Origin of the sequence: Natronobiforma cellulositropha (genome assembly GCF_025629245.1) — an archaeon.
GTDB lineage: Archaea > Halobacteriota > Halobacteria > Halobacteriales > Natrialbaceae > Natronobiforma > Natronobiforma cellulositropha.
Genome location: NZ_JANZXN010000003.1, coordinates 57672 through 113181 on the forward strand (window position 1 = coordinate 57672; position 55510 = coordinate 113181).

The window sequence follows — 55510 nt, forward strand, 5'->3', positions numbered from 1 at the left end:
TCAGGAACGTCTCGGATGCTACGAGATCCGCGTGGCCGTCGAAGCCGCATGCACAGGTGAGCGAGTCTTGGTGTCGTGTGGTTCGGTCCGTCGAACCGCACTGGGGGCACTCTTGACTCGTCCACGCTTCCGAGCGCACTTCGACCGTGATGCCGAACTCTTCGGCGGTACACGCGAGACGGTCGATGAACGCGCGGAACGCCCAGAAGTTGTGCGTTTTTGCGTTCGCTCGCACCGACCATGAGGTTTCGAGAACGTCGGTTAAGTCGCCCACGTAGACGGTTGCCACACCTTCTTCGTACAGGCGTCCCACGAGATCCCGAGCAAGCGCGTCCATAGCGTGGTCGCGTCGGCGCGTCCGTCGTCGGTACAGTGAGCGTATCTGTTTGCTGCTGTATCGGCCGTCCCGAAGCTTCGCCTGAAGCCGGGCGATTTCTCGCGTGGTTTCGCGGAAGCGTTCGAACAGGCCGCGGCCTTCGTACAGGTACTTCTCGCCGGTCGTGGTCGTACAGGCGACGATGTTGTTCGCACCAATGTCGAGGGCGGCGGTTTCGTCCGCCAGTGGTGAATCCTGTCGAGAATTGTCTACCGTGACAGGCTGAAAGGCCCTGAATTGGTCCGAAGCTTCGTCGTAGTACAGTTCTAACCGACCCTGTTTGCCGTCCCACTTCGGAACGCCCGCCACTTCGAGACGGAGGCGTTCTTGGTGCCCAAGACCGTACTTCTCTTTGAGTTCCTTGCCGACCGGGATTTCGAGGCGGGAGCGGTATCCGAGTTCCAGCGTGTACTGGTCGTTGCGGATGTACGTGCGGAGTGTCCGACCGTCCTCCTCGTTGCCCCAGTAGCCGGGCGGGGAACAGCGTTCGCCTTTCTCTTCGAGCGAGAAGAACGACTTCCACGCGCTCTTGCTCTTGCGGATGAGCTGCTGGGCGGTTGCACTTCCGAGAACGCCGACGTACTGTGTGCGGTAGTCGGTGGTGTCCCAGACGCTTTCGCCGTCGAAGTACTGTTGGCGCCGTTCGTAGGTGAGTTCGTTCCAGAGGCTGGCAGAAGCGTCCAACAGTTCGTGCAGTAGCTCCCGGTCCTGTTCGGATCGGGACCGAACGACGAACGTGTTGGTCCGCCTCATCAATACCTCCTACAACACGAACATACATAAGTGCATGTGTTCTGTAGGTAGGCATGGGACGAACGCTACACATCAAAGTTGACGATGAACAGTATGAGTGGTTATCGGACGTGAAAGACAAACGCGGCCTTACCTGGCGCGGGATGTTGATCCACGCTGCCGAAGATTTGGAGACCCCGGACCGGCAATAGACGGCGGTTCTTCGGCCTATCGCTCAGACCCACGACTGAAGTCGTGGGCTTGCGCTTACTTCGTGTCAGTTCCATGGGGTGTGCTGCGATACGAGACGGTAACTAATGGTCGTTTCGCTGACTCGAGTGCTCGTGTCATCATCCGCGGAGTTATCGCACCGTCGCCTCGTAGCCGTCGATCTCCTCGTTCATCACGTGGTAGCGTTCGTAGAGGTCGTAGTTCTGCACGTACTTCTTCGTACATCGCCAGAGACCCGGCCCGAGCAAGCGGAAGTCTGCCGGTGGCTCGATCCCCATACAGAGGTAGCAGTCGCGAAGCTGACACAGCAGGTGGATCACCAGCATATTTCGCATGTCTTCGAAGCGCTCGACACCGAGCGGCCAGAGTTCCAGCCGCGCATCCGGCGGTCGTTCGAACGGATCCGCACCGGGGATGGTCTCTTCGCCATCGGTCGTTACGCCCGAATACAGCACGTGGATGTCAGAGACTGCCGCAATCGTCGCCACGTCGAAGTCGTACTCGCGAGGGGCGTCGACCAGCACCTCCGAGCCAGGCGCGCGAAGACGCTCGAGCAGCGTCTGTCGCCCCATCTCTCGGGCTTTGTCCGCCAGAACCACCTCCAGACGCTCGAGAAACGCCACCGAAATGTCTGCAACGTCCTCCTCGAGATAGACGTTGACGCGGTAGGTGAGCTGGTGCGTCTCGGAGTCGACGGGCGGGTCAACCACCGGCTCGACGCTCGAGTCGTGCGGGCTCACCAGTTGGCGTCTGAAGTCGCCGAAGTGCGTCTCGATTTCCTCGTCGCTCATCGCGTGCACCGCCAGCGTTACCGCCGCGAGATGGTTCGGGTTCTCGTAGGGCTCGAGTGTGTCGTAGCCGCGTTCTGTGTGAACGACGTACCTCGCGTAGCGTCGAGCCTGGTTGTTGTGTTCGTTCTCCTCGGGTGTTCGCTCTGCCGGGTCGTCCGCGTAGGCCTCGCACTGGTGGACGTGAATAGTACCCTCTCTGTCCATTTCGATTCCGTGCTCGCCACCGGCGTTGTCGATCACGCGAATACCGATACGGGTGTCACCAGCAGCGGTTGTCCGCTCACCGTCAATTGTTGCGTTCATGAATGGATCTCACTGGTAGTCATCGGCCGAGTAACTGCCACGGTGTTCTTCGTCTTCCTCGTCCACGAGGAAGCGGTCGTTTGCCTCGAGTTCGGGGGCGTGGTTGCCAGTCACGTAGTCGTACATCCCTTTGGCGAACCCACCGACACCGCCGAGAATACCGCCGACGAGCGCCCCCTTCGGCCCGGCCGGTGACGCACCGAGTGCGCCGGTTCCCGCACCTTTGACGGTCTCTTCGGCGACGGTACTCACGAACGATTTTTGCTCTCGAAGCTCGGCTTTCACGACCTCCATCTCGGCGTACAGTTGCTCGACTGCACTCGTCACCGTACTCAACTCCTCCGGGATGCTGACGCGGTCTGCGACCGACTCCTCTCGAGACGGTGGCGAGCCAACGTCGGGGTTTCCAAGGGTGATCGCACGCCAGCGCTCCATGTCAACACTACTGCCGTGGATACGCTGCACGTGAACGTCCATCCCAAGCCGGTGGGCGACGAGCGGGTCCTCTCCCTCGAGCGCCTTCCTCGCTACCTCGTCGGCCTCGCGCTCGAGTACCGGACCTGGATGTATCGCACCCAACTGGGTTCTCGAGTGTTCGCTGCTCGCCACGGGTTATCGCGGTTGGCCGATGTCGACCGTTCGGTAGCCGGGAATGTCCGCCTCGAAGTCGAAGTAGGGTTCGTAGCGCTCGAGGAGACGGTAGCGCTGGGCGGAGTCGTAGAAGCCGTGGCCGAGGAGACGGAAGGCTTCGGGTGGCTCGACACCCATCTCGAGGTAGCAGTCGCGAATCTGACAGCCGAGGTGGTGGACCAGCAGCCGACGGAACACCTCGAGCGAGCCGGAGGGCAACGCCACAAGCTGGAGCGTGGTATCCGGCTCGCGCTCGAGTGGTGGGTCGACCTCGAGAACCTGTTCGTCGCCGGGTCCGGTCTGGTAGGCGACGCGAAGGTCGGAGACAGCATCGATCTCGAGACCTAGTTCGCGGCCAGGGGCGAACGCCACGTCGACGGGTTCGGTGATCGCCTCGAGCGTCTTGCTGACCGCGTCGTTCATACCAGCCGCCACGAGTTCGCGAATCGCTTCGTCGACCTCCTGCTCGAGACCGAGGTAGATGTCGAGTTCGTAGCGAAGGAACTCACCGGCGTCAATGTCGGCCGGAGGTTCGATCGGTGGCTCGATCTCGGGCTGGTAGTGGTGTGCGTGCTGGCGGTAGTACGTGCCGAAGAACTTCTCGAACTCCTCGTCTGAAAGTTGCGCCAGAGCGAGGAGGGTCGCCGCAATTCGGTCGGGATTTCTGTTCGCTGGAAGCGTCTGATAGCCACGCTCGCGATAGACGGTGTACTTTGCGAAGAGGCGGGCCTCAGCCATCAGTTCGTGTTCTTCAGCAGACCGGTCATTTGCTTTGCTTGGATACACATCTTGACCATGTTGCAAGATCTCGCCATCAAACCCAACAGCAAATATATGTTTTACGCTGTTATTATCAACGACCTCTACTCCAACACTCTCGTCGTCTTCACCGATAATCTTCGCAATCATTATTCGTATCGTTCCTCCACATCCTCGGTTTGATCAGTTTCGTCACCGTGGACCCTCTGAACAGCTCCAGCCCACGCCTCAGCGAGCTGTTTGTATCCAACGTCGACCAGCAGGTCGTACACTTGACCCGCGCTAGCACTACTGAGCGAGCGGATTGGTTCGGCTCCGACGCGCTTGATGACCGCCGCCGCCCCGACGTGTGCGCCAGCAGCGACTTCCGTCTGGCCCGTGGTCGCCCAGATCGGACCGCTCACACCGACGAGTGCCAGCAGATTTGCCGCTGCCCCGACGACCGTATCACTCTCCGCTTGGTCCTCGACCATGTCACGACCACTATCTCTGAGCGCTTCTCGAGGGTCGAGGCGCTCGAGCAGTGCCCCCAGGGTACTGTCGTCGGCTGTCGTCCCGTCGAACTCCCCGTCTTCGAAGGCGTCGAGCGTGGACTGTTGCGGGCCGTCATCACCGATCGACAGACGCTGCACGTGAACGTCCATCCCCAAGCGGTGGGCGACGATCGGGTCCCCCTCGAGTGCCTTCCTCGCTACCTCGTCAGCTTCACGCTCGAGTTCGGGGTCGGGATCGATGACCAGCGAACTCCCCTCCTGGGGGAGCATGCTGATCTGGCCCCCGGTCTGCTGTCTCACGTGCGCGAGTTCGTGCGCGAGCAGGTACTTCCCCTCCGCGCTCCCGGGGTCGTACTCCCCGCGGTTGAACACCACGTGGTTACCGGTGGTGAACGCACGCGCCTCGAGCGCGCTCGCCGCCTTCGCGGCCTCCGGCCCCGTGTGAAGCTGTACGTCCGAAAACGAGTCGCCCATCCGCTGTTCCATTTCGTCACGAACAGCTCCCTCGAGCGGCCGTCCCGGCTGTGAGATCACGCGCCGGACCACGTCGGGTGTCGCGGTCTCACCTGCCAGATCGCTCTCGCCCTGCGCCTCCACAGACCGCATCGCGCTCTCGGTGTCGAGGTCGACACCCGCGCTCGCGCTGCGCGCTCGAGCGACGCGAACTTCCTCACCAGTCGGCGTGTTACAGCCGGGTTTGAGTTCGCCGCGCTCGGCCCAGTCGGCGACCTGCGGGTAGCCGTAGCGGCCGACGAGGTCGTCGAGTTCGGCGGCGTGCTCGAGTGACGGCGGCGTCACCCCCGGTAGGTTCTGGTGTGGGCGCGCCCCCTGTGGCTGTACTCGAGCGCGCCGTGTTCGTTCGTTCCGCTCGCTGTCGTCGTTCGGCCGGTCGCGTCGGTCCCGGTCGAAACTCACACGTCCCACCTCAGTCGTGCATACATCGGTAATTAACGCTGTGTTACGAGTCGATTGTATTAGGTGTTGGTGTTCAGACACCACCGCTGGATACCCCCGTTCCGACCTGGATTCTTCGGAAAGGAGAGTATCACCGACACCCATTTCCAGAAATTATATGTGTCTATCCGTGAAACTCACGTCCGGAAGCGACGCCCGCCGAGCGGATGGGGCACGCGAGAAAGTGCCCCGGGTGCACCACCACCCGAGGCGTGGCTTCCAACTCGGAGTGAGTCCTGAAGCCATGGATACCTACCGACCACGCGACCTTAAAAGGCTCGCAAACGCACTGTACAGCCCGCGAAACGCCCGTTCTCTGAGTGTCTACGCCGTCACTCGAGCGCGTCCCACGGCCACTCGAGGGGGACGGCGATGAGCGAGGACCTCGGCCGCTGGGGCGGTGAGGGGTGGAATCCGCCGCGCTGTCCCCACTGTGAGAGCGTCGTCGTTGGGGTGACCGCGACCGGCCCCGACACCATCCAGGCCTCCTGTGGGTGTTGGCTCACGCAGGCGGAGGCTCGAGAGTTGCGGTAGCACCATCTTCGGTCTCGGGCAGTTGGTCCCGTCTGCTGGCCGTGTGTAGTTTGTCTGGCAGACATAGTCTCACGATAGAAAACACCCTGAAAGTCCCGCCCTGCGGTGGGTGATCAGCCAGTTTTCGCCGACCTAAACACCATCCGTCCGCTCGAGCGACTCCACATTCGAACGAAAACCCCACCGCGTCAGCGTTCACGCCTCGCGCGGGCCGTCCCGGAAGTAGGGCTCGAGTTCGAACGGGTCGTCCTCACCTTCGACGCCGAGGACGTCGAGGGCGGTGACGACGGCGCCGGTCTCGAGGAGGCCCGCGAGGCTGGGGTCGGTGCGGCCGTCGTCGCCGCTGACGAGTTCTTTGACGTAGAGGCCGCCCTCGCCGTGGAGGGTGACGGTGGCCTCGCGCTCGCCGGTGAGTTCGCCGTCGATCTCGTAGACCGTGCGCGTGCGGGTCAGGTTGGCCCGGCGGTGGTCGACGCGCTGGGGGGTGAACTGCTCGAGGGTCGCCCCGTCGAGCGTCTCGAGGGCGGTCTCGAAGGTCGCCTCGTCGACGGGGTCGTCGAAGGCGACGACGGCGCGGTACTGTTTGCTGGCGTCGTGGCCCTTGACGCGCTCGACCATCTCGTAGGTCGCCAGCCGAAGCCCCTCGACTTCGACCGCACCGTCGGCCGCCTCGTTGATCTGGCGCTCGAGCGCCTCGACGTCGGGGCTGCGCTCTCGCGGGCGCTTGACCTCGAGGACGAACGGGCGGCCGGGACCGAGCATGAGCGCGTCGACGTCCTCGCGGCCCGCGCCGTGGAAGGTGCCCTCGTCGCCGTCCATCGCCGCGACGACGTGCGGGCGGACGACCTGCTCGACGCTGGTGTCGTACATGTAGCCGCTGCCGCCGCAGTGTTCACAGGGTTCCTCGCCGCTTTCGCCGAGCTGGACGCCACTGCCACCGCACTCCCGGCAGGGCCACTCGGTCTGGGGGATGTCGCGCTCGAGTTTGCGGTAGCGGCCGTAGACGAACGCGGGGTTGACCTGTACGTCGACGACGTGGCTCGTGATCTCACTCTCGCCGGCGAGCACCGCCAGCGGGTCGAAGCCGCCGATGTCGAGGACGGCGAGGACGTCCGGGCGGTCGAACGAGACGTCCGCGCCGGTGGCCGCGCCGACGCGGCGGCCGACCTCGCGGTTGAGGTCGCGGTTGAGCGGGTCGCCCGCGTCGGTCTCGAGTCCGGCGTCCTCGCGCAGGAGTTCGTCGTTCTCCTCGTACAGCGGCGGGACGCGGGTGCCGACCTGGTAGGTGTCGAAGTCGATGCCCTCGAGTTCCGCGACGACGGTTTCGGCGAGCGCATCGACGGTAGCGGCGTAGCCCTCACAGACCCAGCAGTCGGCGGGGTCGACGGGTTCGAACGGGTCGTCGTCACAGAGTGCGAGCGTCGTCCGGAGCGCGCGGCCCCGTTCGGCGTTCGTCAGCCCGAAACTGCGGGCGGCGAAGGGGCGACCCAGACAGGAGTCGCAGACGGGTCCCGCCTCGACGACCGCGCGGGCGTCCTCGATGAGCCTCATTGCCCTCACTGGGTGGGCGGGCGCTAACACGCTTTCCCTTCGCCGCGCGGACTCGAGTCACGCCGGACACCGTCGGCGGCGTGTCGGGAACGGGTTCAAGACGCTCGAGGTATCACGTTCTGTATGGACGATCACCGACTGAGTCGCCGACGGCTGCTGGGAGCGACCAGTGCGGGGCTGTTCGGCGCGCTCGCCGGCTGTCTCGCCCCGCAGGCGTCGAACATCGCCCAGCGGGCACCGTTTCCCGAGGAGGTCGGCGAAGACGAGCGTGCGGTCGACCCGGACGACCGGGGCTCCGTCTACACCGACGTCTACGAGTCGGTCGTCGACTCCGTGACGTTCATCCGCGTCTTCGGCATCGAACAGCCGTTCACCGAGGAGACGGGTCAGGGGCAGGGCTCGGGCTTTCTCTACGACGAGAACCACGTCGTCACGAACGAACACGTCGTCTACGGCGGTGAGGACATCGACGTGCGTTACCCCACCGACGACTGGGCGCACACGGAGGTCGTCGGGACCGACTTCTACAGCGACCTCGCCGTGCTCGAGGTCGACACCGTTCCCGAGACAGCCGAACCGCTGGCGCTCTCAGAGTACCGCCCCGCCGTCGGCCAGGAAGTGCTCGCCATCGGCAACCCGTTCGGACTCGAGGGGTCGATGTCCCAGGGCATCGTCAGCGGCGTCGACCGCTCGCTCGACATGCCGGGGCGTCGGTTCACCTTCCCGAACGTCGTCCAGACCGACGCGGCGATCAACCCCGGAAACAGCGGCGGCCCGCTCGTCGACATGGACGGCGAGGTCGTCGGCGTCATCAACGCCGGCGGCGGCGACAACATCGGCTTCGCCATCTCGGCCGCACTGGCGCGGCGGGTCGTCCCCGCACTGATCGAAGACGGCGAGTACCACCACTCCTACATGGGCGTCGGTCTCGAGACGGTCGACCCGGTCATCGCTCGGGCGAACGACTTGCCCGAGGCGACCGGCGTCATCGTCGCGAGCGTCGAACCGGACGGGCCGTCGGACGGCGTCCTCCGCGGGCGGACCGACGAACGCAGCCACCACGGCGATCCGATTCCGGTCGGCGGCGACGTGATCCTACGCATCGACGGCGACCCGACGCCGGACCGCCACGCGCTCTCGACGTTGCTCGCCCTCGAGACGAGTCCCGGCGACACCGTCCCGGTCGACGTCTACCGCGAAGGCGACCTCGAGACCGTCGAGTTGACGCTCGCAGAGCGGCCCACTCCGAGCGGGCCGACGCTCCCGCTCGGGTGAGCGGTGAGTCGTCCGCGTGACCCTGCGACCTCACAGTTCGTGTCGCTGAGACCGGTAAGCGGTGGCTAACAATACGTTAGAAGGTGTCAGTATCAGTCGACGGATACACTCACCACAACAATTATGAGTCCGACACCGACCACCCGACCGGCAGACGACGACCAGCCAGCGCATCCACGGTTCGAACTCGAGCACGTCACCGTCGAGAACGAGCGGCTTCCGGACGAGTGTGTGGTCTTTCCCCGGAACGCGGGTGACGACGAGCGGCGCACCGCCTGGATGATCGCCACAGAGGAGTCGTACGTCGACCTCGACAGCCGCCGGTGACCATGAGCGCCGGAAGTACCGTGACGACGGTCGGGTTCTGGGTCGCCACCCTGTTACCGTTCGTGTATCTACCGGTGTTCGTCACCGGCATCGATACCGCCACACGCGGGTTGTTGTTCGTCGGCTTCGTCGTCGTCAGTGTCGTTGCGCTCGTCGTTGGACACGAGTATCCGGAGACGCGAGCCCGGTGAACTGTCACCGCAGGGAGCGGGCGAGTGGCCGGGTTTCGGCGCGTTAATATCCGGTTAAATAAATAACGTGCGAGGAAGAACTTCTTTGTACTAGATCTGAGAACGTCCTCGTATGTCGCAGCGAGTCGAAGACGAGACCGAGTTCTGCGCCCAGTGTGAGACGGTCCAGCCGGTGAAGCGAACCGTCCCCTGGCAGCCCGATCTCTGTATGGTCTGCGGGGCGGACATCGACGAAGCAGCCGACCGAGACCGGTAGGTCACACGGTTTCGCGCGACGTAACGGGAGAGTTACCAGATCTGTGCGGCAGGAGTGTGACAGGAGCCACAGACGGCCGCCAGATTACCCTTGTACGAGCGTCGCTCGAGCGTCCCGCCCTCACAGAAGTCGCAGTCTCGCCCCTCGAGCGTGACGAGCAACTGGTGGTGTGAGACGTCCGGTTGAGACATACCACATCCCCACGTGAGTCCACCAAGAAACCGTTGACCGTGAGTATGCAACGTCCGGAGGGGCGGGCGAGTCGGCGGACGCGAGGAATGCGTTTACGGGAGCGGGCCACGAGCGTGGCGTATGCGCACGTTCGAGAAGGTGATCGTCTCGTGTGCGGTCACGGGAGCGATCCACACCCCGACGATGTCGCCCTACCTGCCGGTGACGCCCGAGGAAATCGCCGAGGAGGCGATCGCCGCCGCAGACGCCGGGGCGAGCATCGTCCACGTTCACGTCCGCGACCCCGAGACTGGCGAACCGACCGGCGACCTCGAGCTGTTCCGCGCGGTCTGTGAACGCGTCGCCGACGCCTGTGACGTCGTGATCCAGCCGACCACCGGCGGCGCGCTCACCCAGTCGATCGAGAGCCGCATCCGGGTCGTCCCCGAACTCGAGCCCGAGATGGCCTCCTGTAACGTGGGCTCGATCAACTTCGGTCTCTACCCGCTGGTCGAGCGCTACGAGCCGTTCGAGTACGACTGGGAGCGTCCCTACCTCGAGCGCACGCGAGACTTCGTCTTCACCAACACCTTCGCCGACCTCGAGACGGTCCTCCCGGCCTTCGCCGAGGCGGAGACGAAGCCCGAACTCGAGTGTTACGACGTCGGTCACCTCTACAACGCGAAGGCGATGGTCGAGCGCGGCCTGCTCGCAGAGCCGGTCCACATCCAGTTCGTCCTCGGTATCCACGGCGGCATTGGGGCCGATCCGGCGAATCTGGTCCACCTCTACCACGTGGCCGAAGACCTCTTCGGCGACGCCTACAGCTTCTCGGTGGTCGGGGCCGGACGGTCAGAGTTCCCGCTCACCGCCCAGGCGGTCGCGATGGGCGGCCACGCCCGCGTCGGACTCGAGGACAACCTCTACCTCGGTCCCGGGAGACTCGCCGAGAGCAACGCCGACCTCGTCGGGAAACTCGTCCGCATCGCGAGCGAGCAGACGGGGCGCAAACCGGCGACACCCGCCGAAGTCCGCGCGTTCTTCGACCTGAAGGGGGCGGACGCGACGGCGATCTGAGGCGGCCGTGTCACCGGCCGCGAGGGCTGCGCGAGCCGACCTGACCGGAGCGAACGAGAAACGAGAGGGCGAACAGCGCCAGCAACGCCGCGCCGGCGGTGAAGCCGGGCGAGCCGTCGTCGCCGGCGGCCGGGTCCGCGTCGTCGGCGTCGTCACTCGAGCCGGGAGCGTCGTCCGCACCGGTGTCGGCTCCGTCGGGCATCGGTGCGTCAGTGACCGTCACCGTGGCCGTCGCAGTGTCCGTCTCGCCGGCGTCGTTGCGAACCGTGAGGTCGACGGTGTACTCGCCGGGCGTCTCGAGCGTCGTCGTCACGGTTTCGCCCGCGAGCGAGCGGCGGTCGCCGTCGGGTCCGACGACCGACCACTCGTAGGCGACGAGATCGCCGAAGGGGTCGGCCGATGCGGACCCGGTGAGCGTGAGGTCCTCGCCCGGGCCGAGTACGTCGACGTCGGCCGTGAGCACCGCGTCGGGGTGGCCGACGGCGGAGACCGCGAGCGACGACGCCGCGGGCATCTCGACGAGGAGTGCGACCCGCTCGCCGCCGTCGAGGCGCTCGCGTTCGAGCGCCTGCCAGCCGTCGTCGGCGTGACGGAAGACGCCCAGATCGGCCGCGTCGGCGCCGACCTCGTCGAGGCGCGCTGGCTCGAGCGCGAGACGAACCGTCGCCGAACTGTTGGATACGTCGTCGGGAACCTCGAGTCGGGTGACGGTCAGGAGCGCGCCGGGAACGGATGCGAGACCGTCGGGGACCGCGTCGTAGGCGGTGACGGTGAGCGAGCCGTCGACCGCCCCCTCGAGACGAACCTCCTCGACCGGCGTGTCGGTGACCGTCGCGACGGTCTCGCCGGTGTCCGCGTCGGTCTCGAACGGGACACCGGCGCTCGCCGACGGTGTCGTCGCCTCACCGGCGTCACCGGCCGCGTCCGTTCCCCCGTTCTCGTCGGCCGGCTCCGCCGCGGCGCGCTCGCCGGCGGTCAGGGTAGTCGGCCCGTCGAACCCGGCCGACCCCGAGGCGACGTCGACATCGCCGTCGAGCGCGAACGTCTCGCCGTCGGCCGCGTCCGCGGGAAGCTCCACCTCGTAGCTGAGCGTCGCACTCGTGGTCTCCGCCCAGACGGCGAACACCAGTCCGTCGGACCCGTGTCCGGAGACCAGCGCGCCGTCGGCGTCGAGCGAGGTCACCGTGAGGACCGGGTCGACCGACTCGTAGAGTGCCGGAGACGCGGGTTCGTCCGTCTCGACCTCGAGCGTGACGGTCGTCGACTCGCCGGGCGGAACCGTCGTGTGCTCGAGCGAGCGGGTCGCCGCGGTGATCGATCCCGGATCATCGTGGCCGTCGTCGCCGGTGGCGTCGGCGAAGAGCCGGTCTACGCCCTCGACGGCGACGGTGTCGCCGTCCGTCGACGCCTCGCCGTCGATGGTGAGCGTGTCGCCGGGGTCCCAGTCGGACGGGAGCGTCACCTCGTAGGTGAGTGTCGCGTGGTCGGCGTCCGCCCAGGTGGCTTCGACGCCGTCTTCGTCGGCGGTGGCTGTCTCGGCTGAGGGAGTCGTCTCGAGGAGGTCGGCGGTGACGGCCGCATCGAACGTCTCCGTGACGGTCAGATCGCCCGTCCGGTCCGTCTCGGCGACGACGGTGACCGTCGTCGAGGTCCCTGGCTCGAGCGTCGCCGACTCGAAACTCCGCTCGGTGCTCGTGACGGTCGGCGGTGTGTCTCCGCCACCGCCGCTACTGCCACCGTCACCACCGCCGCTACTGCCACCGTCGTCGCTTCCGCCACTCTCGTCGGCGGTCTCGACGGTGATCTCGCTCGTGCCGACGGGTGCGCTGTCGGCGGTGCCGTCGACGACGCCGGTGAGGGTGATGCGCTCGCCGTCGGTGGCGTCGTCCGGGACCGTCACCTCGTACTCGAGGAGCGCGCTCGTGGTGTTCTCCCAGACGGCCACCAGTCCCGAGCCGTCGGCGTTCACGCCCGAGACGGTGGGTGTCGGCTCGCTGTCGGTGTGTTCGATCGCCGCGAACGCTGGATCGAACGTCTCGTAGAGGGCGACGTCGTCCACCCCGTCGACGTCGACCTCGAGCGTGACGGTCGTCGACGCACCCGGTTCGAGCGTCGTCGACTCGAGCGTCCGCTCGACGGTGGCGATGTCCGGGGCGACGGTGATCGCCGATGCGCCTGTGACGGGAACCGACTGCCCGGCAACGTCGACGGTCCCCTCGAAGGAGAGGCGGTCGCCGCCGGTCGCCGACTCGGGGGCGGTCACCTCGTAGACGAGCGTGATCGTGTCGGTGTCCGACCAGACGGCGAACACTAGACCGTCCGCGTCGACACCCGAGGCGGCAGCGCCGCCGTCGTCGACGATGGTCACGGCTCCGGCGTCGACCGATTCGTACACCGCAGGCGCACTCGAGTTGTCGACCGCGAGTTCGAGCGTGACGGTCGTCGACTCGCCAGGGGCGAGCGTCGAGCGGTCGAGTTCGCGGCTCGCGGTAGCCGTCGTCTCGTTCGTCTCGGGGTCAGTGGCCGTCTCGTTCGTCTCGGGGTCAGTGGTCGTCTCGTTCGCGTCGGCCGCCTCGGGGTGGACGAGAGCGGGCGAGTGAGACGGGGAGGCGTCGAGGCGGTGCTCGCCAGCAGTGTCGACGGGGAGGCCGGCAGCGACGCCGGTGAGTGCGAGCGCCGCGAGCACGAACACGACGAGCGAGGGGACGACGAGCGAGCGTGTGGAACGGAACCGCCGGGCCGAGGAGGGATCGGTCACGGGTTGGAGTGGCGTCACGGTACTGATCAGGCGACCTGTTCGCCGCGCTCCCAGGCGGCGACGACGTTCTGGAGGTGAGCCGTGGAGATGACGTCGTCGCGCCAGTCGTCGACCGCCGTCTGGAGTCCGTCGACGTCGATAGTGCCGTCGGAACCGGCGTACGTCGCGACCGGAACCTCGACGCTGAGCGCGAGCGTGACCAGGTCGTCCTCCGGGTCGATGCGGACGTACTCGTCGAGACCGCGACACTCCGAGTCGGCGACACTCTCGCGTTCGAGTTCGGTTCCGGTGACCGCCTCGAGCGAGCCGTACGCCGAGTAGAAGACGAACGGGCCGTCCCACCAGTGTGTGCTGGCGTCGAAGGTCACGTAGCCCGTCTCACCCTCGTAGGTCGCCTCCCAGATCACGTGCGTACCCCCGACCGTCGGGGCACTCGTCGCCGATCCTCCGGCGTCGAGCGGTTCGCGTTCGTCGTAGAGCGCGTGTAAGCACGCGTGGCTGTGATCGACCTGGCGTTCCGCGAGCAGTTCGAGCGACTGGCGAACGGCCGTGTCATCGGCGCTCGCCGTCCCCACCGAGCCGAGGGCCGTCACGCCGGCCGCGGCGACAGTGGTCCCGCGAGCGGCGCTCGAGAGGAGGTGCCGTCGTGTACATTTCATCGGTATTCTAATAACTCAGATACACTACTTGTTTAAGAATGTTATGTCTTTAGTTATTTTTAATATCCCTGCAGAATCAGGATTGATCCGGATGCGTGGGAACGACTCGGGGAAAGCCGGCGAGTGAGCGGCCAGCGGACGCGGTAGCAGCGATACCGGATGGGTCAGGTGTCGGCGCGCACCTCGACCGTGATCCGGCCGTCCGTCGGTTCGACCTCGACGTACGCGTCGAGTTCGTCGCAGTCGGCGTCGTCGACCGACCCGCGCTCGAGTTCGGTGCCCTCGACGGGGTGGGCCGACCCGAACGCCGTGTAGAAGACGAACGGACCCTCGTGCTCGTGGGCGGCGGCGTCGAAGGTGACGTAGCCCGCCTCGCCTACGTAGGTCGCCTCCCAGATCTCGTGGGTCTCCTCGACCGTCGGGACCGCATCGGTCGAGCCACCGGTTTCGAGCGCCACGCGCTCGTCGAATCTGGCGTGGAGACACGCGTGGTGGTGGTCGACCGACGACTCGACGAGCAACTCGAGTGACCTCGGTTCGCTCTCCTCACCTGCGTCCGTGTCGTCCCCGTCTGCGGCGGCGTCACCGTCGTCAGCCGATTCAGCGTCGTCGGCGTCGGTGGCCGGGTCTGCCTCGTCTGCGGTACAACCAGCGAGGGCGGCGAGTGCGAGCGCACTACCGGCGGTTCTGAGAACGTGTCGTCGCGTGGAGGTCGTGTCGGGAACCATACCATCGAAAAGTTCAGTTTTGTTTAAAGTTGTTATGATACTCTCTCGAGTTAATAATAAATAGTAGTGAGGTGCCGTCGACGGCGCGCGACGGCCGGCCAGGAGGGTGAGCGCAGGCGTTAGAGCGCGCTCAACTCGAGCGTGATCGATCCGTTGTCGGGATCGACTTCGAGGTACTCGTCGAGTTCCGCACAGTCGCCGACCGAGCCGCCATCCAGGTACGTGCCTTCACAGACGGTCGCCGACCCGTTGGCGACGTAGAAGACGAACGGCCCGGAGTAGGGGTGGGAGTCGGCGTCGAAGGTGACGTATCCCTCGCTGCCGCCGTAGGAGACGTCCCAGATGACGTGGGTCTGGTCGACGGTCTGGCCCGACCCACAGGAGCCGCCCGCCATCAGTCCGGTCCGGTCGTCGTTTTCGGCGTGAAAGCACGCGTGGTGGTGGTCGACGTATTCTTCTGCCAGTAGCTCGAGCGAGTTCGATGCTGCGGCGACGGAGCCGCCGGTAGCGCCGATCACAGCGCCAGCGGACGAGCCGAGCAACAGCGCACTCGCACCGGTCTCGAGGACGTTTCGTCGGGTGTATGTCATGGGCAGTGCAAATAACACAGACCACACTATTGTTTAAGGTTGTTATGGTAGAGGAAGAGTTTAATAATCTGTACAGGGCCGACGGTCGCTCCGTCGACAGAAACCCGCCGGCGACGTGAGCGGTATCCGTCGGGACGTGAACGTCACGTGCCGGGTGTCGAAACGGAGACGAACGTCGCCAGCGTCGGAAGCGAGTCGTCCCTCGAGAGCAGTGGGGCGATTTCGAGGCGGGGAACGCCCTGCCGGAGCGCGAACCGCGACTCGAGACCCTCAGTCGTCGAAGCCGGGGTGGAAGGCGTGGTAGAACTCCTCGTAGCTGAGGAAGTCGTCCATCCGCCGGTGGACGGAGTCGGTGTACGCCTCGATGCGCTCGATCACCGCGGGGTCGGGGTCGTGCTCGAGGGTCTCGTAGAACTCGGAGTCGACACCGAGACCCTTGAGGACGAGGAAGTAGAGGTAGTACTCGTTGAGGTCGGCGCGGTTGCGCGTGAGAATCGCGCGGGTGAGCGGCGCACAGAAGCCCGACTCGCGGTAGGAGTCGACCTGTGGGATGGGGTTCGGGTTGACCGAGCGGGCGTCCTCCCAGAAGGCGGTGGTCCCCGAGTTGTAGGTGTAGTAGAGGCTGACGAAGTTGTAGACCTCCTCCCAGGTCGTGAGCGTCGTCTCGTTGAACAGGTCGCGGAGACCGGCGTGGTTGATCCGGCCGTGCATCCCCAGCAGGGTCGCGAGCCGGTCGGCGAGGTGTGCCGTGGTGGTCAGCGCCGTCGACTGGAGCGGTTCGACGAAGCCGACGGCGTTGCCGATGGCGACGCAGTTGCCCGCCCAGGGCGTCTCGAGGACGCCCGAGTCGAAGCGGTACCAGCGAACCTCGTCGGGGTCGATCGGTTCCGGGCGCGTCTCGACGAACTCGGCGAGGGCGTCCTCGTCGGAGATGTGCGACGAGGAGTAGACGTAGCCGAGGTCCCGGAGGTCGAGCGTATCGATCTGCCAGAACCAGCCAGCCTCGCCGGTCGTGACGACGGTCGCCGAGGTGACCTCCGAGAGCGGGAGGTCGGTGGTCGCGACGACCGCCGAGTCGACTGGGAGGTCGAACTCGCGGAAGGGGACCTCGAGTTCGGACACGAGGAGGCGTCTGAAGCCGGAGGCGTCGACGTAGAGGTCGGCCTCGTAAAGCTCCTCGCCCGCGATGGAGTCGATCCGGCCGTCGCTCACGTTCACGTCGGTGATGCGGTCGTCGATCAGGTCGATACCGCGCTCGCCACAGACGGTGCGGAGGAACTGGTTGAGGCTGTTCGAGTCGAAGTGGTAGGCCGCGTCCGGGAGTCCCTTCTTGATGTTGAAGACGTCGTTCTCGTCGATCACCATCGGGGTCTTCCCGGGCGTCTCGGCGAGTTCGTTGTAGAGTGTGGTGTACTCGTCGGTCTCGTACCGGTAGTAGAACTCGTCGAAGACCGCCTCGTTCTCGGGTGTGAGCGTCTCCGTGCTGATCGTCGCCTCGACCGGGGCGGTGATGTCCGTCTGGCTCACCGCTGGCAGGGGCTTTCCGAGCGGGCTGTGGAACTCCTTGCCACACCAGTCTTTGAGGTAGACGGTCGACTTGAACGCGAGTTTGACCTCGTTGACCAGCCGACTCGGCGGAATCTCGAGCCGTTCGTGGAGGAACGTCAGCAGGTACCGAAGCGTACTCTTCCCGACCGCCGGAACGTCCTCGCTGAAGTCGTCGACGACGAAAATCTCGGCGTCGTCGAGACCGCGCTCGAGTGCCAGCGCCGCGAACAGTCCGGCGTCCCCACCACCGACGACGCCGATCGAGTCGATCCGGTGTTGACTATCTGCGTGCACTACTCGAGTGCCAAAGGATGGGAGGGGGATAAACCTGTCTAGGGTGGCGTTCCTGGCGATTAAGTGATAGGTCGGCGAGGGATAGAAGGAATTATTTCGGTTCGAAACACCTACCTGGCTATGACGATCGAGATCGGTATCGTCGGCGCGGGGAATCGAGGACAGCAACACGCGGGTGAGTACGCGTCCATCGAGGGTGCGGACGTCGTTGCGGTCGCGGACATCGACGAAACGGCCGCGGGCGCGCTCGCAGCCGACCACGACGCCGACGTCTACGGCGACTACCGCGACATGCTCGCCGACGCCTCGCTCGACGCGGTCAGCGTCTGCGTGCACAACAACCTCCACCGGCCGGTCGCAGTCGACGCCGCCGAGGCTGGCTGTCACGTCTTCTGTGAGAAACCGCTCGCAGCGACCTACACCGACGCGAAGGCGATGGCCGACGCCGCCGAGGAAGCGGGCGTCCAGTTGGGTGTCCAGAACGTCGATCTGTTCACCGAGGAGACGCGGGCGGCCAAGCGCCTGATCGACCAGGGCGAACTCGGCGACCCCTACTACGCCCGCGGTGTCTTCTCGAGACGGCGCGGCCGCCCCTACGTCGACGGCTACGGCACCCCGTCGTTCGTCTCGAAAGGCTCCTCCGGCGGCGGTCCCGTCATCGACATCGGTACCTACGTCCTCGGCCAGCTGCTCTACCTCCTCGGGAACGCGCGCGTCGAGCGCGTCAGCGGCGCGACCTTCGAACACACCGACGACAGCTACGACGAGCGTCTGATCGGCGACGACCGGCCGGTCTACCGCGAGCGACTCGCGGACTCGGGCTACGACGTCGAGGACGTGGGTCTCGGCTTCGCCCACCTCGAAGACGGCTCCGTGCTCTCGCTGCGCGCCGCCTGGCACATGTTCCTCCCCGACGAACCCAGCGTCGTCGCGGGCACCCAGGGCGGCGTCTCGCTCGACCCCTTCCAGTTCTACACCACGACCGCCGACTACGAGGCGACCGTCGACCTCGACCTGGCGGACTACGAGCGCCGCCAGGCGCTGCTCGGCAGCGAGAGCGGCTACGACCTCGAGGGCGAAGACCAGTTCTCCCACTGGATCGAGACGCTCGAGGGAACCGCCGACGACCCCATCCCGACGGGCGAACTCGCGCTGAACTCGATGCTGATCATGGACGGTCTCTACCGGTCGCAGGCGGCCGGGCGCGAACTCACCGCCGACGAGATCGCCGAGCACTCGGTCTCGAGCGCGATCGATCTGTCCTAGGGGCGCTCTCCCGCGGTCGGCGCCGCGGGCTTGAGAGTGCAAGAGCCACGGTTTCACACGGCCGGGGACTACCCCGGTACATGAGCGACCGAGAGCCGACGGAGACGCCCGCAGAGAGCCGAGAGCAGGCGGAGTCGGAGGGGGCGTGGATGGCCCAGAACTGGCTCCGGATCGCCGTCGTCTCGATCCTCAGCCTCTGGCTCGTCGCCCTGGGGATCATGCAGGCGACCGGCCTGATCGACGTCTTCGCACCGGTCGCGAGCACCGAGACGGGCCAGTGGGCCGCCTTCGGCGTCCTCGCACTCGTCGTGATCGCCATCGCCGTCTGGAGCTGGCTGCGCCCACGAGCGACTGCCGGCTAATCGCCCGCTGCGTCGAGTGCGAGACGCTCGAGCGAGACCTCCTCGAACGTCGCCTCGCAGCTCTCACCGGGAGAGACACTGCAGACCGCGAGACCGACGAAGATCGTATCGGACAGCGAGACCGTCCGACAGTCAGCGACCTCCCAGGAGCGCCCGTCGGGAGAAACCCACGCACAGAGGTGGTCGCCGACGCGGTCGAGGCGGAACCACTCGTACTCGCTCTCGGGGTGTTCGAACTGCGCGCTGTAGCCGAGATCACCCGGTACGGTTCGCCAGAGGACCTCCGGGCCGTACTCGAGCGTCCCGCCGACGAAGCCGTACGCCGCGTCGGGATCGAGACTCGAGCGAACCATGAGTCCGGCTTTGCTGTACGCGTAGGGACCGGCGAAGTCGGCGAGGCGGCCCTCGATCCTGACGCCGCCGTCGACGCTGGCGTACTGGTAGTGGAACTCGTTGGTCTCCCCCCAGACGTTCTCGCCGCCGCCGGTGAGGTGGTGGCGGCCGGTCGCCAGGTCGGTGCGTGCGCTGCCGGCGACGTCGGGGTCGCCGACGTCGGTCGACGCATCGAATGCGAAGCGCTCGCCCGTCGGCCGGACCGGGAGCGGTGCGCCGACGAGACAGTGGCGGAACTCGAACCGGGCACCGCCGTCGCTGCCGTCGGTGACGCGACACTGCCACTCGTGGGCCATCACGGTCTCCATGACGATCGAGAGACCCATCCCCGACCCCTCCGAGGAGGTCGTGTAGCCGTAATCGAAGACGTCGTCGCGCTCGTCGACCGGAATGCCGGGACCGTCGTCTTCGACGTAGAAGCCGTCGTCGAGTACGCCGACGCGGACGGTGGCGTCGGGACCGGCGTGCATCGCTGCGTTCTTGAACAGGTTCTCGAACAGCGGCCTGAGCTGTGTGTCCCTGGCGACGATGGTCGTCTCGGGGTCGAACGCCCGCTCGAGTGTCGCATCCGGGAGGGAGAGTGCGTTCCAGGCGGCGTCGACGAGGTCGGCGAGGACGAGCGGCTGGGAGCGGCCGTTCTCACCCTCAGAGAGCGCCATCGACTGGAAGTCGGCGATGAGTTCCTCCATCCGGTCGAGCGCGTCGTGGACGCGCTCGAGCGCCTCCTCGTCACCCGCTTTGGCCAGTTCGAGGTAGCCGTAGGCGACCTGTAGCGGGTTCTTCAGATCGTGTGAGACGTAGCCGGGGAACTGCTCTAAGCGGGCGATTTGCTGTAAGAGCCGCCGTTCGGTACACTTGAACTCGCTGACGTCGATGGAGATGCCGACGAGACCGCGCGTGGTGTCGTCGTTCGTCCAGGGGACTTTCGTCGTCAGCGACCACGTGTAGTCGGTGCCGTGGCTCTGTCGCTCGAGTCTGTCGACGACCGGTTCGCCGGTCTCGATGACACGGCGGTCGTCTTCGTAGGCGTTCTGTACGTCCTCGAACGTCGTCGGGTACAGTTCGAGATCGGTCTTGCCGAACGCCTCCTCGATGTCGTAGTTCCCGAGTACGTCGGCGAGGAGGACGTGTCGTGCCTGCTCGTCTTTCGCGTAGATCGAGATGTCGAACTCGGAGAGCAACAGGTCGAGCACGGCGCGTTTCTCGGCGTCGTGACGGCGCTCGAGCGCGTCCACGACGTCCCCGAGCAGACGGTCGGTACGAACGCGCGGCGAGGCGGCCGCTGGGACGTACGTCGTGACGCCGGCGGCCGTCGCTGCACCCGCGACGCGCTCGCGCTCGAGCGCACTCGAGGTGGCCGTCGACGGAGCGAGAGCGAGACCGACGACATCGTCTCGTTCGCGTGCGCGCGAGGCGAGGTCGAGACCCGTCGTGTCGGGCAGGGTCTCGGGGAACCAGAGCGACTCGACCTGCGGACGAGCGTCGAGGCGTGTGAGCGCCTCCGTGCCGGTTCCGAGGATCTCGACGCGGATCTCGGCGTCGAACTCGCACGGACCGGGTGGATCGCTCGGCTCGGCGACGTCGACGGCGTGAACGTCGACATCGCGGGTCCGAAGCGAACGCAGGATCGGCTCGCGAAACGCACGCGGGCCGACGAGGACGGCGACTGGAGGGTAATCGATGTCCCAGAATTTCCGGGAAGTCACGGTTCAGTGAACCGTCGAACCGGGCGATCATAACGTTTCGTACTTCCTCGCCGCGAAATGTATGATTACCCAACAATGGTGAACGCATCCCTCAGGCCGCCGTCCGCGGACACGGGCGCTCGAGCGTGACGAATCGACGACAGCACACCTCGTGGGCCGGTTGCCGGACGGGGGAATTGACGCGACGGGCGTATGTCGCTCGACGAATCGAGAGACTTTTGCCGGCTCTTGGACGTACGTTCGAGTATGTGTGCGGACCGTGAACGAAACGACAGCCATGATGGGCGGGACCGAACGGTGTTGTACGAGTTACTCGAGGGGAACGCAGCGCACGTCGAGGAGCTGCCGGCAGGCTACTTCGATCCGGTGCGCGACGAACAGCACCCGTCGGTCGTCTCCATCTGCTGTTCCGACTCGCGCGTCCCTCAGGAGGGAATGTGGCACACCGAACGGCCGGGGACCGTCTTCACGCCGAGCAACATCGGCAACCAGGTCTGGGACGACCACGAGGGGGAGAAGATCGTCGACGGCAGCCTGCTCTACCCGATCGCCAACACCGGTACCGAAGCGGTCGCCGTCGTCGGCCACACCGGCTGTGGCGCGGTGACGGCCGCCTACCAGGTCGCGACCGGCAGTGACCTCCCGGCGCCGACCGGGATCGGCAAGTGGGTCGAACTGCTCGTCCCCGTAATCGAGGAGGGACTCGAGAGCGACCTGATCGACGCCGACGCGCCCGCACCGACGGTGGTCAACCAGCTCGTCGAGTACAACGTCGACGTCCAGGCGAGTTTCCTCCGGGAGTCGTCGGACGTGCCCGAGGAGATCGCCGTCTACGGCTTCGTCTACGACTTCCACGGCGTCTACGGCAACGTCGCGGGGCGGGCCTACCTCGTCAACGACAACGGCGTGACCGAACCCGACGAGATCGCCGACAACGTCCCCGAGGAGTTCGAGGCGGCAGTCTGCAGCCTGCTGTACTGACCAGCGAGCCGCCAACCCGGTAGTGTTTTCGAGACGGAGGCGCGAGTCCACGTATGCGCGAGCGCTTCGAGTCGGACACCGCCTTCTACACGGCGGTCGGTGCGGCCACCGTCGCCATCTTCGCCGTCGGAGTCGCGGTGCTGGCCGTGACGAATCCCGACCGGATCGGCACGCGCGAACTGGTCGGCTTCGTCGGCGGCTTCCTCGTCTTCATGCTCGTCTACTTCGTCTCGGTGGCCGTCCACCGCCTCGAGGAACACGAGGAAACCGGCTGAGAGGTGCCTGTACACGCCCTGGTGCCGGTGTAGTCGGAATTCGTGACCGAGTCGGAAGAGCTATTTGTCGTGAGCGAGTATCTTCGAGGGCGATGGCGAAAGGAAAAGTTGATTTCTTCAACGACACTGGCGGCTACGGATTCATCACGACGGACGACGCGGACGAGGACGTGTTCTTCCACATGGAGGACATTGGAGGTCCTGATCTCGAAGAGGGACAGGAACTCGAGTTCGACATCGAGCAGGCCCCGAAAGGCCCGCGCGCGACGAACGTCACTCGCCTGTAAGCGAGTCGAGTCCTGATTCGTACACGCGGTACTGACTTCCGACTGTTCTTCGTTTATCACCCACAGAGCGCCCGCTCAGGAGTCCGACGACGGGTGCGAGAGAGGTCCCCGCCAGCCGCCAGCGTCCTCCGTGACAGCAACGGATTAGTTCCCGAGCAGCCAAGCTGAATTGATGGACGAGAACGCTGAGGCGGCCACACGACAGGGGGCGACCCGCCAGCAAACATCCGGACACGGAATCCGGGAAGATGGAGACCACGGCCGCGCGACCGCCACGGCGTCAGCCGAGTGCGAGGGGCGGTGACGTGTTTTCCCTGCTAGCCGCCCTCGAGCGGGTGACATCGCTGTCCAGACGCAGCGCCAGAGAGCACCGAGACGAGACCGTCGTCGCCGTCGGGATGGGTGGCGAGGAGTTCTGCGAACGGAACGGACTCGACCCGAAACGGGACGTCGACCGCCAGCCCGCCGGGGTGAACTTCTACTCGTACGACTGGGCGACCGCCGACCGCGGAACGGTCACCATCGAACACGGGACCCACGGATTCAGCGTCCCCGACGCACTCGGCGTGATGGGGGCCGAGGACGCAGACCGCGTGGAGACGGGATTTCTGCGTGTGTGGGTGAGCTTCGGATTCCTCGGTGGTGGGGAGGTATCTCACGCGGGCGTTAGAGACGCAACCTACGAGTTTCTCGCCGACCTCCAGGAGCGCGGCTGGTCACGGTGGCACTCGCACGGTTCACCCCGGCTGCGCGGGCGTGAGGCGTTCGAGTACATGACGGACGACCTCGTGTACTCGGCACCGCTCGACTACGAACCGACGCTCGAGGAGTGGCTGGGAGAGTACACGATTCGCTGGAGCCTCCACGCAGACGGCGTCTTCCTCACCCTGCAGTTCCGGAGAAACAGCCAGAAAATGGAGCCGGACGAGCCGGGAGAGTATTACTTCAAAATGAATCTCGAGTCACGCGACCAGCGAGGGCGCTCGTACTTCGAAGGCGAGGACCGAGACCGGTGGGAAGCGCTCTGGCCAGCGCTCTCGGCGGAGCGTCGCACACGCCGAGCCGAGAGAGAGGCAGCGTTGCGGGAGGCGGGAGCCACCATCGACGAGTCGTACACCGATCCCGAACTGCTCCCCGACGACTAGGTCGGAACCGCCCTCGAGCGTCTCAAAGTCCAGCGACGTCTTCGATGGCAACAGAGTAGTGCTCGAGCATCCACATTCACCTGATGGACGAGAACGCTGAGACGGCCACACGACGAGGAGCCACCCGTCTGCGGACATCCAGACACGGTGTCCGAGAGGACGGAGACCACGGCCGCGCGACCGCCACGGCGTCAGCCGAGCGCGAGGAGCGCTGACGTGTTTTCCCTGCTAGCCGCCCTCGAGCGGGTGACATCGCTGTCCAGACACAGCGCCAGCGAGCGGCGAGACGAGATCACCGTCGCCGTCGGGATGGGCGGTGAAGAGTTCTGCGAGCGAAACGGTCTCGATCAGAAGCGGAACGTCAACCGCCAGCCCGCCGGGTTGAACTTCTACAGGTACGGCTGGCCGACCGACGACCGGGGAACGGTGACCGTCGAGCACGGTCCCCACGGGTTCGACGTCCCCGACGCACTCAGCGTGATGGGAACTGAGGACGCAGACCGCGTTGAGACGGGGTTTCTGGACGTGTCGGTGGGCTTCTCGCTGCTCGGCGGTGGAAGCGTCTCTCACGCTGGCGTCAGAGACGCGACCTACGAGTTTCTCGCCGACCTCCAGGACCGCGGCTGGTCGCAGTGGCACTCGCACGGTTCACCCCGGCTGCGCGGGCGTGAGGCGTTCGAGTACATGACGAACGATCTCGTGTACTCGGCACCGCTCGACTACGAACCGACGCTCGAGGAGTGGCTGGGAGAGTACACGATTCGCTGGAGCCTCCACGCAAACGGCGTCTTCCTCACCCTGCAGTTCCGGAGAAACAGCCAGAAAATGGAGCCGGACGAGCCGGGTGAGTACTACTTCAGAATGAATCTCGAGTCACGCGACCAGCGAGGGCGCTCGTACTTCGAAGGCGAGGACCGAGACCGGTGGGAAGCGCTCTGGCCAGCGCTCTCGGCGGAGCGCCGCACACGCCGAGCCGAGAGCGAGGCAGCGTTACGGGAGGCAGGAGCCACCATCGACGAGTCGTATACCGATCCCGAACTGCTCCCCAACGACTAGGTCGGAACCGCCCTTGAGCGTCTCAGAGTCCGGCGATGTCTTCGATGGCGTCTGTCAGCGCCCGAATGCTCTCGACGTCGTGTTCGCCCATGTGTCCGATGCGGAAGGTCCGTTCGCCGAGTGCCGAGCCGTAGCCGTTCGAGAACACCATCTCGTACTCGTCTGCGACGGTCGCGATGGTCCCGGCGACGTCGATGTCCTGGGTGTTCGCGATACAGCTGACCGTCTGGGACTCGTAGCCCTCCTCGGGGAACATCTCGAAGTGCTCGCGCGCCCACTCCTGGGTGTAGGCGGCCATCTCGCGGTGGCGGGCGTCGCGGGCGTCGTGGCCCTCCTCGAGCATGTGTTTCATCTGCTGGCGGTAGGCGAGCATGACGGGGATGGCGGGCGTCGAGTGGGTCTGGCCTTTCTTCTCGTAGTAGTCGATACAGCGCCGGAAGCCGCCGTACCACGCCGAGGTGCCCTTCTCGGCTTCGCGCTCGTAGGCGTCCTCGCTGACGACGCAGACGCCGAGTCCCGGCGGCATGGCGAATGCCTTCTGGACGGAGGTGAAGATGACGTCGATGTTGTGTGCGTCGATGTCGACGTAATCGCCACCCAACGCGGAGACGGCGTCGACGACGAAGCAGGTGTCGGGATACTCGGCGACGACGTCGCCGATCTCCTCGATTGGGTTTCGCACACCGGTCGACGACTCGTTCATCACGCAGGTGACGACGTCGTACCGGCCGTCGCTCTCCTCGAGTGCTTCGCGAACGTCCTCGGGTTTGACCGCATCTCCCCACTCGTACTCGAGTCGGTCGACGGTCTTGCCGAGGCGCTCGGCGATGTCGGCCTGGCGCTCGCTGAAGCTGCCGCAGGTCGTCACGAGGACGTGCTCGTCGACGAGGTTGAGGATCGAACTCTCCATGAAGGCGGTGCCCGACCCCGTGAGGATGATCACGTCGTTGTCGGTCTCGAGGAACGTCTTCGTGTCCTCGACGATGGTCGTGTAGAGGTCGGTCATCCGCTCGCTGCGGTGGCCGAACAGCGGTTCGGCCATCGCGTCGACGACGTCCTCGCGGACCTCCGTCGGGCCGGGAATGTACAGCGTCTGCTCGGGGTAATCGTCTCGGTATTCGTGGTTCTCGCTCACGTGGTCCACCTGAGTACCGGCCACTGCGACCCGAGGCGGTAAGGGAGTTGTGATTGGCTCGAGGACGCGAGCGAGCACTACGATTGATGTGGAGTGGGCGCGATGGGGGGGCGATGAGTCCCGACTGGTACGACCTGGTGGCCGACGACGACCCGGCAGCGGCGTTCAGCACCCACTTCGGGTTCCTGACGGCGCAGCCGGAACTGACCGAACTCCTGGCGACGGTCGCGAACACCGTCTCAGCGATCACTGTCGCCGACGAGACGCTCGTCGTCGACTTCGAGGGCGGCACCCAGCTACGGTGTCAGCCTCCGGCCCCGTTCGTCGGCGAGACCGTCCCGGCCAGTTACGCACGGCTCGCATCGGTTCACGACGGTATCACGCTCGAGTGGGACGACGTCCCGCTGTCCTTTCTGGGAGTCGACGGCGACGGGACCCTGTATCCGTCCGAGTTCATCGCCGAGACGGAGGGATCGGACGTGTTCGCTGCGCTGGAGGCGGCGGAGCTCGGCCCAGAGCACGTCTCGCACGCGTTCGTGCACGCCCAGAACGAACTCGTCTTCAGCCCGCTCGAGCGCACCGATACGGGCGAACCGGCCGTCTACTACATCGATCACGGCGAGTGCGACCCGAAGCGGATCACCGGCGATGGGCTGTGTTTCGCCGACGTGTTACTGGTGTTGCTCGCAGAAGCGATCCTGGACGAGGCGCTCGTCCACCGGTACGCGACCGTCGGTGACGAAACTGAGTGAACGGACCGGCTAGGCCGCGAACGTCGATGTCACCGGCCATCTCTTCCCCGTGGTTGCCACAGACGTAGGTCTCCATCTCGACGGTCGCGAACAACTCGAGTGTCACCGTCTCGCCGTCTTCGTCGACGGAGTCGATCGCCTCGGGGTCGTTCAACTAAACGGTTAAATAAGAGGTCGTCGTATATTCAACTGGATGGTTGAACGACGACCGGACGACCCGAACCTAGACGCGATCTTCCAGGCGCTCTCGCACCCGACGCGGCGGGCGCTCGTCGAGCAGCTCGCGGGCGGCCCGAAGCCCGTCGGCGAACTCGCCGAACCCCACGACGTCTCGCTGGCTGCGGTGTCGAAGCACCTGCAGGTACTCGAGGACGCCGGCCTCATCGAGGTCGAGCAGGACGGACGCGTCCGGCGGTGTCACCTCGACGGCGCGCCGCTGTCGGCGGCCTTCGGCTGGCTGACCCGCTACCGCGTCTTCTGGGAGGATCGATTCGACGCGCTGGCCGACCATCTGGAGAACGATGACCAATGACACCCACGACGAGCAGCGAAACCGAGATCGAGACGACCGAGACGAGTCTGACCCTCCGGCGAACCTTCGACGCCCCGCGTGGGCGGGTGTGGCGGGCGTTCACCGACGCCGACGCGATGGCTCAGTGGTACGGCGGTGAACTGATGGACGTCGAGATTCACGCGCTCGAGACCGAACCCGGCGGGTCGTTCTCGATCACCATGCGCGACGACGAGACCTACGACATCGAGGGAGAGTTCCTCGAGGTGGTCGAACACGAGCGGGTCGTCCACACCTGGTACGTCGGCCAAGTTACAGTCGAACTCACCGACGTGGCGGGAGGCACCGAAATCGAGCTGACCCACGACGGCCTCCCGGACCGCGAGACTACCGATATGCACGCCCAGGGATGGGGCGACGCGGTCGACTCGCTGGCGACGGTGCTGGCGTCCGACGAGCCGGTCACGACGGATACGAGCGACGCACCGGCAGCGGGCACGACCGAGGCCGCTGAATTCGACCCGAGCGCGTACGACGTGACGATCACCCGGACTTTCGACGCGTCGCGCGAGGCGGTCTGGGCGGCCTGGACCGATCCCGAGCAGGTGGCCCAGTGGTGGGGTCCCGAGGGCTTCACCGTCCCCCACTGCGAACTGGACGTCAGACCCGGTGGCTCGTTCCACGTCGACATGGAGGCACCCGACGGCACCGTCTACCCCGACGCCGGCGAGGTTCTCGAGGTCGAGGCCCCGGAGCGTCTCGTCCTCGTGAGCCGGGCGTTCGAGGACGAGGAGGGAACCTACCAGCTCGAGACGCAGAGCACCGTCACCTTCGAGGCCGACGGCGAGCGGACCCAGCTCACGCTCGATGCCGAGGTGCTCACGGCGACGCCCGAGGTGGCCGTCCACCTCGAAGGCATGGAACTCGGCTGGACCGGAAGCTTCGAGAAGCTCGAAGCGTACCTCAGCGAGGCGGAAGTCGGTCGGGCGTGAGCCACGGGCCGCCACTCGAGTCCCGCGGGCACCCGTGCGTCGAGATTTCGGTCGAGGCTACGCTCGCGGAGTGAGACCAGGTCAACGCGCACTCGTCCTGAGCGAGGAACAGCGATTTGTGCCACGTCGAACGTCACCAGACTGGGTGAGCACGACGTCACGTTCGTGGTCACCGAGTGCCTGCTCCAGGACGAGGCGATTCAGAAGACCGGGGCGGCCCGGTTGCGCAAGACATCGTTCTCACAGGTGTATCGGATACAGTCCGCACAACGACTCCCCAAGGGAACGAGGCACCAGCCTCTCCGTTCCTGAGTGGTTACCGGGGAGCACTCATAGTGACGTGCTCCCGAGTGGCCGCAATTTATCCGCCGGTATCCATCCCGAGACGGCTCCTTGATTGGTTGCGTGGAACACGACGTGGAACTGATCATACTCCCGACAGTATTCGATAGCCGGACCATACGCAGACCTCGGAACCCTTACGAAGTCACAGTGGTCGATAGTTGGCCCTGTATGGCCGATCCCTAACGCAGTCGGAGGTGGGCAACACTCATCTGTGAGTACGACGGTATCATCTTCGTCCAATATTTCGGTATTACTCACCCACCGAACCGGCGTAACCCAATCTCCGGTGGAGATCTCCCCACATTCCGCATCAGGGTGGGTACAAGGGATCGCGTCTGCTGCGGCCGTTCCGCTAGCGAGAGTGACGCCGGAGATGGCAGCAGCGCCGCCACAAATGGATTTGAGTACGTTTCGCCGTGTTGTATCATCACTTCCACCCATATCCAATGGCAACATTCCCATCACATATAAAGACACTGGGCAATGTTCGTATACGACACAATCGCCTTGACGAACGTCCCAACGATACTGGCGACTGGCCCGCGACCTACACCGAGCAAACCGGCAAAGTGAAATCGGGAGTTCAGGAACAAACGAAGGGGATTTCGAACTCGTCGAGCCGACAGCACAGCAACAATATGGGGGCGACGATGCGGGTCATCGCTACGAGCGTCGACGGGTTCATCGCGACCGTCGACGCGCTCGAGTTCGGCGCCGAATCCGATCGAGAACGTGAGCGGCCGGTTTCCGGCGAACGCAATCGCTATCTCCGCACGAGCGAATCGAGCGGACGATGCCGTTCGGTCCACCCACCCATCCCTACGATACAATCCGCTACTACGAGACCGACCTGTTCACGGAGACCGTCCGGGACTGCGCGCTCCAGATCAGCGAGCACGGACAGCAAGGTACGCAGCACATCGCGTACACCGAATTACAGGCCCTCGAGGACGACCCGACGGCGGAGACCCGAGTCGAAGCCACCCTCGAGGCGCTGTGTCGGGAGATCGATCTCGCGGCTGACCGGTCGGCGGACAGCCCCCTCGAGGCGGTTCTCGCGGGCGACGAGTCGCTGTACGACGAGTCAATCCGGGACCTCATCAGGAAGCGCTACGACGAGATCGACCCGGACGATATTTACCACCGGTACAATCGAAACGTTCTCGAGCGGGTGCTCTGGACCGCCGGCTGGGAACCCGACGACTACGCGGCACTCGAGAACGAACTCCGCGAGTGTCACGAGCGATTCGAATTCTGGGAGGAGTGAACGCCCGTTCTCGAGCCTCGTGCGACCAGATCCACGCCCACGTCCGACGGTCCACGGGGTCAGCGCCCGCGATCGGGCGATAACGGCGCCCGGTCAGTCGGTCGCCTCGGCATCGTCGGTCCCATCGGCTCGGATGTCGATCTCACCGACCATCTCGTCGGGGTGGTTCCCACAGACGTAGGTCTCCATCTCGACGGTCGCGAGGAACTCGAGTGTCACCGTCTCGCCGTCCTCGTCGACGTAGTCGCTCGCCTCGAGCTGTTCGTCCTCGCCGTCGCGGATCTCGAAGTTGTGGTCGAGACCGTCTTCGTTCTGCCAGACGACCTCGTACTCACGTCCGGCGTACAGCTCGAGCGTCGGGTTCTCCTCCTCGCGGATCACCGTCGGGGAGACGCCGTTCCAGGCCGAGCGGAACGCCTCGAAGACGATCTGGTCGGTCTCGGCCCACTCGTCGTCCGCGTCGACGTCGTCCGCGTCGATGGGATCGGTTTCGGTCTCCTCGCCGTTTTCGTCGGCGTCCTCGTCGGCCGCTTCCTCCGGTATTTCTTCGGTGTCGGGACCGTCGGTCTCGTCTGCCTCCTCCTCAGCGTCCTGCGTGGCCGCCGGGTCCTGGCCCTCCTCCTCCGGGTCTTCGACGCCGTCCGGCCCGCCCTCACCGGGTTCCCCACAGCCGGCGAGGGCGAGACTCGAGGCGCTCGCGACGACGAGACCGAGCATCGAACGCCGGTCGAGTCCGCTATCGAAAGTATCGTCGCTCATACTCGAGGTCGGCGACGGAGGCGAATAAGGGCGGGGCCGACACTCTCCGGTCGGGAGCCGACGGCGGGCGTGTCTGGCCCGCGCACGAGCGCTCGCTCAGCTTCCAGGGCTGTCGGGGTCGACGTCGCTCTCGTCTTCGTCCTCACCGGGTGCGCGCTCGTCGCCCGCGCCGTCGTCGTCGGCTTCACCCTCGCCTTCGGCACCGGCGTCGTGCTGGTCCGGGTCCGCCTCGTCGCCGGGACCACCACAGCCGGCGAGCGAGACGGCCAGAGCGCCGCAGGCGAGCGCGAGGTACGACCGACGCGAACGGCGGCGGTCACGGCTGGGGATCATAGTGGCCACTCCCAGTTCGAGCGCGAAAAAGGGACGGCCGTCGTGTTCGTGGTGTCCGCTCGAGTCCGCTACGGAACCCGGCTCACTCGGTGAAGACGTCGATCGCACCGACCATCGATCCGGGGTGGGGCGCGCAGACGTAGGTGTCCATCTCCTCGGTCGCCTCGAACGTGACCGAGGTCGTCTCACCCTCGTCGTTGACGTAGTCGGTCTCTTCGAGGATGGTGCCGCTCCCGTCGCGAATCTCGAGGTTGTGCGCCTGTCCGTCGACGTTCTCCCAGGTGAGTTCGTAGGTCCGCCCGGCGACGAGCCCGAGCGTCGGGTTCGACTCGTCCTCGATGGCCGCCGGTGAGACACCGACCCAGTGCTGGCGCGAGCCCTCGAGAACGATGGTGTCCACGTCGTCCCACTCGTCGGGGTCGACCGTGTCGCCGCTCGAGCCGTTTCCGTCGCTCGTACAGCCAGCGAGCGCCGTGACCGTCGCGCCCGTCGCGAGCGCGAGCATGGTTCGTCGCGAGAGTGGTCCGTCTCGTCTCATCGCCCGAGCGTTCGACTCGATGGCACAAAAGCAAGCCGTCTTCGCCGCCCCGAGAACTGTGTGAACACGGGGCACGCGGCTCCGCTCAGTCGTCGTCGCTGACGCCGTACTGTCGGGTCGTCTCGAGCGAGAGTCTGAGGAACGCCGGGAGCGCGAGCAGCGCGATGGCGATCTCGAGACCGCCGACGGCGAGGAAGGCGACCTCGTAGCCGTAGGTGCTCGCGACGGAGCCGCCGACGAGAAAGCCCGCGAGGAAGCCGACGCTTCCGGCGAGGTTGAAGCCGGCCATCGCCGCACCACGGCCGCCGTCGTCGACGAGGTCGGTCACGAGCGCCATCGTCGCGGGTGAGATGAGCGCGCCGAGGACGCCGACGAGTACCATCGCGAGCGCGGCGGTGGCGACGGTCGGAGCGACGCTCACCCCGAGGATGCCGACGCCGTAGAGTACCGAGCCGAGGACGATGGGTATCGTGCGCCCGACCCGGTCAGAGAGGATACCGAGGGGGTACTGGAGGACGGCGAACGGCGCGAAGAAACACGCGAGTAAGAGCCCCGTCTCCGCGGGACCGAGCGCGAACGTCTCCTGGAAGTAGAGCGTACCGACGAGGGCGAAAAAGCCCGCCGTCATCCGGTCGATCAGGCCGAAGGCGAACGGAATCGTCAGCGCCGGCGTCCGCCGGACGCGCTCGAGCACCGCCCGTGCGGTGCGGCGCTCGCGCGGGGCGCGGTCGGGGACGACGGCCACGAGCGCGCCGACGCAGAGGAGCAGGCCGCCGGCGACGACCAGCGGTGCGAGCGGGTCGAGCGCCGTCAGCTGGCCGCCGGCCGGCGCGCCGAGGGCCGCCCCGAGACCGATGGCGATGCCCGCCGCGCCCATGTTCTTGCCGTGGCCGCCTTCGAGGTCCATCAGCATCGTCATCGTCAGCGAGAACGCGCCGATGGTCATCGCCCCCTGAAACACCCGCAACAGGAGGACGGTCTCGAAGGGGACGCCGTCCCCGCCGAGTGAGGGAGCCGCCGCCAGCGCGAGGTAGCCGAGCGCACCGGCGAACGCACCCGCGACGATAAACGGCGTGCGTCTGCCGGTGGCGTCGCTCACCACGCCCCAGACGCCGACGAAGGCGACGTAGGCGGCGAACTCGGCGACGAGAAACCACATACTCGCCTCGAGCGGCGTCGCGGCGAACGGCGAGGCGTCGGGGTCGCCACCGAGGGCGGCGACGAGCTGGGAGACGCCGGGGTAGAGCAACAGCTGTGAGAAGAGCACGACGAAGACGACGGCGGCGAGGACGAGTCGGGAGCGGCCGACCGAGACCGGCGCCCGCCCGACGAGCGCGCGCTCACTCGAGTACACGGGACGAGGTTGGTGCGCCGAGGGTATGAAAGCGTCCGTTCGTCGCGCGAGCGAGGGTGCGTGCGACCCACCCACACGGCCAGCCAATGTTGCCGTTACTGGCAGTCATATGCCCGCAGAGAAGTATGCGTACAAAACATGAGCGACGAGCGCGACGCCCCCGAGGACGGGGCGTACGGATTCGGAACGCGGAGCCTCCACGCCGGACAGACGCCCGACGCCGAGACCGGCGCGATGGTCCCGCCGATCTACCAGACGACCTCCTACCGGTTCGAGGACGCCGACGACGCCGCCGCGCGTTACGCCCTCGAGTCGGAGGGGTTCATCTACTCGCGGATCTCGAACCCGACGGTCGAGGTGCTCGAGCAACGGCTGGCCTCGCTCGAGGGCGGGACCGGCGCGGTGGCGACGGCGAGCGGGATGGCGGCGCTCGACGCACTCGTCCTGGTGCTCGCGAAAGCCGGTGAGAACGTCGTCTGTTCGACCGACACCTACGGCGGGACGACGGCCTACTTCGCGAAGACCGCGAGCAGGAGGGAGATCGAGACGCGCTTCGTCCCGACGCTCGAGTACGACGCCTACGAGGAGGCGATCGACGAGGACACCGCGTTCGTCCACGTCGAGACGATCGGCAACCCCTCGCTGGTGACACCCGACTTCGAGCGCGTCGCCGACATCGCCCACGAGGCGGGCGTCCCGCTGGTGGTCGACAACACCTTCGCGACGCCGTACCTGTGTCGGCCGCTCGAGTGCGGCGCGGACGTCGTCTGGGAGTCGACGACGAAGTGGATCCACGGCTCCGGGACGACCATCGGCGGGGTGGTCGTCGACGGCGGCACCTTCCCGTGGGACGACCACGGCTACGAGGAGATTGCCGGGCCGAACCACGCCTACCACGACGTCGACTTTTCCGAGGACTTCGCCGACGCGCCGCTCGCCGCGGCCATCCGCTACCGCTCGCTGCGCAGCCTCGGCAACCAGCAGTCACCGTTCGACGCCTGGCAGACCCTCCAGGGTCTCGAGACGTTGGCGCTCAGAATGCGCCAGCACTGTGCGAACGCCGCCGCCGTCGCCGACTTCCTGGCGGGCCACCCCGACGTCGCCTGGGTCACCTACCCCGGACTCGCCGAGCACCCCACCCACGAGAACGCCACGCGCTATCTCTCGGTCCCCCAGAACGAGACGACGGGTGCCTCGAGCGAGCGAGCGGGCGGCTACGGCGGCATGATCGCCTTCGGTCTCGAGGGCGGCTTCGAGGCCGGAAAGACGCTGTGTGAGGAGGTCGAGGTCGCCCAGTTCCTCGCGAACATCGGTGACGCGAAGACGCTCGTGATCCACCCTGCGAGCACCACCCACGGCCAGCTCACCCCCGACGAACAGGAGGAAGCGGGCGTGACGACCGATCTCGTGCGTCTCTCGGTGGGTATCGAGGAGACCGACGACATCGTCGCGGACCTCGAGCGAGCCATCGAGGTCGCGGCCGTCGGCGGCGACGACTGACCCGACGGCTGCCCGCCCGAGGCGAAACCCGAACGCACCCGAACGGAACGGCCCGCAGCTACTCGATTTTGAGGAACTGGGCGTCGTACTCCGGTTCGCCCTCGCGCGGGTAGATGACGATGAACGAGTGTGGCGGCAACTCGAGCAGTCGCTGTGGGAGGTCGGCGAGGTGGTCGGACCAGCCGATACTCCCTTCCCGTGGTGAGACCGTCAGGACGAGGTCGTCGGGGTCGGCACGCTCCTCGAGTCGCGGCAGGAGGTCGCCCCACTGCGAGACCTCCTCGAAGGTCTCGTCGACGTCGGGTTCGACGAGTTTGAAGAGGTTCTCGTACTGGGTCGTCCGGCCGTCGACGACGAGGACGCACAGCTCGGCACCGAGTTTGTCGGTCAGGCGCTTGATGATGTGGACGCTCTCGTAGAAGCCCTCGTGGTGGTCGACGCCGTGGGGGAGGACGACGAAGATGCGTTTGGTGGTGTTGACCGGGTGGCCGAGCCGGGAGACGAGCACCGGGAGCGTCGTCCGGTTGAGCACGCGGTCGATGATGTCGCCGAAGATCCGGCGGGTGAACGTGGCGTTGGCGTCCCACCCCATCACGATCATGTCCGCGCGCGTCTCGACGCTGCCGCGGACGATTCCCGACGCGATGTTGTGGTTCAGGCGCGTCTCGGTGACGATCGGTACCTCGGCGGCCCCGCCGAACTCGGCGGCGCGCGCCAGGTCAGCCTCGACGGCGGCGATGGTCTCTTCGGTGTTCCTGTCCGCGTCGGGCTGGACGACCGTCATGAGGTGGATCGGCTCCTCGGCGAGTTCGTCTTTGAGGACGAAGCCCAGCTCGAGCAGCTGCCGTTGCCGGTCGGCGTCGGTCGAGAGTGGGAGGAGCAGGCGCGGGTCGTCGACGCCGCCCTCGCCGGGTTCGACGGCCGTCTCGAGGGCGATTCGGCGGCCGTAGCGCTGGGTGAGCGCGGGGCTGATGACGGCGGCGACGAGCATCATGAGGACGACGGCGTTGAGGATCTCTTCGCCGAAGAGACCCTGGTCGAAGCCGATGAGGGTGATCGCGAGCGCCGCGGCGGCCTGGCCGACCGAGAGCCCGAAGATGACGCCGCGCTCGTCGGGGGTGTAGCCCTGGACGAAGGCGACGAGCCAGGCGGCGACGAACTTCATGACGACCATGACGCCGATGATCAGCGCCGCCGTCTGGATCGTTCCCAGGCCGTCGAGGATGACGCTCGGGTTGACCTGCATTCCGACGTAGAGCAGGAAGAAGGGGATGAAGAAGGCGTTGCCGAGGAACTCGATGCGGTTCATCAGCGTCCCGCCGCGCGGGATCTGGCGGTTGAGCGCGATCCCCGCGACGAACGCGCCGAGAATCGCGTCGAGGCTCTCGAGCGGACCGATCAGGCCGAGGCTCTCGGCGAGGCTCGCGGCGGCGAAGAAGACGACGGCGACGAAGAGGAACTCGTAGTAGCTCTCCTCGCTGAAGCTCTGGAAGAACCACTGGGCGATCGGCGGGATGACGAACCAGATCAGCCCGAAGAGGATGGCGAGCGAGACGAGCACCGAGGCGACCAGTCCGACCGAGAGACCGCCGCCGACGGCGGCACCGAGGGCGATGGCGAGGACGACGAGCGCCAGCGTGTCGGTGAAAAGGATACCGCCGAAGACCGCCGAAATCGCCCGGTTCTTGGTGATGTCGAGCTGGTTCACGGTCGGGTAGGCGATCAGCGTGTGTGAGGAGAAGACCGCCGCCAGGAGTAACGACGCCCAGATGTCGAGGCCGAGCAGCCAGTGGCCCGCGGCGGTGCCGACGGTGAACGGCAGCAAGAACGAGGTGAGTCCGAACAGCGCGGCGTGCTGGGGCTCTTTGACGAAGCTCCGTAAGTCGAGTTCGAGCCCGACGGTGAACAGCAGGTAGACGAGACCGACGGTGCCGAGCAGTTCGATCGCCGACGACTCCTCGATCAGACCCAGCCCGAACGGGCCGATGAACGTTCCGAAGAGGACGATGCCGACGATCCCTGGGAGACCGGCGCGTTTGATCACCAGCGGGGCGACCAGAAAGCCCGCGAGCGCGAGGGTGAAGACGAGAACCGGCTCCTCGAGCGGGAAGAGAGAGAGTGTTGTCAGGAGAGAGAACATCGAGATCGTCAACCACCGTCTCCGTCACCGGCCACCGTTCTCGCGTCCGTCGCCCTCCGGCGGAGTGTGAGAGTGCGCAGTTTCTGTGGCGCTTTTTCGACATGCGCAACACTATCCGACGAAATCGATTCCATAAGTGGACTGGCGTCTCAAAAACTAAATCAGTACCGGTTTTCGGGTCCACAGCGTACGCGGGACGCTACCACACGCTGCAGAATTTACCGTAACTGTGGGTTATAAACTCGAGTAGGACTATGCATCTCACGTATGATTGGAAGGGGACAGCCAGGCGTCCACCCGGCGCGCACGCCCGCTCGAGCCAGCAGGGGCGTCGCCGGCCGGTGGCTCGACGCGCGCGGCCGGTGGCGGTGTCGGCGGCCAGGCGGTGGAGACGAAGCGAGAGCGAAGCGAACGGGAGGGAGACCGTGACGACGCGAGACGTCGTCGACCTGGGCAGTTACCGCTTCGAGTGTGGGGAGTCGATTCCCACGCTCGAGGTCGCCTACGAGACCTACGGCGAGTTCGACGGGGCGAACGCCGTCCTGGTGTGTCACGCACTGACCGGCAGCGCTCACGTCGCGCGCCGCCCCGACGCGGGCGGGGAGACCGCCGGACAGGCCCGCGCCTGGTGGGGCGACGTCGTCGGTCCCGGGAAGGCGATCGACACCACCGAGTACTACGTCGTCTGTGCGAACGTGCCGGGTTCCTGTTACGGCACCACCGGTCCCGCCAGTACGAACCCGGAGACGGGCGAACCCTACGGGACGGACTTCCCGCCGGTGACGGTGGGCGACTGGACGCGCGTCCAGCGCGCGCTGCTCGACGAACTCGGCGTCGGCCGCCTCCACGCGGTCGTCGGCGGCAGCGTCGGCGCGATGAACGTCCTCGACTGGCTGCGCCGCTACCCCGACGACGTCGAGCGCGCCGTGAGCGTCGCCGGGGCCGCCCGCTTAGACGCCCAGTGTCTCGGTCTCGACGCCATCGCCCGCCGGGCGATCACCGCCGACCCGAACTGGAACGGCGGCCACTACTACGACGGCGATCCACCGAAAGAGGGTCTCGCCCGCGCCCGCCAGATCGGCCACGTGATGTACCTCTCGAAGGCGTCGATGGGCCGGAAGTTCGGCCGCCGCTCCGCGGGCCGGGAGGCGACTCGAGACGACCCACCGGACCCCGCAGCGGCCTTCTTCCCCTACCGCGAGGTCGAGTCCTACCTCGACTATCAGGCCGAGAAGTTCACCAAACGCTTCGACGCCAACAGCTACCTCTACCTGACGCGGGCGATGGACGATTTCGACCTCTCGGCGGGCTACGAGGGAGACGCCGACGCGCTGGCCGCCTTCGAGGGCGAGGTACTCGCCGTCTCGTTCACCGGCGACTGGCACTTCACCGTCGAACAGTCGGCGACGCTCGCGGCGGCCTGTCGCGAGGCGGACGTCGACGTCGCCCACCACGTGATCGACTCCGACCACGGCCACGACGCCTTCCTCGTCGAACCCGAGAAGGTCGGCCCGCCCCTGGCCGCCCTGCTCAGGGAAGGACTGTCCGGACGGGCGATCACCGACACCGACGACCGCGACGAAGACGAGTTCGCCCCCGTCCACACCAGCCTCTTCTCCGACTGACGACGGCTCACCGCGTCCCTGCAGCGTCCGACGAGGGCGTGTTCGTCCCCTCGAGCCGTTCCGGCAGGTCGATCCGCACCCGCGTCCCGCCCGCCGTCGGCTGGGTGAACGAAACCGATCCACCGAGGCGGGCGGCACCCCAGGTGACGAGCCACAGGCCGAGTCCGCTCGCGTGCTCGAGCGGCGTCTCGGTCCCGGCGTCGATCGGCGTCCGCTCGAGTTCGGGGATGCCCGGCCCGTTGTCGGTGACGATGATCGTGACGCCGTCGCTCGTGCGCTCGAGGTCGACCGTGACGATCGGCGGGTCGCCGCCGTGGACGACCGCGTTCTGGATCACGTCCTCGAGGACCGCCTCGAGCAGCGTCGGGTACGTCGAAACCGTGAGCGCGTCTGCACGCGAGGTGACCGGCGAGGGGGCTCCCAGCGAGAGCGGGCGGCCGTCGAGCGTGACCGTGAACGAGGCGTCGTCGTACCGGTCGACGACCGACCCCAGCAACGACGCGAGCGAGACGGTGGTCGGACTGCCGGCTGGAACGTCGAGGAGGCGCTCGAGCCGTCTCGCCTTCTCACCGAGGGCGGCGAGCGATTTGGATTGCTCGACGATCACGGTCGCGAGTTCGTCGCGCGGCGGGTCGACCACCGTCTCGAGCTCGGCCGCGTACGACTGGATGACGTTCAGGTCGTTTCTGAGGTTGTGTCTGATGACGCGGTTGAGCACGGAGAGACGCTGACGGCGCTGGGTCTCGTCGGTCACGTCGTGGAAGACGAGCGAGTGGCCGAGTGTGGCCGTTCGGCCGCCGGAGATCGTCGAGATCGTGACCTCGTAGGTTCGGTAGCCGGCGGTCGTCTCGAGGCGCAGGGTGAACCGGCCGGGAGCGATGTCGGGCGTTCGGTCCGGGAGCACGTCGGTGATGGTCGCCCCGGTCAGTGACCCCTCGCCACCCTCGAAGATGCGGGCAGCGGCGGGGTTGGCGTCGACGATTCGGTCGGTGTCGTCGAGCAAGAGGACGCCGTCGTCGAAGTCGTCGATGACGCGCCGTTTACCGATCCGGCGGGCGGCAGGAGCCGAGTCGAACACCGAGGTCTTGAAGAGGACGACGGCGGTGACGGCGTAGACGAGACCGAACAGCAGCGGCGTCGCGTCGACCTGGGGGTAGGGACCGAGACCGAACAGCCAGGCGACGCTGACGGCGACGAGCGGACCGGTGACGCCGATGAGCGCGAGCGCCTGTTTGGTGTACAGCGAGTCGCGCGCGGCGAACAGCATGACGACGGCGACCGACCCCGCGGCGACGACCAGGTAGCTGTAGGCCTTGTGGACGTAGAGCCACGGTCCCTTCTCGTAGGCGACGGCCGCCGCGTCGGCGGTCGGAGCGAGTCGGTAGTCGCTCCACATCAGGTTGTGGACGTCGTTCGTGAGCACCGCGAGGACGGTGATGACCGGCACCGTCCACAACAGCACGTGGTGTGAGGGAGCGAGCGATTCGACGCGCCCGGTGTAGTGGAGGACGAAGACGAAGAAGGCCACCGGGACCATCCCGTGGCCGATCCAGATGGGGAGTTCGAACAGCCACCGGAGCGACGGATCGAAGACGAGCAGGCCGCCCGCGTAGCCGAACGTCCAGCAGGCAGCGCCCGCGACCGAGACGGCGTACCAGTCCGCACCCGGCTTGTGCCAGCGCGAGACGACGAGCACGCCGAAGACGAGGCTCACGAGACCCGACAGCAGTGCTGTCACGAACAGCGGCGACGTGAGCGCCATACACTCCGTGGTACACCAGGGTCTATGCCCGTTTCGGCCGACAGGCTCAGCGCCGACGTCGGCGGTCAGTCCGCAGCGTGGACACCACCGATCGTCCTCCCGTCTCGAGCGGCGGATACCTCGAGTGCGTACTGCTCGAGGGCGTCACCGCCCGAACGCTGCCGGCCCGTCCAGCGGGAGGCATCCGCCACGAACAGGCGGAACTGTTCGCGCGTGGTCAGCGTCGGCGAGTCCGGAGACGGCGACCGGTACCAGGCGATCAGTGACCACATGCCGGCGGCCGCCGCCGAACCAGCGGCCGAGAACGGCATACCGAGGGAGGCGAACGTGAGCGCGTAGACGCCGCCGATGCCCATCGACGGCAGACTCGTCCCGAGCGGGACGCGTGCGCTCACGTCGCGCAGCGTCGGCGCGAGGAACACGATCGAGAGGGCGCTACCGAACGAGAAGACGAGGTCCTGCCAGATCATCGAAAGAGAGTACTCGCAGACGAGTAAAAGTTCGTTGGTATCAATAACGGTACGTATTCGTGACGGTCAGCGAGCGCGGTCACTCGGTTCACAGGCACGGGACTCCCTCGAGAGTGTGGTCCAGTCGCGAGCACCAGATCAGGCGCGCGCCAGCACGCCCTCCTCGACGAGCAGGCCCTCGAGTTCGGCCATCGAGGAGACCGAGACGTCACAGTGGGGAGCGACGGCCGGTTTCGGGTCGAAGCCGACGGCGAGACCGGCGACCCGCAACATCGGGAGGTCGTTCGCCCCGTCGCCGACGGCGACGGTGTCGGCGAGGTCGACCGACTGCGCGCTCGCGAGGTCCTCGAGCGCCGTGTCTTTGGTCCCCTCGATCAGCGGTCCCTCGACGCCACCGGTGAGCGCACCCTCCTCGAGCGGGAGGCGGTTCGAGACGATGTGGTCGACGGCGACGCCCTCGCGTTCGAGAGCAGCCTCGACGCCGCGTTCGAAGCCGCCGGTGAGGATGGCGGTCGTGACGCCGGCGTCGTTGAGCGCGCGGATGAGCGCCGCGGCGTCCTCGCGCAGTTCCACCTCGCCGTAGGCGGCGGCGACGTCCTCCTCGGGGAGGTCCTCGAGTAAGGCGGCGCGTTCGCGCAGGCTCTCGGCGTAGCCGATTTCGTCGTTCATCGCACGGGCGGTGATCGCTTCCATCTCGGCGGCGACCCCACAGCGGTCGCCGAGGAGAACGGTCATCTCGGAGTCAGACAGCGTGCCGTCGAAGTCGAACGCGACGAGCGTCATTGGGCGGTGGTTCGGAGAGGAGGGTTGAAAAGGGTCCGTTTTGCCGCCGCCGGTGGCGGCTCACTCGGCGTCGTCGGCCGCCGGGTCGAGCGCGGTGGCGTCGTCGCCCTCCGAGCGGGCGGCAGCCGTGGCACCGTCAGCGGACGGCTGTTCGGTGGCCGCCTCCGAGGACGAGCCACCAGCACCGACGGCCGGCTCCGCGTACTCGTGGACGCGCGTACCGGGCGGGGCGTCCTCGAGGAAACTGAGTTCGCGCTGGGGGAACGGGATGGTGATGCCCGCCTCGGCGAAGGCGTCGTCGACGCCACGGTTGACCTGATCGACCGCGCGCCACTCGCTCAGCGGGTGAGAGATGTACGCCCGGAGTTCGAAGACGAGGGCGCTGTCGCCGAACTCCCTGAACAGCACGCGCGGCGGCGGCGACGCCCGGATCAGCGGTGCATCGTCACAGACCTCGAGGAGGATGCGCTCGACCTCGTGGTAGTCGGTGCCGTAGGCGGCCGTGATCGGGATGCGCAGGCGGATGTGTCGCTGTGGCGCGGTCTCGTTGACCACCTGCGTCGAGTTCAACACCGCGTTCGGCACCGTGACGAGGACGTTGTCGGTCGTGAGGACGGTCGTACTCCTGACGCCGATGTCGGTGACGGTGCCGCGCATGTCGTCCTCGAGTAAGATGACGTCGCCGAGTTTGTACGTGTTGTCGAAGTAGAGGGCGACGCCGCCGATCAGGTTCGAGATGGCGTCCTGGGCGGCGAAGCCGATGACGATCCCCAGGATACCCGCGGAGGCGAGAAACGGCGTGACCTCGATCCGCCAGATCGAGAGCAACAGCAGTCCGGCGGCGACGACGACGCCGATCTTCCAGAGGTTCTTGAACATGGGGGCGAACTCGTACTCGATGTCGCGGGCGTTGACGATCTCGATCCAGCGGCTGCCGACGCGGATCGCCGCCCGAGCCCAGAGTAAGACCAGCACCGTCAACAGCGTCGAGAGCACCACACTCGCGAGCGGCGACTCCTCGGGACCGAGGACGGTCACGCTGAGGTAGACGCCGAAGAACCCGATCGAGAGCGCGACCGGCGTGTGAACCTCCTCGAACACCGCCCAGCCGATCGAGGTCTCCGTGAGGTCGCCCGAGCGCTCGAGGTAGCGCTTGCTCGCCCAGTGGACGAGTTTCGCGAGCAGGTACGAGCCGACGAGGAGCACGGTGACCGAGAGCCAGACCCGCTCGTCGGGAATCGCGTCGAGCCAGGGGAGCAGCGACTCGAGACGTGAGGGCAGCGAGTGGAGCCACTCGTCGACGTACTCGAGGAGGTCTGCGGGCGTGGCGTCGAGCACCGACGCCGAACGCACGGCGGCGAGCGCGAGAAGCGAGGAGAGCAGCGCGGACATAGAGACTGCGTAGAGGCTACCGACCCGGTGCTCATAAGCGTGGGTGGTCACACTCGCGCGGGCCGCCCCGCCCGACACAGAAGAGAGTGCGTGTGACGGCGACTCGAGACCAGGGCCGCTCGAGCGTCTTACAGGCGTTCGAAGAGCGCGATCACGTCGTCGAAGCCGACCCGGCCGTTGCCGCTGAAGTCGAAGCGGTCGACGTTGCCCTGGACGGCATCGCTGTCGTGCTCTTCGAAGAACGTCACCACGTCGTTGAACCCGAGCTGACCGTCGCCGGTGACGTCCTCGTACAGTCCATCGCCCGTGAGGTCCTGCGGCGTGTTCCCCGCGATCGTGAGGTCCTCGGACGAGACGGCCGTCGACCTGTCTTCCAGGTAGAGATCCCGTTCGGCCACCGTGATGGTACTCGGAACCTCCTCGAAGCGCACCGAGAGGGCGTACTCGCGCGTCGACACGTCGTCCGTACAGCCTGTGGGCGGAACGTACGTCTCCCGATAGGCGTCGACGATCTCGATCTCGAGGTGGTCTGCCTCCTCGTCGTAGTCGACGCCACCGACGCCGACGGTCTTACACGAACTCGAGCCGATCACGACCGCGCCCTCGGCCACTAGCTGTTCGCCGTCGAGTACCGCCTCGGGATCGGCTTCGGCGGCCTCGAAAGAGGCGAATTCGCCGACGGTGAGTTCGTAGTCGGTGACGAACGCGGGGAATTCGGGTGGGTCGCGTCGGTGAATCGAGTGGGCGTCCTCGCCGTCGACCCGCTCGACGACGGCGACCGAGTCGACCGGCCCGTCGACGGCGGCGCTGAGTTCGTACTCGACGACGCTGATCGCGTCACCGCAGTCCCAGGGGTCCTCGCCTTCGAGTTCCCAGGCCGGGACGTGCTCGACGACGACGCCCAGCCGAGCGCTGTGTTCGTCGTAGCCCAGGCGCTCGAGAACGAACGTGTCACAGCCGGTCTGGCCGAAGCGGTGGGCACCGGTGACGACGACCTCCCCGCCGTCGAAGTCGACGGCGACCGGCGACCCTGACGTACCACCGTGGCTGTCGACCGTGAACTCGTAGTCTTCGATGTTGTGTATCCAGGGGTCGAACTCGTCCGCTTCCCCGGAGACGGTGACGACGCGCTCACCCACGGAATCGGACTCGGTAACGGTGACCGCCTCGAGTGGCTCGTTGGCCGTCACCACCAGTTCGTAGTGCTGGCCGAAGTGGACGGCCGGACAGGCGCTTCCGGGAAGGTAGTCCTCGCCGTAGGTGTCGACGACCTCGATCTCGAGGTGGCCCGGTTCGTCCTCGGCGTAGGCGAGGCGCTCGAGACCGACCGTCAGACAGCCGGTGAGCGAGAGGATCCCCTCGACGACGACCTCGTCGCCGTCAACCGTGACTGCAGGGTCGTCTTCGGCCTCGGTGTACGAGTCGGCGAAATTACCCAGCGTCAGCTCGTACTCGACGCCGTCTGGCACCTCGAGCGGTGGCTCGCGATACTCCGTCGTGGTGTACGTCTCGTCTTCGATGGTCTCGAATAAGACGACCGACTCGGGTGGTCCCTCCTCGAACGGCACCGAGAGTTCGTAGCGGACGGTACTGTGTGCGTCGGCACAGACCCATTCGTCTTCGTCCTCGCCGTAGTACTCCCAGGTCCCAATGTGGTCGACCACGACGCCGAGTCGGTCGAGACCCTCGTCGTAGGCCAGTTTCGAGAGGACGAACGTGTCACAGCCGGTATGAGGGAAGGTGTAGCCGGTGTCGATCACGACCGCGTCGTCCTCGAAGTGGATGTCAGTCGGTCCCTCGGGTCCGATCGGGGAACCCGTGCCGAAGCTACTGGTGGCGAAGTCGTAGCTATCGACGTTGTACGTCTCGGGTTCCCAGGAGGGGGTGTCCGCCGCCGCCGACGGGAGCGCGGAGGCGAGTCCAGTCCCGACGAGACCCGTGCCGACGACGGCCCGCAAGAACGTCCGCCGGTTCTCACCGGAGAGCGAACTCGGCCCGTTCGATCCCTCGTCGGTGCGCCGGTTCGCCGCTGAGTCACCACGTACCATGGGATAATAACCCATCTGTAGTAACAAATAATTATCCATCCACACGTGAACGTTATTCCGGTCCTGGCGAAATCACCGGCCTGGTGCAGCCACCGCTCGAGGGGCAGTCAGTCGGTCTCAGGGTGATCGGCCGGGACGGGGAGTCGTCTCGAGACCCCAGTCCGGACTCGCGTGTGGGTGCGTCCACTCACCGCACCCGTTCCCGTGCATCCGTTCACCGTCGGCGATGAATCGGAGACGGACGCACATGGATGGCCCGCTCGAGCGCGCAGTGTTCACGTTCGGCGGATTTCGACCACAACGGAAGGGTTTACCCGCTCCACACGAGTGAGTCGCTCATGAAGGTACTGGTCACAGACCCGATCGCCGAGGCGGGTCTTGACGTACTCCACGAGGCTGGCCACGACGTCGAAGAAGCCTACGATATCGACGGTGAGGAACTGCTCGAGGCAATCGCCGACGCCCACGCCCTGATCGTCCGCTCGGGCACCGACGTATCACGGACGGTACTCGAGGCCGCAGACGAACTCGTCATCGTCGGCCGGGCGGGCATCGGCGTCGACAACATCGACATCCCCGCGGCGACCGACGAGGGCGTGATCGTCGCCAACGCCCCCGAGGGCAACGTCCGCGCGGCCGCCGAACACGCCGTCGCGATGACGTTCGCCGCCGCGCGCTCGATCCCACAGGCACACATGCGGATGAAAGCCGGGGAGTGGCCAAAGAGCGACTACATGGGCAAGGAGGTCAACGGCAAGACCCTCGGCGTCGTCGGCTTCGGCCGCGTCGGCCAGGAGGTCGCGAAGAAACTCGACGCCCTCGGCATGGACCTCGTCGCCTTCGATCCCTACATCTCCGAGGAGCGTGCCGACCGCATCGGCGCCGAACTCGTCGATCTCGAGACCTGTCTCGAGCGCGCCGACTTCCTGACGATGCACACCCCGCTCACCCCCGAGACCGAGGACCTCATCAGCGACGAGGAACTCGAGCTGTTCGGCGAGGGCTACATCGTCAACTGTGCGCGCGGCGGCGTCATCGACGAGGACGCCCTCGCCGCGAAGATCGAAGACGGCACCGTCGCCGGCGCGGCACTCGACGTCTTCGCCGAGGAACCCCTCCCCGAGGACTCGCCGCTGCTGTCCGTCGACGACGTCATCCTCACCCCCCACCTCGGCGCCTCGACCGAGGCCGCCCAGGAGAACGTCGCGACCTCGACGGCCGCACAGGTCGTCGCCGCACTCGCCGAAGAACCCGTCGCGAACGCGCTCAACGCCCCCTCGATCGACGAGACCGCCTTCCAGCGGCTGGCACCCTACGTCGAGATCGCAGAGACCGCGGGCAAAGTCGCCGCCCAGCTGCTCGAGGGACGGATCGAAACGGTCGACGTCACCTACGAGGGAGAGATCGCCGGCGAGGACGTCGAGTTCGTCACCGCCAGCGCGCTCAAAGGCGTCTTCGAGCCGCTCGAGTGGCAGGTCAACGCCGTCAACGCCCCCCAGATCGCCGAGGACCGCGGCGTCGAGGTCGTCGAGTCGAAGACCCGCCAGGCCGAGGACTTCCAGAGTCTGATCTCGGTGACCGTCTCGAACGACACCGACGAGGTCTCGGTCGACGGAACGCTGTTCGCCGGTGACGACCCCCGGATCGTCCGCGTCGACGGCTACCGCGTCGATGCCATCCCCCACGGCAAGATGGTCGTCACGCGCAACACCGACGAACCCGGTGTCATCGGTCTCATCGGCACCGTCATGGGCAGCCACGGCGTCAACATCGCCGGCATGTTCAACGCCCGCGAGACTATCGGCGGCGAGGCACTCACCGTCTACAACGTCGACGGAACAGTCCCCGAAGCCGCCCGCGAGGAACTCGAGACCGACGAACGGATCGTCGCCGTCCGCTACATCACGCTCAACGGCCAGTAGCGCGCCAGTTCTCACGGTTTTCGAACGCGTCGGTGAACGAACCTACAGCCACCGCGTCGGCGTGAGCACCTGGCGCACACGAGCGCACCAGTCCGCCCGTCCACTCGGAGTGGGCGCTTCGGTGCGCGACTCGAGCGGCCGTTCGTAGGCGTCGACAGTCGCCTCGAGTTCCTCGACGCGGGCGCGGAAACGTACACACTCGAGTTCCGTCGCGAGTCGGGCACGCGGGCGCGAGAGTGTGTCGGGAGTCTGACTCGAGGGAGCACGCGCGGAGGAGGATGCGTCAGCGGGTCGGGCAGCCGCAGACTCGGCGCTCGAGTCGCTGGCGTGACTGGCCGTATCGAGGGCGGAGAGCGGTCGATGTGCGGGAGACATCGGCTCTAGTGTACAGGCGACGGAAGGAAAAGTGTGGGTCAGTCGCACGTCAGACACGTCAGACGGGAATCAGCCGTGTGTCCGCGACTAGCGCTGGAGGTGAGCCAGCACGTCGTCGGTGTCGGCGGGGACGGGTTCCGGATCCTGGCCCGCCGCGGCGGCCGCGTCGGGGTCTTTCAGCAGGTGGCCGGTCGTCAGACAGGCGACGCGCTCGTCGGCGTCGACGACGCCCTCGGCGCGCAGTTTCCGCAGGCCCGCGAGCGAGGCGGCGGAGGCGGGTTCGACGCCGATGCCCTCGCCCGCGAGGTCGCGCTGGGCGGCCGTGATCTCCTCGTCGGTGACCGAGACCGCCGTCCCGCCGGTCTCGCGGATGCCGGGCAGCGCCTTCGGTGCGTTGACGGGGTTGCCGATGCGGATGGCCGTCGCACGGGTCTCGACCTCGTCCCAGCGTCTGACCTCGTCGGCGTCGTTCTCGATCGCTTCGACCATCGGCGCAGCGCCCTCGGCCTGGACACCCGTCAGTTTCGGGACGTCCTCCGGCGTTAGCTCCCCGGAGGCGACGAGTTCGCGAAACGCCTTGAACAGCGCCGCGGTGTTGCCCGCGTTGCCGACGGGGAGGACGATCCGATCCGGCACCGCGTCGTAATCGGCGAGGAACGCCTCGAGAATCTCGAGTCCGATCGTCTTCTGGCCCTCGAGTCGGAACGGGTTCAGCGAGTTCAGCAGGTAGGCCTCCCCCCGGCCGGCGAGGTCCTGGACGATGTCGAGACAGGCGTCGAAGTTGCCGTCGACCTCGAGGATGCGTGCGCCGTGGAGGCTGGCCTGGGCGACCTTGCCCGCGGCGACCTTCCCTGCCGGCAGGAGCACGAGCGTCTCCATGTCCGCGCGGGTGCCGTAGGCGGCGAGCGCGGCACTCGTGTTGCCCGTCGAGGCACAGGCCAGGCGGCCGACGCCGAGTTCCCGTGCGACGGCGACGCCGACGGTCATGCCGCGGTCTTTGAACGAGCCAGTCGGGTTCATCCCCTCGTGTTTGATCCGTAGCGCCTCGACACCGACGCTCTCCTCGAGTCGCGGGACGCGATACAGCGGCGTTGCACCTTCCTGGATCGTCACGCCCGTCTCGAGCGGCAGCGCCGCGTTGTACCGCCAGACGCCGGAACCCGAGAAGTCGTCGAACGTCGGGAGGTCGTCGTAGCGCACCTCGAGTAACCCGTCACACTCGTCGCAGGTGTAGCGGATGTCGTCGAAGGGCGCGAAGGTTTCACCGCACTCGATACACTCGAGCCAGGTGCCGTCGACCGCCTCGGCGGGCGGCTCCTGGCTCTCGGTGGAGAGGCTGAGACTCATTAGGTGGCGAGAAGCGCGCGGAACGGAAAAGTGCGTAGGTTTGTGCTACGGGTCGCGCTCGCCGTCGAAGTCGTCGATGACCCCGTGGACCGTCGCCGTCCAGGCATCGAGGGCGTCGTGGAGCAGTGCCTTCGCCTCCGTGAGCGAGAGGGCGGTGTACTGGTAGACGTAGCCACCGCCCTCGAGCAGTCGCCGGTCGCGCTCGATGAGTCCCCGGTCACACAGCGTCGACAGCGAGCGATTGACCGTACTCCGGTCGCGCTCGAGCGCAGTCGCTAGCTCGCCGACCGTACTCCCGGGCCGGTCGAGCAGGACGAGGTAGGCGCGCGTCTCGTGGTCTTCGATGCCGAAGACGCAACTCATCACCTTCACGAACGGTGGATCGGCCTGTTCGATCAGTTCGTCGAGACGGTGTCCCGGGTCGGTCGCCATTGGCACACGTACGCTCGCGAGAACAAAAGGAGACCGCAGACAGACGCGGCGGTGGGTGCGTCGCTCGTCGCGAACACACTACCCGTAGCCCATCTCACGAATACAGGTTCGCATCTCGCTCTCACGCTCGTGTCGGTGGAGTCGCGTCGGCGTATCACAGTAGTACCGCTCCCCGTCGTAGCGCAGCGTCACCTCGTGGTCCTCCTCGAGCACCGTCGTCGTGATCACGACCCACCGACCCTCGTGCATCGCCTCGAGAATCGCGTCGGCGTCGAGTTCACCGGCCCGGATCCGAAGTGGCGGCGACATCGGTCGAGCATAGTCGGCCGGGGGGCAAAAGTGCGGCCCTCGGTATCGCGGTCGTGCACCGCCGACGCCAGACCGAGATACGGCTACACGAACACCCGACGCAGTCTCTCGTATGGCATCCGAAACCGTGACACGATCGGACGCACCGACCGAGACCGGACTCGAACCCTGGCAGGCAGGAGCCGTCGGCGGCATCGCTGGCGCGGTCGTCTTCGGCGCGATGATGGCCGCGATGGTCCCCGACATGCTGGCGGCGATGATCCCCGCGATGTACGGACTCGAGGGGACGGTCGCCGGGTGGGGCGTCCACCTCTTCCACGGCGCGGTCCTCGGTCTCGTCTTCGGCGTCGCCCTCACCGCCGCAGGCCGCCAGCGCACCGACCTCGCGACGGGCGTGGGCGCGGGCGTCGCCTACGGGGTCCTCCTCTGGGCGATTCTCGCCGTCGTCGTCATGCCCGTCTGGCTGGGTATGGCCGAGATGGTCCCCAACCTCGACACCACGAGCCTCGTCGGCCACGTCGTCTACGGGGCGACCCTCGGCGTCGTATACGCGACGCTCGAGTGAGTCAGCCAGTGGGTGTGAACCGGACACACCCATCGAACGCATCGTTCAACAGCATTCCCCCGTCTCTCGTACGTTCACGCCAGGTAGAAGAGGACCAGAAGCGCCGGTCCACCTACCAGCATCAACGTCGCGAGTATCAGTCGCAGCGGCATGTGCATGTGAACGGAGGCGGTCAAACCTTATTATAATGTTGATACTAAATCCATTGAATGAGTGATTTGATAGGTAAATCGTTAGTTAACGGCCCAGTAATGTAATGATCGATAATGAGCAGTGGCACTTATTGATGCCAATAATAATGGAGTTTTCAGGAGCGCGGTCCGGTCGAAGCGTCTCAATCACTTACTTGTAGAGAAGCCAATATCTATACCACTGAACGACGGACGTTCACGATGAAGTATCCGTACGCGATCAAAAGAATCGGGTTCCTGCTCGCGTTGTTCATCGGGATCGTTCTCGCCGTACCGCCATCCAACGTGGTGTTGTTTCTGTCCAGGTTCGTACTCTTCGCCGTTGTCGGCATCGTCGTGCTCAGATACGACGAAGATCGGATCATCTACTCCGTGATCGTTGGCGTTCCCCTCTACGTACTCTATCTGAGCGTGTGAGTCGAAAAAACCGCGGTCTCCCGTCTGAGCCGAGCGCTCAGGCCGAGTCGACCAGCGTCGCCAGCAGCGCCTTCTGTGCGTGGAGGCGGTTCTCGGCCTGGTCGAAGACGATCGAACGCTCGCTCTCGATGACGGCGTCGGTGATCTCCTCGCCACGGTGGGCGGGCAGACAGTGCATGACGACCGCGTCGTCGGCCGCCTCGAGCAGTTCCTCGTTGACCTGAAAGCCCTCGAAGCGACGCAGGCGGGTGTCGCGTTCGTCCTCCTGGCCCATGCTGACCCAGACGTCGGTGTAGACGACGTTCGCGCCCGCGACGCCCTGCTGTGGGTCGGTCGTCAGCGTCGGCTCGCCGCCGAGGTCACGGGCGCGCTCGAGGATGCGCTCGTCGATGGTGTGTTCGGCCGGGGTGACGACCGTACAGTCGACGCCGGTGAGCGCACAGCCGAGGAGGAACGACTGGGCGACGTTGTTGCCGTCGCCGATCCAGGTCGCCGAGACGTCCTCGAGCCCGTCGAAGTGCTCGCGGATCGTCTGGAGGTCGGCGAGCGTCTGACACGGGTGGGCGTCGTCGGTCAGCCCGTTGACGATGGGGACATCGGCGTACTCGGCGAGCACCTCGACGTTCTCGTGTCTGAACACGCGCGCCATCACGCAGTCGACGTACCGGGAGAGCGTCCGTGCGGTGTCTTTGAGCGGCTCGCCCCGGCCGAGCTGGATGTCGTCGGCACCGAGGAAGATGGCGTGGCCGCCGAGTTGCGTCATGCCCGTCTCGAAGGAGACGCGCGTGCGCGTGCTGGGTTTCTGAAAGAGCATGCCGAGCGTCTGGCCGTCCAGGTCCTCGTGGGACTCGCCGGTCTCCTGGGCGCGTTTGTACTCGTCGGCCAGGTCCAGCACGGCGACCAGTTCCGCCGAGGAGAGGTCGTCGACGTCCAGGAGGTGTCTGGGCTCGCTCACGCCGACTCACCCGTCTCCGCGGCCTTTTCGACGAGCGTCGAGGCGACGCGCTCTAAGACCGCGACCGACTGGTCGTACTCCGAGAGCGAGAGGCGCTCGTCGGGGGCGTGATCGAGGTCCGAATCGCCGGGTCCGTAGGTGACCATCGGACAGTCCCACGCGCCGGCGTAGATGTTCATGTCGCTCGTTCCGGTCTTACGCAGCAGACGCGGGTCGCCGCCCTCGGCGCGGATCGCGACGCGAAACGCCCGCGCAACCTCGGTTCGCGGACTCTCCATCACCGGCGGAATCGGCTCGTTCCAGGAGACCGTCCCGACCTCGAGGTGGGTCTCTGCGGTCTCGCGGACGGACTCGGCGTCGAGACTCGGCGGGATCCGAAGCTGTGCCTCGAGCGTCGCCTCGACGGAGAGACCGTCGTCGCTGCTGCCGCCGTCGATGCCGACCGGCTTGGTCGTCACCTGCTCGAAGATGGGTTCGTAGTGGTCGGTCTCGAAGGCGTCTTCGACCGCAGACCACCAGCGGATCGCGTGCTGGATGGCGTTCGAGTCCGGCCGCGAGGTGTGGCCCGACTCGCTGGTCGCGACGTAGGTTCCGGAGAGGAACCCGCGGTAGCCGAGCGTGATGCCGGTCGCCCCGCTGGGTTCGCCGTTGATCACGGCACCCGGCTGGTCACGGTCGGTGACGAGGTGGCGCGCACCGCGGGAACTCGTCTCCTCGCCGACGACGCCGACGAAGGAGACACCCGTGTTGACCGCCGCGGCGGCCATCGCCGCCAGCGGACCGGTGGCGTCGACGCTCCCGCGACCCCACAGCACCTCGTCGTCGTCGGTCGCTTCGACCTCGACGGGAATCTCGCCGGGGACGGTGTCGACGTGCGAGGTCAGGAGGACGGCGTCGTCGGCCGGTGCACGGACGTTGCCGACCTCGTCGACGCTTACCTCCCGGCCGTGGCGCTCGAAGAACTCGACGAGCGCCTCGACGGCCTCCGCCTCCTCACCGGAAGGCGACGGAATCGAGACGAGGTCGACGAGTAACTCGCGTGCCTCTGCAGTCGATACGTGGGGGTTCGTGGTTGCGTTCATGCTCATTGTGCGTCTGTCGTCGGCGCGATCACCGCAGCCATCGCCTCGACGAGTCCATCGGCTTCCGCCTCGTCGATCACGAGCGGCGGGAGCAGGCGCAAGACGGTCCGGCCCGCAGGCAGCGCCAGCACCTGCTGCTCGAGCGCCAAGTCGCGAGCGACACGGTTCGCGCCGCGTTTCAACTCGACGCCGAGGAGCAGTCCCTCACCGCGGATCTCGCGGATCTCGTCGCCGACGGCCGACTCGAGTTCGGCGGTGAGATAGTCACCCATCTCGGCGGCGTGGGCGGGCCACTCCTCCTCGACCAGCGTCGAGATGGTCGCGTGTGCGGCGGCGGTCACGACGGGACCGCCGCTGAACGTCGCGTTGTGCGAGGCCGCCCCGTCTGCGATCCAGTCACGGACGACGATCCCGCCGATCGGCAGGCCGTTGCCGAGACCTTTCGCCGTCGTCAGGATGTCGGGTGTGACGCCGACGCCCTGGCAGGCCCACATCTGGCCCGTCCGGCCCATACCGGTCTGGACCTCGTCGAAGACGAGCGCCGCACCGGCGTCTGTGGTACACTCGCGGGCGGTCTCGAGGTAGCCCTCGGGTGGAACGTTGATGCCGCCCTCGCCCTGGATGGGTTCGAGGATGACCGCCGCCGTCTCCTCGTCGACGGCCGACGCGAGCGCCTCGGCGTCGCCGTAGGGGACGAACTCGACGTCGCCCGCCAGCGGTTCGAACGGTTTCTTGTACTTGTCTTTCCAGGTTGCCGCGAGCGACCCCATCGTCCGGCCGTGGAACGAGCGGGTCGCGGCGACGATCTTCGAGTTGCCGGTGGCGGAGCGAGCGAACTTCAGGGCGGCCTCGTTGGCCTCGGTCCCCGAGTTACAGAACCACGCCTGGGTGAGGTCGTCGGGCGCGCTCGCGACCAGCGCCGCGTAGGCGTTCTCACGCGAGCGAACCGGATAGGAGGAGTCGACGAACGTCAGCTTCCCGGCCTGTTCCTGGACCGCCTCGACGACCGCGGGGTGGCTGTGGCCGAGCGGCGTACACGCGTAACTCGCGCCGGCGTCGACGTACTCGGTGCCGTCGCGCGCGTAGAGGTACACCCCCTCGCCACGCTCGATCGGGATCGGTTTCGTGCCGGAGACGAAATCGAGGTCGCTCATCGAGCAGCCTCCGTCTCCGTCCCGTCGGCGAGCGCAGTGGGTTCGATGGTCGTTCCGTCACCCGCGAGCGCACCCGAGATCGGGTCCTCGGCGTTCGCGTCGGCGACGACGACCGAGGCAGCCCCGCCCTCGAGTGCCTCCCGGGCGGCCATCACTTTCTTCGTCATGAAGCCCTCGGCGGCCGACGTGACGGTCTCGAACTCGGCCGGAGTGGCCGCCGCGTCGATCCGCGTCGACTCGTCGTCGGGATCCTCGTAGACGCCGGAGACGTCGGTGAGGAGGACGAGGTCGGCCTCGAGCGCGCCCGCGACGGCGGCGGCCGCGCGGTCTGCGTCGGCGTTGACGGCCGTGTAGCCGCCGTCACGATCCTTCCCGAGCATCGGGACGGAGACGACGGGCACGTAGCCGCCGGCGAGCAGCGTCTCGAGGAGGTCGGCGTTGACCGATTCGATCTTCCCGGAGTGGTCGCCGCGTTTGATCTTCTTCTTGCCGTCCTCGAGGACGCGTACGGCGGACTTGCGCTTGCCCGCGAGCAGTTTGCCGTCGGTGCCGGTCAGCCCGACCGCGTTCACCTCGAGATTCTGGAGCGCTTCGACGAGGTCGGTGTTGAGCTTCCCCGGCATGACCATCTTGAACACGTCGATGGTCCGCTCGTCGGTGAATCGGCCGACGACGCCGCCGGGCGTCTCGACGTAGGTGGGTTCCTCGCCGAGTTCCTCGAGCGTCTCGTCGACGGCGGTCGAACCGCCGTGAGTGAGGACGACGTCCTCGCCCTCGGCGACGAGTTGCGCAACGTCCGCGAGCGCACCCTTCGGATCGACGGCGCGGGCGCCACCGATCTTGACGACCACTGTCACGCGAGCCACCTCCGGTGGCGAGTGTGACTAGACGAGTCGCAGCCTGCACAGCAACGCGAGCAGGAACGTCTTGGCGTAGTCATGGTGCCCCCACGGGGTGGAGACCGAGGAACTCGAGTCCGGCGGTCTCCTCGAGACCGAGTGCGATGTTCGCGGCGTGAATCGCCTGGCCGGCCGATCCCTTCATCATGTTGTCGATCGCCGAGAAGACGACGATGCGCTTGTTCGAGGGATCGAGTTCGAAGCCGACCTCGGCGACGTTGGTGCCCGCGACGGCTTTCGGCTCGGGGTAGCGGTAGATGCCCCCACCGCCGGCGGCCATGCGGACGAACGGTTCGTCCTCGTACTCGCCGCGATACGCCTTCCAGAGGTCGCCCTTCGAGACCGGTCCCGAGGGGAAGACGTGGGCGGTCGCGCTGGCCCCGCGGATCATGTCCACCGCGTGGACGGTGAACGCCACCGAGGTGCCGAGGAACTGTTCGATCTCGGCCTCGTGGCGGTGGCCCGTCGGCGCGTAGGGGCGGACGACCGCCGAGCGCTCGGGGTGGCTCGAGGCCTCGCCGCCGCCGGCACCCCCTTCGGAGGAGCCGACTTTCACGTCGACGACGATCTGTTCGCCGCCCTCGAGAACCCCGTGTTCGAACAGCGGGTAGAGTCCCAGAATCGTCGCGGTGGCGTTACAGCCGCCACCGGCGATCAGCTCCGCACCCGGGAGGTTCTCGCGGTTGATCTCGGGGAGGGCGTACTGAGCCTTCTCGAGGTACTCGGGCGCGCTGTGGCCCTCGTACCACTCCTCGTACTGTTCTTCGGTGTTCAGCCGGAAGTCGGCCGAGAGGTCGACGACGGTGTCACCGATCTCGAGGAACTCGTCGATCTGGCCCATCGAGACGCCGTGGGGCGTCGCCGTAAACAGGACATCGACGCTCTCTAGGTCGTCGGGTTCGCTGAAGCGCAGTTCGGTGCCGCGCAGCGGCGGGTGGACGGAGCCGACGCTCTTGCCGGCGTACGAACGACTGGTCGCCTGTGCGATCTCGAAGTTCGGGTGGCCCGCGAGCAAGCGCAGGAGTTCGCCGCCGGTGAAGCCGCTACCGCCGACGACGGACGCGGTCAGCGTATCGGCACACATCAGGCGCTCACCTCGAGTTCGCCCGCTTCCTCGGCTTTCGCCTCGAGCCAGTCGACGACGGTACCGGCGACGTCGAGGTCGACGGCGGCGTCGAGCGCCTTGAACTCGACGGTGTGGTTGACCTCGTGGACGGTGTAATCGTCACCAGCTTCCATCAGGTCCACGCCCAGCAGGCCGCCGCCGACGGCGTCGCTCGAGAGCTGCACGAGTTCGCGCGCGCGGTCGTCGAGTTCGAACGGCTCGGTCTCTGCGCCCTTCGCGGCGTTGGTGAGCCAGTGCTCGGAGGAGCGCGCCATCGAGGCGACCGGTTCGCCGTCGACGGCGAGCACGCGGATGTCTCGACCCGGTTTCTCGACGAACTCCTGGATGTAG

The 55510-nt window shown here is 66.5% G+C and carries 58 protein-coding genes (2 of these 58 only partly in view); 24 read left to right on the forward strand and 34 right to left on the reverse strand.

Annotated elements, in window-relative coordinates; translation table 11 throughout:
- The 5 genes from N0B15_RS00325 to N0B15_RS00345 form a co-directional block, all read right to left on the reverse strand.
- On the reverse strand, positions 1-1129 hold the 5' portion of the coding sequence (locus N0B15_RS00325; RefSeq protein ID WP_263004968.1) for an RNA-guided endonuclease InsQ/TnpB family protein. Its footprint begins 137 nt before the window's first position; 1129 of the gene's 1266 nt are visible here — the first part of the coding sequence; it begins with the start codon at positions 1127-1129; the stop codon falls past the left edge of the window.
- 341 nt (positions 1130-1470) lie between these two features.
- A complete protein-coding gene (locus N0B15_RS00330; RefSeq protein ID WP_263004969.1) occupies positions 1471-2433 on the reverse strand; it encodes a DUF7958 family protein in 963 nt (320 codons plus the stop codon).
- A gap of 9 nt (positions 2434-2442) precedes the next feature.
- Complete coding sequence (locus tag N0B15_RS00335) at positions 2443-3012, reverse strand: hypothetical protein (RefSeq protein WP_263004970.1); 570 nt, start codon at positions 3010-3012, stop codon at positions 2443-2445.
- A 33-nt stretch (positions 3013-3045) separates the two neighbouring features.
- Positions 3046-3972, reverse strand: a complete 927-nt coding sequence (locus N0B15_RS00340; RefSeq protein ID WP_464502951.1) for a DUF7958 family protein — start codon at positions 3970-3972, stop codon at positions 3046-3048.
- Positions 3972-5231, reverse strand: coding sequence for an eCIS core domain-containing protein (locus tag N0B15_RS00345; RefSeq protein WP_263004972.1), 1260 nt, complete (start codon positions 5229-5231; stop codon positions 3972-3974). The genes N0B15_RS00340 and N0B15_RS00345 overlap by 1 nt, the downstream gene beginning before the upstream one ends.
- Before the next feature lie 411 nt (positions 5232-5642).
- Here N0B15_RS00345 and N0B15_RS00350 point away from each other — a divergent pair, with 411 nt between their 5' ends.
- Positions 5643-5804 (forward strand): hypothetical protein, encoded by a 162-nt coding sequence (locus N0B15_RS00350; RefSeq protein WP_263004973.1) that lies wholly within the window; start codon positions 5643-5645, stop codon positions 5802-5804.
- Between the two features lie 195 nt (positions 5805-5999).
- Here N0B15_RS00350 and N0B15_RS00355 read toward each other — a convergent pair whose 3' ends face one another.
- On the reverse strand, positions 6000-7355 hold the full coding sequence (locus N0B15_RS00355) for a tRNA pseudouridine(54/55) synthase Pus10 (RefSeq protein WP_263004974.1): 1356 nt from the start codon (positions 7353-7355) through the stop codon (positions 6000-6002).
- Positions 7356-7478: 123 nt separating this feature from the next.
- Between N0B15_RS00355 and N0B15_RS00360 the strand changes: the two genes are divergently transcribed.
- The 4 genes from N0B15_RS00360 (at position 7479) to N0B15_RS00375 (ending at position 9404) form a co-directional block, all read left to right on the forward strand.
- Positions 7479-8630: a S1C family serine protease gene (locus N0B15_RS00360; protein ID WP_263004975.1), complete on the forward strand. Its 1152-nt coding sequence runs from the start codon at positions 7479-7481 to the stop codon at positions 8628-8630.
- A gap of 123 nt (positions 8631-8753) precedes the next feature.
- Complete coding sequence (locus N0B15_RS00365) at positions 8754-8957, forward strand: DUF7511 domain-containing protein (RefSeq protein WP_263004976.1); 204 nt, start codon at positions 8754-8756, stop codon at positions 8955-8957.
- Between the two features lie 2 nt (positions 8958-8959).
- Positions 8960-9148, forward strand: coding sequence for a DUF8028 family protein (locus N0B15_RS00370; protein ID WP_263004977.1), 189 nt, complete (start codon positions 8960-8962; stop codon positions 9146-9148).
- 112 nt (positions 9149-9260) lie between these two features.
- On the forward strand, positions 9261-9404 hold the full coding sequence (locus N0B15_RS00375; RefSeq protein WP_263004978.1) for a hypothetical protein: 144 nt from the start codon (positions 9261-9263) through the stop codon (positions 9402-9404).
- Positions 9405-9436: 32 nt separating this feature from the next.
- Here the strand turns inward: N0B15_RS00375 and N0B15_RS00380 are convergent, their stop codons facing one another.
- The gene (locus N0B15_RS00380; RefSeq protein WP_263004979.1) at positions 9437-9595 is read right to left on the reverse strand and encodes an HVO_A0556 family zinc finger protein; all 159 of its coding nucleotides are present in this window, start codon (positions 9593-9595) and stop codon (positions 9437-9439) included.
- A 121-nt stretch (positions 9596-9716) separates the two neighbouring features.
- Between N0B15_RS00380 and N0B15_RS00385 the strand changes: the two genes are divergently transcribed.
- Positions 9717-10652 carry a beta-keto acid cleavage family enzyme gene (locus N0B15_RS00385; protein WP_263004980.1) on the forward strand — a complete coding sequence of 312 codons (936 nt, stop codon included), beginning with the start codon at positions 9717-9719 and terminating at the stop codon, positions 10650-10652.
- A 10-nt stretch (positions 10653-10662) separates the two neighbouring features.
- Here the strand turns inward: N0B15_RS00385 and N0B15_RS00390 are convergent, their stop codons facing one another.
- The 5 genes from N0B15_RS00390 to N0B15_RS00410 all read right to left on the reverse strand — a co-directional run bounded on the left by N0B15_RS00390 (position 10663) and on the right by N0B15_RS00410 (position 17229).
- Positions 10663-13428 (reverse strand): PKD domain-containing protein, encoded by a 2766-nt coding sequence (locus N0B15_RS00390; RefSeq protein ID WP_263004981.1) that lies wholly within the window; start codon positions 13426-13428, stop codon positions 10663-10665.
- An 8-nt stretch (positions 13429-13436) separates the two neighbouring features.
- A complete protein-coding gene (locus tag N0B15_RS00395; protein WP_263004982.1) occupies positions 13437-14069 on the reverse strand; it encodes a hypothetical protein in 633 nt (210 codons plus the stop codon).
- A gap of 164 nt (positions 14070-14233) precedes the next feature.
- Positions 14234-14797 carry a hypothetical protein gene (locus N0B15_RS00400; RefSeq protein ID WP_263004983.1) on the reverse strand — a complete coding sequence of 188 codons (564 nt, stop codon included), beginning with the start codon at positions 14795-14797 and terminating at the stop codon, positions 14234-14236.
- A gap of 119 nt (positions 14798-14916) precedes the next feature.
- Positions 14917-15387 (reverse strand): hypothetical protein, encoded by a 471-nt coding sequence (locus N0B15_RS00405; RefSeq protein ID WP_263004984.1) that lies wholly within the window; start codon positions 15385-15387, stop codon positions 14917-14919.
- Positions 15388-15657: 270 nt separating this feature from the next.
- Positions 15658-17229 carry a tryptophan 7-halogenase gene (locus N0B15_RS00410; protein WP_263004985.1) on the reverse strand — a complete coding sequence of 524 codons (1572 nt, stop codon included), beginning with the start codon at positions 17227-17229 and terminating at the stop codon, positions 15658-15660.
- A gap of 120 nt (positions 17230-17349) precedes the next feature.
- Between N0B15_RS00410 and N0B15_RS00415 the strand changes: the two genes are divergently transcribed.
- Together N0B15_RS00415 and N0B15_RS00420 are read left to right on the forward strand one after the other, a co-directional pair.
- Entirely contained in the window at positions 17350-18495 is a 1146-nt protein-coding gene (locus N0B15_RS00415; RefSeq protein WP_263004986.1) for a Gfo/Idh/MocA family protein, read from the forward strand.
- 80 nt (positions 18496-18575) lie between these two features.
- Positions 18576-18857 carry a hypothetical protein gene (locus N0B15_RS00420; protein WP_263004987.1) on the forward strand — a complete coding sequence of 94 codons (282 nt, stop codon included), beginning with the start codon at positions 18576-18578 and terminating at the stop codon, positions 18855-18857.
- Here N0B15_RS00420 and N0B15_RS00425 read toward each other — a convergent pair.
- A complete protein-coding gene (locus N0B15_RS00425) occupies positions 18854-20956 on the reverse strand; it encodes an ATP-binding protein (protein ID WP_263004988.1) in 2103 nt (700 codons plus the stop codon). The two genes, N0B15_RS00420 and N0B15_RS00425, sit on opposite strands and share 4 nt — an antisense overlap.
- A gap of 246 nt (positions 20957-21202) precedes the next feature.
- Between N0B15_RS00425 and N0B15_RS00430 the strand changes: the two genes are divergently transcribed.
- The 7 genes from N0B15_RS00430 to N0B15_RS00460 all read left to right on the forward strand — a co-directional run bounded on the left by N0B15_RS00430 (position 21203) and on the right by N0B15_RS00460 (position 24700).
- Positions 21203-21937, forward strand: a complete 735-nt coding sequence (locus N0B15_RS00430) for a carbonic anhydrase (protein WP_263004989.1) — start codon at positions 21203-21205, stop codon at positions 21935-21937.
- A gap of 53 nt (positions 21938-21990) precedes the next feature.
- Positions 21991-22212 carry a hypothetical protein gene (locus N0B15_RS00435; RefSeq protein ID WP_263004990.1) on the forward strand — a complete coding sequence of 74 codons (222 nt, stop codon included), beginning with the start codon at positions 21991-21993 and terminating at the stop codon, positions 22210-22212.
- Between the two features lie 92 nt (positions 22213-22304).
- The gene (locus tag N0B15_RS00440) at positions 22305-22499 is read left to right on the forward strand and encodes a cold-shock protein (protein WP_263004991.1); all 195 of its coding nucleotides are present in this window, start codon (positions 22305-22307) and stop codon (positions 22497-22499) included.
- A 172-nt stretch (positions 22500-22671) separates the two neighbouring features.
- Positions 22672-22803, forward strand: a complete 132-nt coding sequence (locus N0B15_RS00445) for a hypothetical protein (RefSeq protein ID WP_263004992.1) — start codon at positions 22672-22674, stop codon at positions 22801-22803.
- A 1-nt stretch (position 22804) separates the two neighbouring features.
- On the forward strand, positions 22805-23644 hold the full coding sequence (locus N0B15_RS00450; protein ID WP_263004993.1) for a hypothetical protein: 840 nt from the start codon (positions 22805-22807) through the stop codon (positions 23642-23644).
- Positions 23645-23727: 83 nt separating this feature from the next.
- Positions 23728-23859 carry a hypothetical protein gene (locus N0B15_RS00455; RefSeq protein ID WP_263004994.1) on the forward strand — a complete coding sequence of 44 codons (132 nt, stop codon included), beginning with the start codon at positions 23728-23730 and terminating at the stop codon, positions 23857-23859.
- Position 23860: 1 nt separating this feature from the next.
- On the forward strand, positions 23861-24700 hold the full coding sequence (locus tag N0B15_RS00460; RefSeq protein WP_263004995.1) for a hypothetical protein: 840 nt from the start codon (positions 23861-23863) through the stop codon (positions 24698-24700).
- A gap of 22 nt (positions 24701-24722) precedes the next feature.
- On the opposite strand, the gene N0B15_RS00465 is transcribed toward N0B15_RS00460, so the two are convergent.
- Positions 24723-25835 (reverse strand): pyridoxal-phosphate-dependent aminotransferase family protein, encoded by a 1113-nt coding sequence (locus N0B15_RS00465; protein ID WP_263004996.1) that lies wholly within the window; start codon positions 25833-25835, stop codon positions 24723-24725.
- A gap of 113 nt (positions 25836-25948) precedes the next feature.
- Between N0B15_RS00465 and N0B15_RS00470 the strand changes: the two genes are divergently transcribed.
- The 4 genes from N0B15_RS00470 (at position 25949) to N0B15_RS00485 (ending at position 29702) form a co-directional block, all read left to right on the forward strand.
- Complete coding sequence (locus N0B15_RS00470) at positions 25949-26587, forward strand: hypothetical protein (RefSeq protein ID WP_263004997.1); 639 nt, start codon at positions 25949-25951, stop codon at positions 26585-26587.
- Between the two features lie 193 nt (positions 26588-26780).
- The gene (locus N0B15_RS00475) at positions 26781-27119 is read left to right on the forward strand and encodes an ArsR/SmtB family transcription factor (RefSeq protein WP_263004998.1); all 339 of its coding nucleotides are present in this window, start codon (positions 26781-26783) and stop codon (positions 27117-27119) included.
- Positions 27116-28090 carry an SRPBCC family protein gene (locus N0B15_RS00480; RefSeq protein ID WP_263004999.1) on the forward strand — a complete coding sequence of 325 codons (975 nt, stop codon included), beginning with the start codon at positions 27116-27118 and terminating at the stop codon, positions 28088-28090. Before N0B15_RS00475 ends, N0B15_RS00480 begins: the two co-directional genes overlap by 4 nt.
- A 1138-nt stretch (positions 28091-29228) precedes the next feature.
- Entirely contained in the window at positions 29229-29702 is a 474-nt protein-coding gene (locus tag N0B15_RS00485; protein WP_263005000.1) for a hypothetical protein, read from the forward strand.
- Between the two features lie 93 nt (positions 29703-29795).
- Here N0B15_RS00485 and N0B15_RS00490 read toward each other — a convergent pair whose 3' ends face one another.
- From N0B15_RS00490 to N0B15_RS00505, 4 genes are all read right to left on the reverse strand, one after another.
- Positions 29796-30461 carry a cupredoxin domain-containing protein gene (locus tag N0B15_RS00490; RefSeq protein WP_263005001.1) on the reverse strand — a complete coding sequence of 222 codons (666 nt, stop codon included), beginning with the start codon at positions 30459-30461 and terminating at the stop codon, positions 29796-29798.
- A gap of 96 nt (positions 30462-30557) precedes the next feature.
- Positions 30558-30794, reverse strand: a complete 237-nt coding sequence (locus tag N0B15_RS00495) for a hypothetical protein (RefSeq protein WP_263005002.1) — start codon at positions 30792-30794, stop codon at positions 30558-30560.
- Between the two features lie 82 nt (positions 30795-30876).
- The gene (locus tag N0B15_RS00500; RefSeq protein WP_263005003.1) at positions 30877-31332 is read right to left on the reverse strand and encodes a cupredoxin domain-containing protein; all 456 of its coding nucleotides are present in this window, start codon (positions 31330-31332) and stop codon (positions 30877-30879) included.
- Between the two features lie 85 nt (positions 31333-31417).
- Positions 31418-32686 (reverse strand): MFS transporter, encoded by a 1269-nt coding sequence (locus tag N0B15_RS00505; RefSeq protein ID WP_263005004.1) that lies wholly within the window; start codon positions 32684-32686, stop codon positions 31418-31420.
- A gap of 138 nt (positions 32687-32824) precedes the next feature.
- On the opposite strand from N0B15_RS00505, the gene N0B15_RS00510 reads away from it, so the two are divergent.
- Complete coding sequence (locus tag N0B15_RS00510; protein WP_263005005.1) at positions 32825-34186, forward strand: O-acetylhomoserine aminocarboxypropyltransferase/cysteine synthase family protein; 1362 nt, start codon at positions 32825-32827, stop codon at positions 34184-34186.
- Positions 34187-34244: 58 nt separating this feature from the next.
- Here N0B15_RS00510 and N0B15_RS00515 read toward each other — a convergent pair whose 3' ends face one another.
- Complete coding sequence (locus tag N0B15_RS00515; protein ID WP_263005006.1) at positions 34245-36326, reverse strand: cation:proton antiporter; 2082 nt, start codon at positions 36324-36326, stop codon at positions 34245-34247.
- 425 nt (positions 36327-36751) lie between these two features.
- Here N0B15_RS00515 and metX point away from each other — a divergent pair, with 425 nt between their 5' ends.
- Positions 36752-37951: a homoserine O-acetyltransferase MetX gene (metX, locus tag N0B15_RS00520; RefSeq protein WP_263005007.1), complete on the forward strand. Its 1200-nt coding sequence runs from the start codon at positions 36752-36754 to the stop codon at positions 37949-37951.
- 7 nt (positions 37952-37958) lie between these two features.
- Here metX and N0B15_RS00525 read toward each other — a convergent pair whose 3' ends face one another.
- The 5 genes from N0B15_RS00525 to N0B15_RS00545 all read right to left on the reverse strand — a co-directional run bounded on the left by N0B15_RS00525 (position 37959) and on the right by N0B15_RS00545 (position 44406).
- Positions 37959-39713: a histidine kinase N-terminal 7TM domain-containing protein gene (locus N0B15_RS00525; protein WP_263005008.1), complete on the reverse strand. Its 1755-nt coding sequence runs from the start codon at positions 39711-39713 to the stop codon at positions 37959-37961.
- A gap of 65 nt (positions 39714-39778) precedes the next feature.
- On the reverse strand, positions 39779-40183 hold the full coding sequence (locus tag N0B15_RS00530) for a hypothetical protein (protein WP_263005009.1): 405 nt from the start codon (positions 40181-40183) through the stop codon (positions 39779-39781).
- Positions 40184-40321: 138 nt separating this feature from the next.
- The gene (gene serB / locus N0B15_RS00535) at positions 40322-40966 is read right to left on the reverse strand and encodes a phosphoserine phosphatase SerB (protein ID WP_263005010.1); all 645 of its coding nucleotides are present in this window, start codon (positions 40964-40966) and stop codon (positions 40322-40324) included.
- 60 nt (positions 40967-41026) lie between these two features.
- On the reverse strand, positions 41027-42358 hold the full coding sequence (locus tag N0B15_RS00540) for a mechanosensitive ion channel family protein (RefSeq protein ID WP_263005011.1): 1332 nt from the start codon (positions 42356-42358) through the stop codon (positions 41027-41029).
- A 128-nt stretch (positions 42359-42486) separates the two neighbouring features.
- Positions 42487-44406: a hypothetical protein gene (locus N0B15_RS00545; RefSeq protein ID WP_263005012.1), complete on the reverse strand. Its 1920-nt coding sequence runs from the start codon at positions 44404-44406 to the stop codon at positions 42487-42489.
- 338 nt (positions 44407-44744) lie between these two features.
- On the opposite strand from N0B15_RS00545, the gene serA reads away from it, so the two are divergent.
- A complete protein-coding gene (serA, locus tag N0B15_RS00550; protein WP_263005013.1) occupies positions 44745-46328 on the forward strand; it encodes a phosphoglycerate dehydrogenase in 1584 nt (527 codons plus the stop codon).
- A gap of 42 nt (positions 46329-46370) precedes the next feature.
- On the opposite strand, the gene N0B15_RS00555 is transcribed toward serA, so the two are convergent.
- From N0B15_RS00555 to N0B15_RS00570, 4 genes are all read right to left on the reverse strand, one after another.
- Entirely contained in the window at positions 46371-46703 is a 333-nt protein-coding gene (locus tag N0B15_RS00555) for a hypothetical protein (RefSeq protein ID WP_263005014.1), read from the reverse strand.
- Positions 46704-46790: 87 nt separating this feature from the next.
- The gene (gene thrC / locus N0B15_RS00560; RefSeq protein WP_263005015.1) at positions 46791-48050 is read right to left on the reverse strand and encodes a threonine synthase; all 1260 of its coding nucleotides are present in this window, start codon (positions 48048-48050) and stop codon (positions 46791-46793) included.
- A gap of 45 nt (positions 48051-48095) precedes the next feature.
- Positions 48096-48482: a helix-turn-helix domain-containing protein gene (locus N0B15_RS00565; RefSeq protein WP_263005016.1), complete on the reverse strand. Its 387-nt coding sequence runs from the start codon at positions 48480-48482 to the stop codon at positions 48096-48098.
- 78 nt (positions 48483-48560) lie between these two features.
- Complete coding sequence (locus tag N0B15_RS00570) at positions 48561-48791, reverse strand: DUF8001 family protein (protein WP_263005017.1); 231 nt, start codon at positions 48789-48791, stop codon at positions 48561-48563.
- Positions 48792-48903: 112 nt separating this feature from the next.
- Between N0B15_RS00570 and N0B15_RS00575 the strand changes: the two genes are divergently transcribed.
- Positions 48904-49356, forward strand: a complete 453-nt coding sequence (locus N0B15_RS00575) for a DUF6789 family protein (RefSeq protein ID WP_263005018.1) — start codon at positions 48904-48906, stop codon at positions 49354-49356.
- Between the two features lie 392 nt (positions 49357-49748).
- Positions 49749-49964, forward strand: a complete 216-nt coding sequence (locus N0B15_RS00580) for a hypothetical protein (protein ID WP_263005019.1) — start codon at positions 49749-49751, stop codon at positions 49962-49964.
- A 37-nt stretch (positions 49965-50001) separates the two neighbouring features.
- On the opposite strand, the gene argF is transcribed toward N0B15_RS00580, so the two are convergent.
- The 6 genes from argF to lysX all read right to left on the reverse strand — a co-directional run.
- Positions 50002-50919 (reverse strand): ornithine carbamoyltransferase, encoded by a 918-nt coding sequence (gene argF / locus N0B15_RS00585; RefSeq protein ID WP_263005020.1) that lies wholly within the window; start codon positions 50917-50919, stop codon positions 50002-50004.
- Positions 50916-52007, reverse strand: coding sequence for a [LysW]-lysine hydrolase (locus N0B15_RS00590; protein WP_263005021.1), 1092 nt, complete (start codon positions 52005-52007; stop codon positions 50916-50918). Before N0B15_RS00590 ends, argF begins: the two co-directional genes overlap by 4 nt.
- Positions 52004-53155 carry an aspartate aminotransferase family protein gene (locus N0B15_RS00595; RefSeq protein ID WP_263005022.1) on the reverse strand — a complete coding sequence of 384 codons (1152 nt, stop codon included), beginning with the start codon at positions 53153-53155 and terminating at the stop codon, positions 52004-52006. Before N0B15_RS00595 ends, N0B15_RS00590 begins: the two co-directional genes overlap by 4 nt.
- A complete protein-coding gene (locus N0B15_RS00600; protein WP_263005024.1) occupies positions 53152-54012 on the reverse strand; it encodes an acetylglutamate/acetylaminoadipate kinase in 861 nt (286 codons plus the stop codon). The genes N0B15_RS00595 and N0B15_RS00600 overlap by 4 nt, the downstream gene beginning before the upstream one ends.
- Positions 54013-54091: 79 nt before the next feature.
- Complete coding sequence (gene argC, locus N0B15_RS00605; protein ID WP_263005026.1) at positions 54092-55138, reverse strand: N-acetyl-gamma-glutamyl-phosphate reductase; 1047 nt, start codon at positions 55136-55138, stop codon at positions 54092-54094.
- Positions 55138-55510, reverse strand: the 3' portion of a protein-coding gene (lysX, locus tag N0B15_RS00610; protein WP_263005028.1) for a lysine biosynthesis protein LysX. The gene runs 500 nt beyond the window's last position; 373 of the gene's 873 nt are visible here — the last part of the coding sequence; its start codon lies off the right edge, out of view; its stop codon occupies positions 55138-55140. Before lysX ends, argC begins: the two co-directional genes overlap by 1 nt.

Excerpts from the sequence above, each read along its gene's own strand:
- N0B15_RS00530 (WP_263005009.1), bottom strand. The coding sequence starts at position 40,183 with ATGATCTGGCAGGACCTCGTCTTCTCGTTCGGTAGCGCCCTCTCGATC.
- N0B15_RS00445 (WP_263004992.1), top strand. The coding sequence starts at position 22,672 with ATGGACGAGAACGCTGAGGCGGCCACACGACAGGGGGCGACCCGCCAG.
- N0B15_RS00595 (WP_263005022.1), bottom strand. The coding sequence starts at position 53,155 with ATGAGCGACCTCGATTTCGTCTCCGGCACGAAACCGATCCCGATCGAG.
- N0B15_RS00570 (WP_263005017.1), bottom strand. The coding sequence starts at position 48,791 with ATGTCGCCGCCACTTCGGATCCGGGCCGGTGAACTCGACGCCGACGCG.
- N0B15_RS00475 (WP_263004998.1), top strand. The coding sequence starts at position 26,781 with ATGGTTGAACGACGACCGGACGACCCGAACCTAGACGCGATCTTCCAG.
- N0B15_RS00545 (WP_263005012.1), bottom strand. The coding sequence starts at position 44,406 with ATGGTACGTGGTGACTCAGCGGCGAACCGGCGCACCGACGAGGGATCG.
- N0B15_RS00355 (WP_263004974.1), bottom strand. The coding sequence starts at position 7,355 with ATGAGGCTCATCGAGGACGCCCGCGCGGTCGTCGAGGCGGGACCCGTC.
- N0B15_RS00575 (WP_263005018.1), top strand. The coding sequence starts at position 48,904 with ATGGCATCCGAAACCGTGACACGATCGGACGCACCGACCGAGACCGGA.
- N0B15_RS00385 (WP_263004980.1), top strand. The coding sequence starts at position 9,717 with ATGCGCACGTTCGAGAAGGTGATCGTCTCGTGTGCGGTCACGGGAGCG.
- N0B15_RS00430 (WP_263004989.1), top strand. The coding sequence starts at position 21,203 with ATGTGTGCGGACCGTGAACGAAACGACAGCCATGATGGGCGGGACCGA.
- N0B15_RS00525 (WP_263005008.1), bottom strand. The coding sequence starts at position 39,713 with ATGGCGCTCACGTCGCCGCTGTTCGTGACAGCACTGCTGTCGGGTCTC.
- N0B15_RS00510 (WP_263005005.1), top strand. The coding sequence starts at position 32,825 with ATGAGCGACGAGCGCGACGCCCCCGAGGACGGGGCGTACGGATTCGGA.
- serB (WP_263005010.1), bottom strand. The coding sequence starts at position 40,966 with ATGACGCTCGTCGCGTTCGACTTCGACGGCACGCTGTCTGACTCCGAG.
- N0B15_RS00375 (WP_263004978.1), top strand. The coding sequence starts at position 9,261 with ATGTCGCAGCGAGTCGAAGACGAGACCGAGTTCTGCGCCCAGTGTGAG.
- N0B15_RS00565 (WP_263005016.1), bottom strand. The coding sequence starts at position 48,482 with ATGGCGACCGACCCGGGACACCGTCTCGACGAACTGATCGAACAGGCC.
- N0B15_RS00380 (WP_263004979.1), bottom strand. The coding sequence starts at position 9,595 with ATGTCTCAACCGGACGTCTCACACCACCAGTTGCTCGTCACGCTCGAG.
- argC (WP_263005026.1), bottom strand. The coding sequence starts at position 55,138 with ATGTGTGCCGATACGCTGACCGCGTCCGTCGTCGGCGGTAGCGGCTTC.
- N0B15_RS00400 (WP_263004983.1), bottom strand. The coding sequence starts at position 14,797 with ATGGTTCCCGACACGACCTCCACGCGACGACACGTTCTCAGAACCGCC.
- N0B15_RS00415 (WP_263004986.1), top strand. The coding sequence starts at position 17,350 with ATGACGATCGAGATCGGTATCGTCGGCGCGGGGAATCGAGGACAGCAA.
- N0B15_RS00440 (WP_263004991.1), top strand. The coding sequence starts at position 22,305 with ATGGCGAAAGGAAAAGTTGATTTCTTCAACGACACTGGCGGCTACGGA.
- N0B15_RS00540 (WP_263005011.1), bottom strand. The coding sequence starts at position 42,358 with ATGTCCGCGCTGCTCTCCTCGCTTCTCGCGCTCGCCGCCGTGCGTTCG.
- N0B15_RS00555 (WP_263005014.1), bottom strand. The coding sequence starts at position 46,703 with ATGTCTCCCGCACATCGACCGCTCTCCGCCCTCGATACGGCCAGTCAC.
- N0B15_RS00470 (WP_263004997.1), top strand. The coding sequence starts at position 25,949 with ATGAGTCCCGACTGGTACGACCTGGTGGCCGACGACGACCCGGCAGCG.
- thrC (WP_263005015.1), bottom strand. The coding sequence starts at position 48,050 with ATGAGTCTCAGCCTCTCCACCGAGAGCCAGGAGCCGCCCGCCGAGGCG.
- N0B15_RS00360 (WP_263004975.1), top strand. The coding sequence starts at position 7,479 with ATGGACGATCACCGACTGAGTCGCCGACGGCTGCTGGGAGCGACCAGT.
- N0B15_RS00500 (WP_263005003.1), bottom strand. The coding sequence starts at position 31,332 with ATGAGACGAGACGGACCACTCTCGCGACGAACCATGCTCGCGCTCGCG.
- N0B15_RS00480 (WP_263004999.1), top strand. The coding sequence starts at position 27,116 with ATGACACCCACGACGAGCAGCGAAACCGAGATCGAGACGACCGAGACG.
- N0B15_RS00495 (WP_263005002.1), bottom strand. The coding sequence starts at position 30,794 with ATGATCCCCAGCCGTGACCGCCGCCGTTCGCGTCGGTCGTACCTCGCG.
- N0B15_RS00455 (WP_263004994.1), top strand. The coding sequence starts at position 23,728 with ATGGACGAGAACGCTGAGACGGCCACACGACGAGGAGCCACCCGTCTG.
- N0B15_RS00420 (WP_263004987.1), top strand. The coding sequence starts at position 18,576 with ATGAGCGACCGAGAGCCGACGGAGACGCCCGCAGAGAGCCGAGAGCAG.
- N0B15_RS00340 (WP_464502951.1), bottom strand. The coding sequence starts at position 3,972 with ATGATTGCGAAGATTATCGGTGAAGACGACGAGAGTGTTGGAGTAGAG.
- serA (WP_263005013.1), top strand. The coding sequence starts at position 44,745 with ATGAAGGTACTGGTCACAGACCCGATCGCCGAGGCGGGTCTTGACGTA.
- N0B15_RS00435 (WP_263004990.1), top strand. The coding sequence starts at position 21,991 with ATGCGCGAGCGCTTCGAGTCGGACACCGCCTTCTACACGGCGGTCGGT.
- N0B15_RS00365 (WP_263004976.1), top strand. The coding sequence starts at position 8,754 with ATGAGTCCGACACCGACCACCCGACCGGCAGACGACGACCAGCCAGCG.
- N0B15_RS00515 (WP_263005006.1), bottom strand. The coding sequence starts at position 36,326 with ATGTTCTCTCTCCTGACAACACTCTCTCTCTTCCCGCTCGAGGAGCCG.
- N0B15_RS00405 (WP_263004984.1), bottom strand. The coding sequence starts at position 15,387 with ATGACATACACCCGACGAAACGTCCTCGAGACCGGTGCGAGTGCGCTG.
- N0B15_RS00485 (WP_263005000.1), top strand. The coding sequence starts at position 29,229 with ATGCCGTTCGGTCCACCCACCCATCCCTACGATACAATCCGCTACTAC.
- N0B15_RS00490 (WP_263005001.1), bottom strand. The coding sequence starts at position 30,461 with ATGAGCGACGATACTTTCGATAGCGGACTCGACCGGCGTTCGATGCTC.
- N0B15_RS00395 (WP_263004982.1), bottom strand. The coding sequence starts at position 14,069 with ATGAAATGTACACGACGGCACCTCCTCTCGAGCGCCGCTCGCGGGACC.
- N0B15_RS00370 (WP_263004977.1), top strand. The coding sequence starts at position 8,960 with ATGAGCGCCGGAAGTACCGTGACGACGGTCGGGTTCTGGGTCGCCACC.
- N0B15_RS00590 (WP_263005021.1), bottom strand. The coding sequence starts at position 52,007 with ATGAGCATGAACGCAACCACGAACCCCCACGTATCGACTGCAGAGGCA.
- N0B15_RS00330 (WP_263004969.1), bottom strand. The coding sequence starts at position 2,433 with ATGAACGCAACAATTGACGGTGAGCGGACAACCGCTGCTGGTGACACC.
- N0B15_RS00580 (WP_263005019.1), top strand. The coding sequence starts at position 49,749 with ATGAAGTATCCGTACGCGATCAAAAGAATCGGGTTCCTGCTCGCGTTG.
- N0B15_RS00350 (WP_263004973.1), top strand. The coding sequence starts at position 5,643 with ATGAGCGAGGACCTCGGCCGCTGGGGCGGTGAGGGGTGGAATCCGCCG.